The sequence below is a fragment of the Hydrogenophaga sp. genome, assembly GCF_051860785.1.
GTDB lineage: Bacteria > Pseudomonadota > Gammaproteobacteria > Burkholderiales > Burkholderiaceae_C > Hydrogenophaga.
On the sequence record NZ_JBIMLB010000013.1, the window covers coordinates 56,689 to 112,118 of the forward strand.

Consider the following 55,430-nt stretch of genomic DNA (forward strand, 5'->3'; position numbering starts at 1 on the left):
GCAATCGGTCTGGCAGTCCTCCGAGCCCGAAGGCGCGGCCACGGGCTGGGGCGGACACCTCGGCGATCTCGCACTTTCGTCCAACACCGAGCGGGCGATGACATGCATCTCCGTCAGCGGCAACTCGGCCTACCTGACCGGGCATTCCGCACGTCCCTATGGCATCAGCACCAGTGGTGCAGTGAGGATCGCCGCGCTCAACAACAGCATTACGTACGGCTCCACGGCCATCCGCGCGGCCATGAGGGAATTGGTCCTCCAAAATCGCACGCACGTCCTGGAGAACGAATACAACCTGGTGACCGCGCGCGCCGTAAGTTCCGAGGGCATGGTCTCATCGGCGCTGGCTCAATATCCAGCCAGCCATTCGGCCTTCAGCGCCTTTCCAACCGGGAACGGTCTGGCCGATCAGCTGAAAATGGTGGCGCGCATGATCGCAGCACGCAATATCCTCGGCAACCGCCGTCAGGTGTTCTTCGTTTCCATGGGAGGCTTCGATCTCCATGACAACCTGGTTGCGACTCAGGCCGAACTCATGAGCCAGTTGAGTTCGGCGCTCACCGCTTTCCACGCCTCCACTGTGGCAATGGGCGTCGCCAACCAGGTGACCGCGTTCACCGCGTCGGACTTTGGCCGCACGCTCACTTCGAACGGCGACGGATCGGACCATGGCTGGGGCGGTCATCACTTCATTGTCGGAGGCGCGGTTCGTGGCAAGGCCTTCTACGGAACAGCGCCCCCCGTGAGCGTGACGAACTCCCATACCGACGCCCACGACCAGTGGCACGTGGGTCAGGGCCGCCTGTTACCCAGCACCTCGGTGGACCAGTACGCAGCAACACTGGCCACGTGGTTCGGGGTGCAGAACACGGAGTTGAACGGCATCCTGCCCAACCTGTACCACTTCGGTGGCGCTGACTACCCCATCAACCTGGGCTTCATGACCTGATCAGGCAGCCAACCCGGGATTGCCCTGCACGCCCACCAGGCGTGGTGTGTTGATCTTCACGCCTTTGACCACCTTGCGGTCTCGTAGGTAGCCAGAAACCACGTCCCAGATGGGCTCGCCCCGGGCACCTTCCTGCACCGACGCCCAGCCCGCCACCTTGTAGATCTTGCCGGCCTCGATCGGCTTGCCCTTGAGCATCATGTTGTTGATGCGCTGACCCATGGGCGCGGTGGGCGTCATGGTGTACTGCATGCCGCCCACGCGCACCATGTCACCGCCCTGCTGGTAATACGGGTCGGGATTGAAGATGTTGTCGGCCACGTCTTCCAGAATGGTCTTGATCTGCTCGCCGCTGAACTCGTTGAGCGTGGTGGCCGGGTACGTCAGGGCCATCTGGTCCATCATGCGTTCGTAGGTGATGGTGTCGCCGGGCAGCAGCGAAGTGCCCCAGCGCACGCCGGGGGAGAACGCAATGTCGGCGCCCTTGTTCTGCATCAAGGCGTCGCAGATGAGCTGGTCCCACGAACCGTTGAAGTTGCCACGGCGATAGAGCAGGTCCTCGGTGACCGCGAGTTTTTCTTCGAGTTTGTCCTTGTAGGGCGCGCGCACTTTGTCGATGTGCGCCTGCATGGCGGCATCGGCCGGCAAAAGATTGGAGAAGATGGGCAGCAGCTTGTAGCGGAAGTCCTGCACCTTGCCGTCGCGCACGTCGAAATCGAGCACGCCAAGGAACTTGCTGTTGGAGCCCGCGTTGGTCACCAGGGTCTGGCCGCCGCCGTTCTTCACGATGGTGGGCGCGGGCATGCCGTCGTGCGTGTGGCCACCGAGGATGGCGTCGATGCCGCGCACGCGCGAGGCCATCTTGATGTCCACGTCCATGCCGTTGTGCGAGAGCACGACGACGACCTGTGCGCCTTTGCCGCGCGCTTCGTCCACCACCTTCTGCATGTGCTCTTCCTGGATGCCGAAAGTCCAGTCCGGCACCAGGTAGCGCGGGTTGGCGATGGGGGTGTAGGGGAATGCCTGGCCGATCACGGCCACCTGCACACCGTTCATTTCGCGCAGCGCGTATGGCTTGAAGACCATGTCCTCGAAGTCGGTGGTCTTGATGTTCTGCGCGAGGAACTCCATGTTCCCCTTCAAGTCCTTCTCCACGATTTCCTGCACGCGTTTGGCGCCAAACGTGTGCTCCCAGTGCGAGGTCATCATGTTCACGCCGAGCAGCTTGCAGGCATCCACCATGTCCTGGCCATGGGTCCACAGCGAGGTGGCCGAGCCCTGCCAGGTGTCTCCCCCATCGAGCAGCAGGGCATGTGGCCGGCTGGCCTTGAGTTGCCTGACCAGCGTGGCCAGGTGCGCGAAGCCGCCGACCTTGCCGTAAGTCTTCGCGGCCTGGCTGAAATTCAGGTACGAGAACGCATGTGCGCTGGCCGTGCCGGGCTTGATGTTGAAGTGCCGCAGCAGCTTTTCGCCCACGATGTGCGGCGCTTTGCCGAGGGCATCGGCAACGCCGAGGTTGACGTTGGGCTCGCGAAAATAGATCGGCTGCAATTGCGCGTGGCAATCCGTGAAATGCAGAAAGCTCACGTTGCCGAAGGTCGGCACGTCGTACAGCTTTTCGCCGGCACCGGGCGCAGCGGCCAGCACATCGCGGTGGTTCAGGGCCATGCCGGTGGCGCTGGCCACGGCAAGCACCTGCATGAATTCACGGCGACTGAAGCTCATCGGGGTCCTCGGTAGATAACTGTTTGCTGATATTTGAGGGAAATTTTTTTGACACTGCCCCGACCCTCACCAGGCCGGGGCAGATCGCTCATTTGTTCACGGGCGAGGCCGGGTCCAGCAGCAGGGCCATCACATCCTTGAGCTGCTTCTCATTGAGGATGGCCATGTGGCCCACGCGCGGCATCTGGGAGCAGGCGTTGTAGGCGCGCGAGTTCCAGAGCTTGCCCCAGGTGTATTCCACGATGGCTTTGCCTGCGGGGCTGTTGGGATCCGTGACGCCGCGCAGCTTGCCGTAGTTGTAGAGGCTCGGGCCGAGCGTGCCGAAGGAGATTTCTTCCTTGCTGATCTGGTGGCAGTTGTAGCAATTGCCGCCGTTGGCGGTGGTGGCGGTGTCCGTCCAGGTCAGTCCTCGGCCGCTTTGCGCGATGGCTTCACCGGCTTTCCAGTCACCGATGAACTTGCCATCGGACGGCCACTTCACGGTTTTCATGTTGGCCGCCTCGATGGCCTTGGCGAGTTTCTCGTCGATCGGTTTGCCGGCCACGTCGGCCGCAGCGCATTCGCGGTTGGCGTCGTCCTGTGCCAGACGGTCCAGCTTGGCGATGCCGCGCTCCTGGAAAGAGTTCTTGAGCATCTCGGCAGTGGCCTTGTCCATGTCGGCGGCCGAGGGCGAGGACGTGCAGCCGGAGAGCGCGAACGCAGCAACGGGCAGCAAGGCAAACATCAGCTTGTTCTTGTTCATGTAGGTGTCTCCGGTTCAGCGCTTGATGGCGGGCACGATGGACTCGGCGCTCTTGGCGTTCACACCCATGTAGGTGCTCAGCGCGATGGTCGCATCGCTGCCGAACTTGGGCTCAGGCCAGCGCATCTGGCGGAAACAGTCGTTCAGTCGAAGCTGCATGCCCCACATCTGCGAGTTGGACACGCGGTAGGCCGGCCATGCGGCAAAGCCGATGCCGTTGCCCGGGTTCTTGGTGAGATTGGGCAGGTCCTGCAGACGGATGCGCTTGTCGCTCTCGCCATGGCACGACGCACACGAGAAATCGTGCGTACCGCCGCGCGTGAAGAACAGGCGTTTGCCGGTTTCATACATGGCTCGTTCGCTGGCGTGTGACTGCGGCAGGTTGAACTTCATGCCTTTGGATGCCGTGGCTACATAGGTCGCCAGCGCGGTCACGTTGGCCATCTCCGCACGGCCAAACGGGGTCTTCATGATGTCGGTACCGTTGAAACCCTGCAGCGTCTCCATGCAGGTGACCAGGCGCGACTCCAGGTCCTGCACGCGGCCCGTGTCCTTGAAGAAGCGAGGCAGCTCCACGAACACGCCATTGATCACGCCCGGGCCCTTGCCCAGGTCGCACTGCTCGAGAGACGCATTCTTCGGCCCCCGCTTCTGTTTCCAGAGCTCCTCACCCTTCATCTCGAACAGTTCGGCGGGGTTGCCGTCCTGCAGCATCTCGCGGTACTTGGCGATGCCTTCGGCCGTTGCGTCCTGAGCGTGCGCAGCGCCTGCGGCCATCAGGCCACTGAGCAACAACGCAGCGGGAACAAGCTGGAATTTCATGGGGTGTCTCCTCGTTGTTATCGAATCTTGAAAACGCGTGTCTCGATCCAGAGTCACCGCAGAACCGGCTCTGCCGGGCCGCTGGTGACGCCCCCTTGAGGGGGTCGCGCGAAGCGCGGCGGGGGTGGGTCAGGCCACTACTGCTTCGTCGGTGCGTGTGTCGCCCTTGCTGTCGACCCATTTCACGACGATTTTGTCTCCCTTGGCTGCGCCCTTGAACTTGAACGACAGGAAGGGGTTCTGCGCCACCGAGCCAGTGAACAGCGAGCTCAGCACGACCTTGCCGTTGTGCGTGGCTTCCACTTCCTTGATGAAGTGGGCAGGAATGAGGGCGCCGGCCGCATCGCGGCGCGTACCGGGCTCCATGACGTGGGACATGAGGATGCGAACGGTGGTTTCGTCACCGGCGAGTGCGGCGCGGATGCGCATCGGATCGGCCATGATGGACTCCTGAAATTCTGTGGGTAAGTGCGATGGAAACGTGGGGTGCGGGCGATCAGCCGCCGCAACCACCCAGCGTGACCTTGGTTTCCTTGGTGGCGGAGTACAGCTTGCCGTCGGCCTTGACGACCGCGATCACGTTGCTGCTCTGGCCCATCTTCAAGCGCGTCTGCACTTCGGGCGCCGTACCGGCCGGAATGATGAAACCGGCCGAGAGTGGCATCGGGTTCTTTTCCACGATGAGGTAGATCTCGGTCGTGTTGGGCAGCTTGCTGGAGGCGCCGATCGGTACCACCGCGCCGTTCTCGGCGATGTCGGGCGCGACCACGGTGACCTGGTCGCTGTTGGCCGGCGTGCCACCGACGGCCTTGAGGGCGTCGGCCAGCGTCTTCACTTCGAAGCCGGCGCGGTCCACGGCGGCAAGGGCCTGGCCCTGGGTGATGAGGCCCAGCGAAACCAGCGAAGCGAACGCCCCCGTGGTCTTGAGGGCGACTCGGCGTGAGTTGTTCATGTGGAGCTCCTGGTGAGAATGAAAAAAACGGGGCGAAGTTTACTTGTCGGGTGCACCGGCGAGGATCCAGCCTGCCAGAAGTTTGAGCTCGTCGTCCTTCAAATTCGGCTGTGGGGGCATTGGCACCGGGCCGTACATGCCAGACCCACCCGACTTGATGCGCGCCGCCACGGCTTCCAGCGCGCCTGCCTGCCCCTTGTGCCTGGCGGCCACGTCCTTGTACGACGGGCCAACCATCTTCTTGTCCACCGCATGGCAGGCCAGGCAGGCGTTCTTGGAGGCCAGGGCCTTGGCGGCAGCGGCATCCTGGGCATGGGCACCTGCGCCCCAGAAGGCGCCAGTTGCTGCCAGGCACAGCAGGATCGGTTTCATGGGCATAGCGTACGGTCTCCTTGTCGTGGGGGAAATGGGGTTTACGAGTAAATGCCAATATTTAGAAGGATGCTTTAACAGCAGATCACTTCGCGCCGTCGACGATCCATTTCGCAATGGAGCGCGCATCAGCTTCGCTGAGCTGGGGCTGCGGCGGCATGGGCACGGCGCCGAACACGCCCGAACCACCGCTCTGGATGCGCCCCGTCAGGTAGGCCTCCAGGTCGGCCCGGCCCTTGTGCTTGGCCAGGATCTCGGTGAAACCGGGGCCGACGATCTTGTTGGTCATGCCGTGGCACGCGGTGCAGCTGTTGGCAGCCAGCAAGGCCTTGGTGTCCTTCACCCCAGGTGCGGCGGGAGCCACCACCGGTGCGGGCGGGGGCGTGCTGCCCACCGGCCCCTTGGGTGGGGGCCTGGTGGTGTCGGCACCACGAACCGGGCCGATGACGCGGTTCTGCTCGGCGATGTTGCCGTGCGCATCGCGCGCGAAATCGGGCAGGAAAGAGCGAATGGTGGTCTCCACCGGGCAGTCCTTCATGCAGGCCACGTTCTTTACATCGCCCTTGCCTTCCAGCTTCCAGAGCGGCTCATGGAACACCATGCCGTTGCGGTTGGGCATGCGCTTCTGCACATCGGCCATGTTCTGGTCGCTCAGCTTGAAATCCGCGGGCACCACCTCGGCCAGGTTCAGGATGTAGGCGGTGACGGCATACACCTCGTCCGTGGTCAGCGTCTTGGGCGCGTTCCACGGCATGGCGCGGTTGATGTAGTCCCACAGCGTGGACAGCGTGGCCACCTTCATCATGGTCGTCTTCTGCGGGAAGCTGCTGCCGGGCTCCAGGTTCTTCACGCGACCGCGCTCGATGTCGGCCTTGGTGGTGCCACCCACGATAGGGGTGAAGACTTCGTTGGATTCGCCAAAGCTGCCGTGGCAGGACGCGCACTGCGCCTCCCAGATCTGCTCACCCTGCGGCACGGTGCCCGAGCCCTTGGGCAGGCCCTTGAAATCAGGCCGCACGTCGATGTCCCAGGCTCTCACTTCGGCCTTCGTGGCGTCGCGGCCGATCTCGTGCCACGGTTTGGCCTGCGCAAAGGCAGGGCCTGCGACGAAGGCGGCGGCCAACAGGATCAGGGGTCTCATAGAGCGCTGCATCAAAAGACTTGCACGTTGGAAACCTCGCCGTTCTCGGCGACTTTCCACGACTGAATGGCGTTCTGGTGGTAGATCGAGCGCGTGCCGCGCACGGCGCGCAGCTGGTTGATCTTCGGTTGTACGTAGCCGGTGCTGTCGATCGCGCGGCTCTGCAGGATCGCGGGCTTCCCGTCCCACACCCAGTCGATGTTGAAGCGGGTCAGCGCCTTCGACAGCACGGGGCCTTCGAGCCGAGCGGTGCGCCAGTTGCGTCCGCCGTCCACGCTCACGTCCACGCGCTTGATGCTGCCGCGCCCCGACCACGCCAGGCCGGTGACGTTGTAGTAGCCCTTGTCGAGCAAGGTCTGGCTGCCCGAGGGCGTGGTGATGACGCTCTTGCATTCCTGGATGCCGGTGTACTGGCGGTGCGTGCCGTCGGGCATGTGGTCGATGTAGTGGATGGCCTCGTCCTTGGTGGCCCACTTCATGTCGCCCACTTCGAGACGACGCAGGTACTTCACCCAGCTCACGCCCTGAACGCCCGGCACCACCAGGCGCAGCGGGTACCCGTTTTCCGGTCGCAGCATCTCGCCATTCATGGCCCAGGCGACGATGCAGTCGTCCATGGCGCGTTCGATGGACAGCGTGCGCGTCATGGAAGAGCCGTCGGCCCCCTCGGCCAGTACGTACTTGCCTTTCTGCTTGTCGTAGCCGCACATCTCCAGCAAGGTGGAGAGCAGCACGCCGGTGTATTCGCAGCAGCTCAGCATGCCGTGCGTGTACTGCACCGACGGCAAGGCCACGTTGCCCCACTCCGGCGCCGAATTGGCGCCGCACTCGATGAAGTGGATGCGCGAGACGCTGGGCAGGCGCATGAGGTCGTCCATGGTGAACACGCGCTCGCGTTTCACCAGGCCATTGACCATGAGCCTGTGCTTCGAGGGATCGATGTCCCACCAGCCCTGGTGGTGCCGTTCGAAGTGCAGCCCGTTGGGCGTGATGATGCCGAACAAGCCTTGCAGTGGAGCGAAGCTCACCGAGGCCTGCGGCACGCGGGTGAGCCCCGGGCTCTGGCGGCGCTGCAGGTTGATTTCCCATTGGCTGGGCGCACCATAGCCCGGCGTGGCCACGGGCTGGCCCAGGCCTTTGGTGTGTGTGGGCAGTTCAAGAATGGCGCTCTCGCCGTCAGCGGCCAACGCCCGCGTGGACGCTGCGGCGCCGGCCACCGCCCCCGCGCCCATGGCCAGCGCCTTGCCCATGAAGCTGCGCCGCGCCTTGCGAGCCTGCTCCAGCTTCTCGGCGCTCAGGTGGTTTTCTGGCGCGGGCAGCACGCGCCCGATCGCTTGGCTCAGGTCTTCTGACACAGTGGTTTTCTGGAGGGTTGGATCACCAGAGAACTATATGAGTGTTTGCTGATATTCGGATTGGTAAAAACCCCGATGCATTTCTGATGGCAAGCCCACTCCCCTCCGGCGGCCTCTGCTACATTTTTCGTCGCAATTCCTTACAACCAATCGAATGGAGACCACGATGGGGAAATCGATCAAATGGCTGGCAGGGGGCGTGCTGTGCGCCGCCGCCCTGGGTGCACAGGCCCAGGTCAATCAGATCAAGGTGTGGGCTGCCGCCTGCGCCAACTGCCACGGCACCGATGGCCGGGCCGAGCCGGGTGCCATTTCGCTCGCGGGTCAGGGCAAGGACGACCTGCTGCAGAAACTGCTCGATTTCAAGGCCGGCAAACGGCCCGCGACCATCATGCACCAGCTCTCCAAGGGCTACACCGACGAGCAGCTGGCGCAGATTTCCGCCTACTTCGCCGCCCAGAAAAAATAAGGAGCCCAAGCCATGAAACGTCGTCAATTCGTTCAAACGCTGGGCGCGGGTTCGGCCGTTGCCAGCCTGGGTCTCCTGGGTGGCTGCGCCACCACGGGCAGTGGTGCCAAGGTCGTCGTCGTCGGTGGAGGCTACGGTGGTGCCACCGCCGCCAAGTACGTGCGCCTGTTTTCCGACCACAGCATCGACGTGACGCTGGTCGAACCCAACGCCTCCTTCGTCTCCTGCCCCATCTCCAACCTGGTGCTCGGTGGCCACAAGACCATGGCCGACATCACCACGCCCTACGACAACCTGAGCAAGCGCCACGGCATCAAGGTGGTGCGCGACATGGTCGCCAGCATCGACCCGGCCAAGCGCACGGTGAAGCTCGCCAGCGGCGGTGAACTGCCCTACGACCGACTGATCCTCTCGCCCGGCATCGACTTCATGATGGACACGCTGCCCGGCATGGCCAAGGCAGGCGCTGCCGACAAGGTGCTGCACGCCTGGAAGGCCGGCCCGCAGACGCTGGCGCTGCGCCGCCAGCTCGAAGCCATGCCCGATGGCGGTGTGTACGCGCTGTCCATCCCGCTGGCGCCCTACCGCTGCCCGCCCGGCCCCTACGAACGCGCCTGCATGGTGGCGAGTTACTTCAAGGTGGCCAAGCCGAAGAGCAAGGTCATCATCTTCGACGCCAACGACGACATCACCTCGAAGAAGGGCCTGTTCATGAAGGCCTGGGACGACCACTACAAGGGCCTCATCGAATACCGCCCGAAGCACAAGCTGGTGGACGTGGACGCAGCCACCAACACCCTGAAGTTCGAGTTCAACGACGACTTCAAGGCTGGCGTGGCCAACGTGATTCCGACGCAGCGCGCGGGTGACATCGCGGTGAAAACCGGTCTGGCCACGGCCAATGCACGCTGGTGCGAAGTGGACTTCCTCACCTTCGAATCGAAGGCGCAGAAGAACATCCACGTGCTGGGCGACGCGATCCAGATCGCGCCGGGCATGCCGAAGTCGGGCCACATGGCCAACCAGCACGGCAAGACCTGCGCGGCCGCGGTGGTCTCATTGCTGCAGGGCAAGGAAGCGCCTTCGTTGCCGATCTACGCCAACACCTGCTACAGCTTCGTCACCGCCACCGACGTGGTGCACGTGGCCAGCGTGCACCGCTACGACGCCGCGCAGAAGACCATGCTGACGGTGCCCGGCTCGGGCGGCCTGTCCACCGCGGCCAGCGCGCTCGAAGGCGAGTACGCGATGGCCTGGGCGCGCAACATCTGGGCCGACTCGCTGGCCTGACTGCCACGCCCTCGTGCACGCATGAAGCCCCGCCACTGGCGGGGCTTTTTCTTGTGTCCGATGCAACCGCTTGACTCTGGAGCCGCTACAGGGATTTCAATACAGCATCCCTGAAGGAATTCGCATGTCTGCCTCGCATCAACACGATCACGATCATGACCACGCCAACCACTGCGGTGGTGGCGCGTGTTCGCCCACCTCCACCGTCGAATCACCGGCCACCTCATTCGCCGCAGACGCCCTGCTGCTGCGCATCCCGACCATGGATTGCCCGGTGGAAGAAGGTCAGATCCGGCGTGCGCTGGAAGGGTTTGAACGCGTGCGCGGGCTCCGTTTCGATCTGCCGGCGCGCATGCTCGGCATCGACGCGCCGTCCGCAGCGTGGCCCCCCATCCTGGCCGCCATCGAAGCCGCCGGGTTCAAGACCGAACGGGTCTCGGCACCACCGCCCGCCGAGGACACGGCGCGGGCGCAACGGGTTGAACTCGCGCGCCTGATCGCGGCGCTGGTGGTGGCGCTGCTCTCCGAGCTCATCCACTTCTTCACACCCGAGACCACGGCCTGGAAACTGGCAGGCATGGGTGTGGCGGCGGTGGCCATCGCGCTGGCGGGAACGGCCGTCTTCCGCAAGGGCTTCTCGGCGCTGGTTCGCGGCCAGCTGAACATCAACGCGCTCATGACGGTTGCGGTCACCGGTGCGTTCCTCATCGGGCAATGGCCGGAGGCCGCGATGGTGATGGCGCTGTATTCGCTGGCCGAGCTGATCGAGGCGCGTTCGGTGGAGCGCGCGCGCAACGCCATCGCCGGCCTGCTCGCGCTCACACCACCGCAGGCCGAAGTGCGGCAGGCGGACGGCCGCTGGCTGCTGGTGGAGGCGAAGGCCGTGGCGGTGGGTTCGAGCGTGCGCATCAAGCCCGGTGAACGCTTCGCGCTCGACGGCCGCGTGACCGAGGGCCACAGCGCGGTGGACCAGTCGCCCGTCACCGGTGAAAGCATCCCGGTCGACAAGGCCCCGGGCGACGAGGTGTTTGCCGGCACCGTCAACCAGCAGGGCGAGCTGGTGTTCGAAGTGACGCGGCCGGCGAGCGACACCGTGCTCGCGCGCATCATCCACGCGGTGGAGCAGGCGCAGGGCAAACGCGCACCCACGCAGCGGTTCGTGGACCGCTTCGCCGCCATCTACACGCCCGCCGTGTTCTTCCTCGCGCTGGCGGTGGCCATCGGCACGCCGCTGCTGCTGGGCTGGCCCTGGCTCGATGCCATCTACAAGGCACTGGTGCTGCTGGTGATCGCCTGCCCGTGTGCGCTCGTGATCTCAACACCGGTGACGGTGGTCAGCGGCCTCGCAGCGGCCGCTCGCCGCGGCATCCTCATCAAGGGCGGCGTCTACCTGGAGGAAGCGCGCAAGCTGCGGACCGTGGCCGTGGACAAGACCGGCACCGTGACCGAGGGCAAACCGCGCCTGGTGGCGCGGGAGGTGATCGGCGAACGCGTGCCCGCCGATGCCGCGCTGAGCATCGCAGGCAGCCTGGCGGGCCGTTCGGACCACCCGGTTTCGCAGGCCATCGCTCTGGGGCTGCAGGTGCAACCGCGCGACGTTCAGGGCTTTGCCGCCGAGGTCGGGCGCGGTGTGCGCGGAGAACTCGAAGGCCAGATCCATGTGCTGGGCAACCACCGCTGGATCGAGGAGCGCGGTCAGTGCTCACCCGAACTCGAAGCGCGCATGCGGGTTCACGAGGCGCAGGGCCGCACCGTCACGCTGCTGGCGGACGCGCAGGGTGTAATCGCGCTCTTTGCCGTAGCCGACACCACCAAGGCCACGAGCCAGGAAGCCATTGCCGAACTCAGCGCCATGGGCATCACCACCGTGATGCTCACGGGCGACAACCCCGCCACCGCCCGCAGCATCGCGGATCAGGTCGGCATCACCGAAGTGCGTGCCAACCTGCTGCCGCAGGACAAGCTGGACACCATCGAAGCGCTGCGCCAGCAGGGTGCCGTGGCCATGGTGGGTGACGGCATCAACGACGGACCCGCGCTGAGCGCGGCCACCATCGGCTTCGGCATGGGTGGCGCAGGCAGCGACACGGCCATGGAAGCGGCAGACGTGATCATCATGAACGACGACCTGCGCAAAGTGCCGGAGACGATTCGCCTGTCGCGGCGCACGCACGCGGTGCTGTGGCAGAACATCGCGCTGGCGCTGGGCATCAAGGCCGTGTTCCTGGTGATGGCCCTGTTCGACAACGCATCGATGTGGATGGCCGTGTTCGCCGACATGGGTGCGAGCCTGCTGGTGGTGTTCAACGGGCTGCGATTGCTGCGTTTTCCGCCCGGAAGATGAATCACAGCACTGGGCCGCGACCTCCAGGTGGGCTGGATCGCACCGCGCCTGCACGCGCAAGGATGTCGGGATATTGCGTGCTGTTGCCGGCGTTTGTACTGGTGCTGGAAAGCGCGCCGGGATGGCCATGCGCCCCCTCCTTGCTCCGGACGGCTTCGACCTCCTTCAGCCAGCACTGCACTCTTTCGCTTTCTCTCATCTGGCCAAGCGCTTTCTGGTCCACGCCCGCCAGGATCAGCGCCTTGAAGGCGGCTCCACGGCCCAGGTAGGCGGCTCGCAGCAATGGCGTAAAGCCTTCCCTAGGATGCGGCGCTTCAAGGCTGTTCAGGACCTCGGGGCACCTTGTGGCTGCCAGCGCAGTCAGGAAACTGGCGCAGTCCAGTTGGACCGCTCGCTGCGCGGGCGTGTAGCCGTCCACTGGGTGAATGGCGGCAAGGCTGTTGACCACGGTCGGATCATTGGAGAGTGCCGCTGCTGCCACGAGATTGGTGTGCCGATCCCCAACGGACTTCGCGATCAGACCGATCCAGTCCACGCCCCACTGCGCAGGGCCGGGTTCCGGCCTGCCCTGCTCTGTCCAAGTGCGCAGCCGATCCACGATGGAATCGGGATCGCCCGCACGTTCATCGGCAATCACTCGCAATTCTCCCAACATCGCTATTTCCTCCTTATGACCGGATGCATTCTGCGGACTTGACACCGACAGGGTGCGCAATGGAAACAGGATGACGGACATACTGCACGAAGCCGGGCCTGGGCCATTCCAGATGCCGGCGAACGTATACTCGCGTCCGTGCCGCAAGGCATATCCGCTAGGGGTGTTGCCCCGGGTCCGACGACCCGGGTGCGACTGAGAGAGTCCCTTTGAACCTGACTGAGGTAATCCTCGCGCAGGGAAGCAGGCCGGAATCCGTGGACCGTCTATCGGTGTCTGCAGGACTACGGCCCAGCCCACCTGCCTCAACGTTGCATGGAGCACATTGATGGCGTCCCCACTGTCTTCTTCTCCCGCCAACCAGGCGCTGACACCCGTCGCGCCCGGCAACCGGGTCTTTCATTTCCACGAGCACGCTGCGCTCTGGTTCAGCCTGGGCACCGGCCTGCTGGTGATGCAGATCGGCGCCTACCTGGTGCCGGCCGTGGGCACGCGCGACGCGGTCATTGCCATCGTGCTGGGCTCGCTCATCGGCGCCGGGCTCCTGGGCTGGACCGCGCGGCTGGGTTGCCAGACCGGGCTGGCCAGCGCCGGGCTGATGCACGCCACCTATGGCAGCGCCTTTGCCAAGCTGCCAGTGCTGCTCAACATCGCTCAACTGATCGGCTGGACCACCTTCGAACTGGTCATCATGCAGGAGGGCACGGTGGCGATCGCCACGCAAACGCTGGGCATCGAGCTCGATGGCTTTACCGGCAAGGTGGTGGCCACGCTGCTTTGGGGTTCGGTGCTGATCGCCCTCATGGCCGGCTCCATGCTCACGCTGGTGCGCCGCTTCGTGAGCCGCTTCGCGCTGCCGCTGGTGATTGCCTCGCTGGCCTGGCTCACCTGGCAATTCGGCACGCGCCTGGTGGCGCAGGGCTTCGAAGGTTTCTGGAATCGCCCCGGCACCGGTGGCATGGGCCTGTTCTCGGCCATGGATCTCGTGATCGCGATGCCGGTTTCCTGGCTGCCGCTGGTGGCCGACTACGCGCGCCACGGCAAGCGCACCGCCACCACGTTCGGTGGGACCTGGCTGGGCTACGCGCTGGCCAACATCTGGTGCTATGCGCTCGGCGTGCTGGTGGTGAGCACCGTGGAGCCGGGCACCAACCTCGTCAGTGCCTTGCTGCTCGCGCAGGGCGGTTTGATCGCACTCGGCCTGATCCTGCTGGACGAGATGGACAACGCCTACGGCGATGCGCACTCGGGCGCGGTCTCGGTGCACAGCCTGCGCCCGCGCTGGAGCATCCGCGCGGCCGGGCTGGGCTTCGCCGCGGTCTGCACCGCGCTCGCGCTGGTGCTGCCCATCCACACGCTGGAGCCGTTCCTGTTGCTGCTGAGCTCGGTGTTCGTGCCGTTGTACGGCGTGATTCTGGGCCGCCTGGGCAGCGGCACGGTGGTGCCGAGCCTGAGCGCGCGACCGGTGGACTGGAGTGCGGCGGCGCTGTGGCTGGCCGGCATCGCCACCTACCACCTGCTCAAGCAGTACGCGCCCGATCTCGGCTCCGCCCTGCCCACGCTGGCCTTGACCTTCGTGCTAGCCGCGCTCACGAGGCCGCGCAACACCACGGGCTTGGCGACGGCCGGCGCCTGAGGCCTATGCGTTCATGCCCGCACCTGCGTCTGCTGAACCTTGGGCGCATGTCCGTGGTTCAGCGGACCGTGGCCGGCGCCGGTGTAGACGTCTGCACCGTGGGCGATCGCCTGCAGGATGTATTCACGGGCGAGTGCCACGGCGCGATCCAGCGGCTCACCCAGCGCGAGATGCGCCGCGATGGCCGAGGACAGCGTGCAACCCGTGCCGTGCGTGTTGCGGCTGGCGATGCGCGGCGAGCTCAGGCGCACAGCCGCATCGGCGCCCGTGACCAGCAGGTCGGTCACTTCGTCGCCGGGCAGGTGCCCCCCCTTGAGCAACACAGCCTGCGCGCCCATGGCCAGCAGATCGCGCGCGGCGCCCTCCAGCTCGTGCGCGGCGGTGATGGGCCGGCCCAGCAACAGCGCCGCTTCGTCCAGGTTGGGGGTGATCACCGCGGCCTGCGGGAACAGCTCGTCCACCAGCACCTGCACCGTTTCGGGTGCGATGAGTCGATCACCCGACGTCGCCACCATCACCGGGTCGAGCACCACGCGCTGCACCTGGTAGTGCTTCAGCGCCCAGGCCACGGTGCGCACGATCTCGGGCGCGTGCAGCATGCCGATCTTCACCGCGTCCACGCCGATGTCGTCGAGCACCGCGCTCAGTTGTGCCTTGAGCATGTCCGGCGGCACGCCGTGGATGCCGCTCACGCCCAGCGTGTTCTGCGCGGTGAGTGCGGTGATGGCGGTCATGCCGTAGCAGCCCAGCGCCGCAAAGGTCTTGAGGTCGGCCTGGATGCCGGCGCCACCGCCGCTGTCGGAGCCAGCGATGGACAGGACTCGGGTGTAGCGAAACGGTTCTTCGTTTTTCATCATGGCGCGCATTGTGGCAGCGCCGAAGGTCGCTCATGCTGAAACCCCATGCCGTGGTACTGGGCGCCGGCCTCATGGGCCGGCTGCTGGCCTGCGCGCTCGCGCAGCGCGGACACCGGGTGGAGGTGTTCGATGCGGGTGGCCCCGAGGCCGAGCACGCCGCCGCGCGCGTGGCCGCCGCCATGCTGGCGCCCCTGGCCGAATCGGCCGTGACCGAACTGGCGGTGGTGCGCATGGGCCAGCACGCGCTGGCGCGCTGGCCGCAGTTGCTGGCCGCGCTGGAGCGCCCGGTGTTCTTCCAGCAGAGCGGCACGCTGGTGCTGTGGCATCGGCAGGATGCGGCCGAGGCCGAGCGCTTCGCGGGCCAGCTCGCGCGCACCAGCGCCGCCTTGTCCTCGCTGCCACAGGCGCAGCGCATCGACACCACTGCCATTGCAGCGCTCGAACCCGCGCTGGACCACCGTTTTGCACAAGGCCTGTACCTGCCTGAAGAAGGCCAGCTCGACAACCGCGAACTGCTGGCTGCGCTGGCGCACCAGATGCAGGTGCTGGGCGTCCGCGTGCACTGGCACACGCCGCGCTCGCCCGCCGACTTGGACCCCGGGCCAGAGGGCTGGCTGTTCGATTGCCGGGGCCTGGGCGCGCAGCCGCAATGGAACGCACTGCGCGGCGTGCGCGGCGAGGTGGCCCGCGTGCACGCGCCGGGTGTGAACCTCTCGCGCCCCACACGCCTGGTGCACCCGCGCTACCCGCTCTACATCGCACCCAAGCCGGGCGGTCTCTTCGTCATCGGCGCCACCGAGATCGAGTCCGACGACCTGAGCCCGGCCAGCGTGCGCTCCACTCTGGAGCTGCTGAGCGCCGCCTACACCGTGCACCCCGGTTTCGGCGAAGCACGCATCGTCGAACTGGGCGTTCAGCTGCGCCCCACCCTGCCCGACAACCTACCCGCGCTGCGCATGGACGCTCCGCGCAGAATGTCGATCAATGGCCTGTACCGCCATGGATTCATGATCGCCCCCGCCGTGCTCGACGCGGTGCTGGAGATCGTGGACCACGACCACTCGCCGCTGGCTTCCGTCCTGGGCTTGCCGGTGGTCCGATAAAGGAAACTTCCGCATGAACATCTTCATCAACCAGGAAACCCGCCAGCTGCCCGAAGGCGCCACGCTGGCCGACGCCCTGCAGGCCTGGGACGCGCCCGCCGTGTTCGCCGCCGCCGTCAACCTGCAGTTCGTGCCGCGCACCGCCTACGCGCAACACCGGCTCGCCGAGGGCGACCGCATCGAGATCATTGCGCCCATCACCGGCGGCTGAGAAAGCGACACCACCATGGACATGACCACGCCCCTCACCCACGAAGACCCGCTGGTGCTCTACGGCGAGACCTTCACCAGCCGCCTGCTGCTCGGCACCTCGCGCTACCCCTCGCCCGCCACGCTGGAGGCGGCGGTGAAACGCGCGCAGCCCGCCATGCTCACGGCCTCGCTGCGCCGGCAGGGCGCAGCGCAACCCGAAGCCGGGGCCGCGTTCTGGAAGCTGCTGCAGGAACTCGCCGTGCCGGTGCTGCCCAACACCGCGGGCTGCCACACCACGCAAGAGGTCATCACCACTGCGCAGATGGCACGCGAGGTGTTCAACACCCCCTGGATCAAGCTCGAACTCATCGGCGACGACTACAGCCTGCAGCCCGACACACTCAACCTGGTGGACTGCGCACGCCAGCTCGTCAACGATGGCTTCAAGGTGCTGCCGTATTGCACCGAAGACCTGGTGCTCTGCCAGCGCCTGGTGGACGCAGGTTGCCAGGCGGTGATGCCCTGGGCCGCACCCATCGGCACGGGGCGGGGGCCCGTGAACCCGTACGCCATGCGCCTGCTGCGCGAGCGGCTGGCCGTGCCGCTGATCGTGGACGCCGGCCTGGGCCTGCCCTCGCACGCCTGCACCGTCATGGAATGGGGCTATGACGCCGTGCTGCTCAACACCGCGGTGGCGCTGGCGCAGTCGCCCGTGGACATGGCCGGTGCATTCGCCGACGCGGTGCGCGCCGGGCGCGCCGCCTTCCGCTCGGGCGCCATGCAGCCGCAGGACAGCGCCCAGCCCAGCACGCCCGTGATGGGCACCCCTTTCTGGCACCACACCCCATGAACAGCAGCCTGAATGCCGAACAGATGGCCCGCGCCATCGTCGATGCCCACCGCGAAGCGCTGGCGCTGCCCGTGGAGCCACACGCCGAGCCCATGTCGGTACAGACCGGCGATGCCGTGTTCACGGCGGCGCTGCAAGCCGCCCAGTCGCTGGGTTTCGTGCCCGACGACGCGTTGTGTGTGGCACGCGCGTGGTCGCGCCAGGTGCAACGCACCGGGCAATTCGACCCACTGCAATGGCCCGACGAACCCGCCGATTTCGGCATGGCGCCGTTCCCGCGCGCCGAGGCGTTCGCCGCCTGCCCGAACGCCTTGGGCCTGTACGCCGTGATGCCCGATGCGGCTTGGACCATCCGCATGGCGCGCGCGGGCGTGCCTACGGTGCAATTGCGTTTCAAATCCACCGATGCCGACGCCATTCGGGCCGAGGTGCGTGCCACCGTGGCCGGCGTGCAGGGCACCGGCGCGCGCCTGTTCATCAACGACCACTGGCAGGAAGCCATCGACGCGGGTGCCTACGGCGTGCACCTGGGCCAGGAAGACCTGCAGGCCATGACCACGACAGGCCTGAACGCCATCCGCCACGCCGGCCTGCGCCTGGGCCTGAGCACACACGGCTACGCCGAGATGATGATTGCCGAGCGCCACAGCCCGAGCTACATCGCGATGGGCGCCGTGTTCCCCACCACGCTCAAGCAGATGGCCACCGCGCCGCAGGGGCCGGGTCGCCTCGCCGCGTATGCGCGCCTGCTGCGCGACGTGCCGCGCGTGGCGATTGGTGGCATCGACCTGGATCGGCTGCCCGGCGTGCTGGCCAGCGGTGTGGGTTCGGTGGGCGTGGTGCGTGCGCTGATGGCGGCGTCCGATCTGGACGCGACGGTGGCCACCTGGAACGCGGCGATCGCGGCCACCTGAGCGCCACCGCACGGTGCCTTGGTGCCGTGGCGCACAGACCTGCACACCTGCCCGCCGTAAAAAGTCCTCAGGCGGGCCATGTCGCGCTCGCCCCAACGCAAAGGACATCACATGAACTGGGACACCATTCAAGGGAACTGGAAGCAGCTCACCGGCCGCGCCAAGCAGCAATGGGGCAAGCTCACCGACGACGACCTGCAAGTGGTCGAGGGTCACCGTGACATGCTCTCGGGCAAGATCCAGGAACGCTACGGCATCGCCAAGGACGAAGCCGAGAAGCAACTCAGCGCCTGGGAGCGGAGTGCCGACGACAGCTGGCTGGACACACCTGCGAAAACTCGACGCGACTGAGTCTCGACCAGCCGGCAATGAGCCTTTCAGGCTCGTTGCCGGCCGACTTCGACGCGGGTGAAGTCGCCCTGGTGCACCTTGCGCAGGCGGTTCATCCGCTCACCCAGTTCCTGGGTGTCCACCAGTGCTTCGCGAGCCAGCGAACGCAACAGGGACATTTCGCCGTCCATGCAGGGCATCACACAATCGGCGATGTCGCCCACGGCGTCGTCGTAACCCGCATCTCCCGGTTCCAGCTCGTCGAGCTGCGCGATCAATTGAACCAGATGCCGGTGGTCGCACTGCGTTGAGAAGGCCGCCGGATCCGAGCTCGCCTGCAAGCGGCTCAAGGGTTCGAAGAGCTCTTCTCCGATCCGCACATGCAGGCTGAGGGCGTCGCAAAGACCATCCACAACCTCGGCTTTCTCCTCGCTGCGGTCTTCGTTCGCCAGTCGAAGGCGATCGAATTCGCGCAGAAGGCGACGAATGGCCTCGTGTTCCAGTTGCAACTGGTACAGCGCATCGCGCGCGCGGCCCGGGCCTCGAACTCGCATCATGTTTCAGCTCCTGGTTGAATTCCTCATGTCGGCTTTGTAACGACTCGCGGCCCGGCCTTCTGTTCGGCAGCGCACACGGCAACCCACGCCGCCATCACCGGTCCTTCAACGGCACGACGAAGCAGCTTCGTTCGGGCAGCTCACGCCAGCGCAGTCGCTCTCCCACCTGGAGAACACGCGCCCCTTCGCTCGCCCAGCGCGCGAGGGCCTCTGGGGGTTCCGCACGCACCAGCACGAAGCGCATCGACCGCCCGTCGCGATGCAGGCAGATCTCGGCCTCGGGCCAGTGCGAGGGCAGGCAGGGCTGGAAGCAGAGCTCTTGCGCGTCCAGCCGCAGCCCCAGAATCGATTCGTGCGCCGCACGGTGCAGCCAGCCGGCCGCACCGGTGTACCAGCTCCAGCCGCCCCGCCCCACATAGGGTGGCTGGCTGTAGACATCGGCTGACATGGCGTACGGCTCGACGCCATACGCCGCACCGCGCTGCGGGTGCGCGGCGCGATGCGCGGGGCTGAGGTAGGTGAAGTAGCGGTAAGGCGCGTCGCGCGCTTCGCGGTCCGCACCCTCACGCGTGGCCAGGGCGGCAACGGCCATCAGAGCCCAGACCCCTGCATGCGAATACTGACCACCGTTCTCACGCACCCCGGGCGGGTAAGCCTGTATGTAGCCCGCGCTGGGCATGGCATGCGCCAACGGCGGTGTGAGCAACTGCAGCAGGCCTGCCTCGGCATCCACCAGGCAGGCTTCCGCGGCCTCCATGGCCTGCACCTGACGCGCGGGCGGTGCCTGGCCCGAGAGCACCGACCAGGCCTGGGCAATCAGGTCGATGCGGGCCTCAGGCTGCGTGTGCGAACCCAGCGGACTGCCATCGTCGAAGAACGCACGCTTGTACCAGTCACCGTCCCAGGCCTCGTCCTGCAGCGCACGTTGCCAGCCCTGCAGCGCCTCTTCCCAGCGCCGCACACGGGCCGCGTCGTCGCGCTGGCGCGCCAGTGGCAGCCAGTCGGTCACGATGGCGCACAGGAACCACGCCAGCCACACGGACTCGCCCCGGCCCTCGATGCCCACGCGGTTCATGCCGTCGTTCCAGTCGCCCCCGCCCATCAAGGGCAGTCCGTGCACGCCCACGGCCAGGCTGCGGTCGATGGTGCGAGCGGCGTGTTCGTACACAGTGGCCTGCACCTCGCTCACGCGCGGTGTGTCGTAGATGTCTTCTGCGCCCTCGGCCAGCAGGCTGCCCTCGAGGAACGGCGCCGTCACCTCCAGCACGCCCGCATCGCCGGTGGCGCGCAGGTAGTGCGAACAGGCAAATGGCAACCAGAGCAGATCGTCGGAGAACCGGGTGCGCACACCGGCACCGCCAGGTGCATGCCACCAGTGCTGCACATCGCCTTCGGCGAACTGGCGCGAGGCGCAGAGCACGATCTGCTCGCGCAGCAGCGCCGGCCTGGCCCACACCAGCGCCATGGTGTCCTGCAACTGGTCGCGGTAGCCGGTAGCGCCTCCCGCTTGGTAAAAGCCCGCCTTGGCCCACAGCCGCGACGACACGGTCTGGTACAGCAACCAGCGGTTGACGATCACGTCGAACAAGGGGTCGGGGGTGCGGACCGCGCTGGTGCCCAGCAAGCTGTCCCAGCGCGAGCGGCTGGATTTTTCGCGCGCCAGCGGCGCGGTGCCAATGGCGCGCAGCGCCAGGGCCCGCGCGGCGCCGGGGCTCTCGGCATAGCCGATCAGAAACACCTGCTCCAGGCTGGCGCCGGGCCGCAGCGTGATGGGGCGTGACAGCGCGGCACAGGGGTCCAGGCCGAAGCCACTGCGACGCCCCAGGTGCTCGGGCAGCACGAGCTGCCCACGCGGATCGAAGAACTCGCGCCGGTCGCAGGTCCAGTCCAGGCCCTCGCTGTCCTGCGCGCCCACCTGCGCTTCGGCCAGGAAAGCGGTGCCACCGCCAAAGCCGCCGGCGGCGTCGGTCTGCGTGCACATCAGGCCAACCAGTCCGTCGGCCACATCCCCGGCGGGCGCGGGTTCGGTGTACAGCGTGGACCGATTGCTGCGTTTCTCGCCCATCATCCATTCCACCAGGCCCACCGCGCGCAGGTGCGCCTTGCCGTTGCCATGATTGCTCAGGCGGATGCGCACCTGCTGCACGGAGGTGTCGGGGTCGACGCACCAGCGCACCGAGACCTGCAGCGTGCCGCGCTGGTGTTCGATGGTGGTGTGTCCCTGGCCGTGCGACACACGGTACTGCACATCGCTCGCGCCCCAGGCCGATGGGGCCACACTCCACGCCTCACGGGTGCGGCGGTCCTGCAGCAGGAACCACTGCGACGGGGTGTCCGCCACCGGGTCGTTGGACCAGGCGGTGAGCTGGTTCATGCGGCTGTTGATGGCCCAGCTGTGGCCTGCACCGCTTTCAGAGACCATGGTGCCGAAACCGGGATTGGCCAGCACGTTGGTCCACGGCCGCCGGGGCCGCAGGCCCACGCCGACCTCGAAAGTGAAATCGCCCGAACCGGTGTCGAACGCGCCCACCGAGGTGGCCGGGCACCGTTCAAGCACATGAGTCGGCACGGCTTCGATGCGGCCTGAACGGTCACTGGAACCGGCCAGCGTGCCCTGCCGCTGCGCCCAGGCCCGAACCTGCTGCACCCAGGGCGGCCCATCGGCTTGCAGTTGGATGCGCGCCAGCGATTCCAGCGTGGCGAGTTGCGTGGCCGAAAGCGTGTCCGGCCGCAGCACGTGCAACCCCGTCACCGACCCTCGCTGGTTTGCATCGGTACCCGCCTGCTGCTCTGTCAGCAGGGTGAGTTCACGCTGCAGTGGCATCTGGTAGGAGTGCACCTCGCTGCTCAGCACCACAAGATCGCAGGGCACACCGCAGCGCGACCATTCGCGCAAAGCCTGCGCCAGGATGCGCAGCAAACCCATGCCCTGCGCCGAACCGGCTTCCACCAGCAACACCGGCCGGTCTCCCGAGATGCCCAGTGGCCACAACGAACGCCGGTCGCATTCGCGCGGCAGCGTGGCTCCGTCATGGACAGGCAGAGGGTCTCTGGGCACGGTGAGCACCAGCGCGGTGGTGAGGGCCTGCAGCGCGGGCAGGTACTCGGGCAAGGGGCGGTGCGACACCGCCTGCACACCGGCCAGTGTGGACGACATCACCGAAGCGCGTTCCACCGTGCTCGGCTGGCGGTACTTGTCGACGATGGCGCGCAAGGTCGCCGCGTCGTCGCTCGCCGCCGTGGCGAAAGTGACGCTGGCCTGCGCACCCGGTGCCAGACGCAGCGTCACACCCAGCACCGCCACCGGATCGAGACCGGTGTCCAGCGGGCCCGACTGCTCGGGCACCGCGTGCAGGGTGGCGAGCGGTTGTGCCGCGGTGTGGTTGCGCCCCAGCCAGTGCTGGCGATCGGTCTGGCAGCGCCAGACCGAGACCATGCCTTCGGTGGCGGCCACGAAGTGCGCGGCCTGCAACGTGCGCTCGGTGTGCAGGCGCGGCCGGCGTTCGAAATGCAGCGCCTGCTGGTCGGCCAGCCACTGCGCGGAGACGAACAGGTTGGAAAACGCGGGGTGGGCCTCGTCGGCCGCCGGGCTGGCCAGCGTCACCTCGAAGGCCGAGATCAGTTCGAGTTCGACCACCTGTTCGCTGCGGTTGACGAGCACCACCTTGCGCAACTCGACGTCGTCCTCGGGACTCACCCACACCGTCGCGCTGGCGCGCAATTCAGGCCAGTTAGCCTCGAAGCACACCCGGTCGGTGTGGTAGGTGCACTGGTACAGCGCGTTGGGATCGGGTGCGGGATGGCTGGTGATCGACACCGGTGTGTCCTGCTGCCCCAGCCGCAGGTAGATGAAGCTGCCGCTGGCGTCGCGCAAGGCGTCGTCGCGCCAGCGCGTGATCCCGATGCCGTCCCAGCGGCTCCAGCCGCCGCCATGCGGCCGCAGCGTGACGCTGTAGCGGCCGTTGGACATGAGATGCGTCGGCGCCAGCGACTGGGCGTCGGGCGGGACCGGGCGAACGTGATCGGGCGCACGGCGTTGCAGCGCGTGCAGCGGCAGGCTCGTTGGAGCCAGGGCGGGCAATCGGGGCGGGTCGCGCGGCGAAGCTTCGTGCAACAGCGCGGCCACGGCCTCCAGGCGTGGGTGCGCCATGCCCCAGCGCCGGGCCACGCCTTCGCGCAGCACATTGGCAAGGGCCACGATGCTCATGCCCTGGTGATGTGCCATGCAGGTGCTCACCAGCGTGTACCGCCCACCCTCGGTCTGGCGCGAAGGCGTGAAGTCCAGTGCCTCGAAGAAACCGTAGCGTCCGCGCGCACCCAGCTCGGTGAGCGCGCGCAGATTGCGGCAGGCCAGGTGGACGTCGATCTGCGTGGCCAGCACCGTGGCATACGGTGCGATGACGCGCTCCTGCAGTGGCGTGCGGCGCAGGGCCAGGCGCGGCACGCCCTGCGGCGCGTACTGGTAAGCCAGCGTGTGGTCGCGACCCGCGTAAGCGCACTCGGAAATGCCCCAGGGCATGGCCTGGCCCTGAACAAAGGCCACATGCTCGTGCAATGCGGTGCAGGCCGCCTCCTGCATCAGGCTGCCATGTGGTTCGGCGGTCAGCAGCGTGGGCATGAGGTACTCGAACATCGAGCCGGACCACGAACGCAGCAACGCACGCGGGCCGCTGGCAAAGAGCGGTCGGCCCAGGGCCGACCAGTGCCGCACCGGGAGATCTCCCTTGGCGATGGCGAGCAGACTGGTGGTTCGCGACTCCGAAGCCAGCAGGTCGTAAAACGATTTGTCGAGTTGCTGCTCGTCCAGGCGGTAACCAATGTGCAGCAGGTGGCGCCGCGTGTCGTAGAGAAAGCCGAACTCGGCCTCCCACGCCATGCGCTCGAACTCGGCAGCGAGCGAGAGCAGCCGCTGCCTGGCACGCTCGCCGGTGCTCTCGGCCGCTGCTGCCCGGTCCAGGCTGGCCGAGCGCAACGTGGCCAGGTGATCGGCCAGCAGCCAGGGCATTTCCTCGCCTTGCGGCACCGGCTGCCGCACGTTGGCCGGCCCCGGCGTCATGCCGTGAAGCTCGGTGGCGGCGTCCTTCATCAGCGTCTGGAACCGCGCAAAGTTCGTCGCATCGTGCGGGTCGGGCAAGGTCAGGCGCAGCAGTTGACCGATGGCTGTGTATCTGACGGGCCGGTGCAACAGGCTCTGCACCACCTCCATGTGCGGTTCGATGCGTTCGCGCGACCGCTCGATGGCCTGCTGCATGGCCTGCGTCGCATGGGGGTCGCGTGAGAGCTCGGTACAGGCCTGCGCCACCGCAAGCAGTTCGGCGCTGAGATTGCCACTGTCCACGGTGGACACGTACCGCGGCAGCAAGGGCTGCAGGGTCCGCGTGTCGTACCAGTTGAGAAAATGTCCCCGGTGACGCTCCATGCGCTGAAGGCTTGCCAGCGTTGCTTCCAGGCGCGCCAGCAGATCCTGCGTACCGATCCAGCCGAACTGGCGTGCGCAGGCCACGCTAAGCAGGTACAGGCCGATGTTGGTGGGCGAGGTGCGGTGGGCCACCGCGTCGAAGGGCAGGGTCTGAAGGTTGTCGGGCGGCAGGTGGTGGTTCTGCGCGTCCACGCAGCGCTCGAACAAGCGCCAGGTGTCACGCGCCACGCCTTCCAGCAGATCGCGGTCTTGCGCGGCAATGGCATGAAGACGAGGCCGCGACCACGGCTTGTTGGCCCACCAGGACAGCAACGGGCCACACACCCACACACCGAGCACGATCAACGCCAGCGGGTCCGGCGAAGGGCGAAGGCTCAGCAGCGCCAACAGCAGCCCCATTGAGAGCGCGCTCGCCGGGCCATGCCGGCGAATCGCGGCCTCCCAGCGGTGGTCGTGCGCAGCGCGGGCGGCATCGGCGGTGGTCCATTGCAGCAGATGGCGCCGACTGACCGCCAGCCGGTACAGCGTTCGCCCGGTGGCGTCCACGGACAGAAGCGCATGTTGTGGCAACAGCACCAGATGCCAAAGGCCACCGGCCAGCGCGCGCGTCAGGCCGGTGAGTGCGGCGCGCAGGAAACGTTCGCCAACCTGAATGAAACGCCGCGGAACGCTGCCCGCGAAGGCGCCGAGCAGCGGCGCGGCGGCCTGAGCGGCGGCACTCAGCAGCAAGGCCAGCGGCAGAGACAACCCGTGCCCGAACAGCGCCAGCACGATCAGGCCGAACGACGCCGGCGCCACCAGCGAGCGGCGCAGGTTGTCGGCCAGCTTCCAGCGGTTGATGTCCGACAGCGGCCAGCGCACCAGGAAAGGCAACAACTGCCAGTCGCCTCGCATCCAGCGGTGCAGGCGGGCGGCAGCCACATCGGCGTGCGCCGGTTCATCCTCGATCAGGGTGATGTCACTCACCACGGCACAACGCGCGATCGCACCTTCGAGCAGATCGTGGCTGAGCACCTGTTCGGTCGGCAGCCGCCCGCCCAGCACGGCGTGCAGGGTGTCTACATGGAGCAGGCCCTTGCCGGTGAAACTGCCTTCGCCGAACAGGTCCTGATAGACGTCCGAAGACATCGCGCTGTAAGGATCGAGTCCGCGCTGGCCGTCGTGCAGCCACTGGTGCGGCGTCGGTATGCCCTCGTCGCGCAAGGGTGCCACCACGCGGGGCTGCAGGATGCCGTAGCCGTGCACCACACGCAGGCCATCGGCATCGAGCACGGGGCGGTTCTGGGGATGTTCGGCCACGCCGACCAGTGCGCGCAGCCGGCCCGGCGGCAATTGAGTGTCGCTGTCGAGTGTGAGGATGTACCGGGTGTGCTCGGCCATGCGCGAGACTTCGCCGAGGTCGAGAAACGGGCCGGGAGTGCCAGTGGCCAGCGCAGCCACCAGTTGCTCGATCTTGCCGCGCTTGCGTTCCCAGCCCAGCCAGAGGCCTTCGGTTTCGCTCGGGCTGCGCTCGCGGTGCAGCAGCAGGAACCGGGGCGCCTCGCCTGCGGTGGCGGGATGTCGCTCATTCAGCGCCGCCACGAGGCCCTTCGCCTGGCGCAACAAAGTCGCGTCCTCGGCTCGCTCAGGTGTGTCGGCGTCAGCCCAGTCGCTGAGCAGCGCGAACTGCGCAGAGGGTTCAGGGTTGGCCAGGTAGTGCAGGTGCAGGCGGTGAACCAGCGCGGTGATACCAGCCGCGCTGGTGAGCAGCGCCGGAATCACCACCAGCGTACGAGCCGAATCGGGCAAGCCCTCGGCCATGAGAAATCGAGGCAGGTGCATCGGCTTGGCCGACTCGCTGATCAGGCGGTTGATCAACGCAATCACGGTCTCCGATGCGGGGAACAGCATGAGCACCAGGGCCAGACCTGCGGCGGCCTGGTCGACCCAACCCACGGCCGGATCGCCCCAGCGCAGCAGCAGCCACATCACGAGCCACAGCGTGCCGGCCAGCAAGGCGCTGAAATACAGCGGTGTGCGGGAGAGTCGAAGGCCGACCTGCCAGCGCGGCGAGAGCAGGCGGCGCGCGCCGAGCTGGTGTTCCAGTTCGGCACGTCCTTCCCCTTCGAGCCAGTAACCCGCCAGCGACGCGGCACCCGTGCCAGCCGTCATGGCCCTCAGCAGCGTCTGAGCAACCTCCGATTCGGACCGTGTGCCGCTCGCCGAGAGGCGCTCGATGCCGTGCAACGTGGTGTTGCGCGTGGCGTCGTCCTCGGCCGCGAAGATGGGCGATGCCAGCATCACCCGCATGACGCGGCTGGTGTGGGCAACGATCTCGGTCCAGTCGGCCGCGCCGATGAGCCGCAGCGACGTCACCGCGTTGCCCATGCTCAGGTGATCGGCCGCCTGGTCCGCGTGGAGTTGGGACTGCAGCGCCGCCAGATCGGGCGCCATCTTTCGAAGCCAGTCGCGCACCTGCGGCAGGGCAGAGCCTGCGCGCGCGGCGCGCGGGCCTGCCAGGCTTTGCGTCAGATGCACCAGGAACACGCCGCGCACCCCGCGCTGTTCAGCCAGCGCATACAGCGCCTGCGTTTCCTGCAGCGTGATCTGGTCGATGCGACCGGCGCACTGCGCGGCGAGTTCGCGCGCGGCTTTCTGGCTGGCGATGCGATCGACCAGACGCCGCAGGTTTTCCACCAGAACCACACGCAAGGTGGTGGGCAGCGCCCACAGCTCGCCCTGGCCGAGTTCTCGCGCCTCCTGGTAGGCGTTGAGAAAGTGCTCCAGCAGGGTTTCATCGAACGCGCCGTCGGTGTGCGCAACGAAGGCCCACGCAATGCCGTAGACCCGCGGCAGGCCTGCCAGCGGCGCATCCTGCAGCACCGGCAGTGACCGGTAATAGCGCGCGGGCAACCCTTCGCGGATCTCGCGCAACTGGTCTTCGATCAGATGGAAATTGTCAAACAGCCACTCCGCCGCTGGGCTGATGTCGCGCTCTTCCAGCGAATGCGAGGCCAGCGCCTGGTACGAAGCCCGAAGGCTGCGGATGTTGCTCTGAAGGCGCGGGTAGAAGGTGGCCTGGCCGAATGTGGCGCGGCCCGCGCGATGAGACTCGCCCAGGCTTCGACCATGCCGCTCGAATCGGGCAATGCCGAAGACTTCCGAGCGAATAGGCTCCTGTGCGGGTCCCAGGCGCTTCAACGCCTTGCGCGGCATTGACTCAGATCACGATCCATGCGGCGCTGGCCAGCACGATGATCATCAAGGCGGCCGTGACAGTTCGTTCGGACATCCAGCCCACCAACCCCGACACCGCTCCCCACGCCGCCTGCACAGGACTGCGCAAGGCTCCGCACAAGTTGAGGTGCTCGCTCAGGGCCAGACGGTTGAGCGCGGATATCTCAGCCGGCTCCCCATACGACGAGGTATCCCAATTGGGTTGCAGAGAGGCAGATTTGGGCATGACAGCTCCTGATGAACGGTTAAGGGGCTGGTGAGTCACAGCGTGTGGGGGTTGTAGCCCTGAGAGGTGTTAAGCGTCTGTTCGTTGACGCACGCACTCAATGGCTTGACGGATGGGCGCTGGAATGAGCGCCAGCGCACAGACCCCGGCGTACCCGGGGAGCAAATTCGGTGCATCGATTCCCCACCCTGGAGAGACACACATGCACAACTTCAAATCCCTCCTCAGCCTTCGCCAACGAGGTGCCTTGATGGTGACCATCGCTGCCATCGGTCTGGCAGGTTGCGCAGCCCCAGCGTACCAGACTGCGCCAGAAGGCTATCCCTACCCCGACGCGCGGGCCTCCCCCGGCCAGCCGGTGGCGCAACCCGACTACCGGCGTCGGCCGAACGAAACCCTGTATGAAGCCAACGTCACGTCCATGCGCGCCGTGGTCGCGCCAGGTCCCCAGCGGTGCTGGATCGAACGCGAACCCGTTGCGCAACCCCGCGCCAATGTGCCCGGCGCGATTGCCGGTGGCCTCATCGGCGGCATCCTCGGCCACCAGATCGGTCGCGGCACGGGTCAGGACATCGCGACCGTGGGTGGGGCTGTGGCCGGCGCGGCCGTGGGCTCGAACGTGGGCCGCAACAACAGCCCGCAGACGCAGGACGTGCAACGCTGCACCACCGACACCAGTGCCGCCACCGAATACTGGGAAGTGACGTACAACTTCCGTGGCACGACCCACTACGTGCAGATGACCTCGCCACCGGGACGCACCATCCTGGTGAATGGCAACGGCGAACCACGCATCTAAACGCATTGCACCGATCTCCCCCCTTTCCACGCCAAACGCAGGTATGACCTGCGAGAGGCGTGGATTTTTTTTGCTTCGCGCCTGGGCGCAAGGATCATGGACATGTTGAAGAAAAAAGTCGTGCTGGTCACCGGCGCCGGATCCGGCATTGGCCGTGCGGTGGCGCTGGTGTGTGCCCGCGAGGGCGCTGCGGTGCTGGTCAGCGACATCGACGCTGCCAGCGCGCAGGCCACTGCTGCCATGGTGCGTGAGCTGGGCACCGAGGTGCTGCCGGTGGTGGCCGACGTGGGCCGCGCCAGTGATTGCAAGAACCTGGTGGAACGCTGTTGCGCCCACTTCGGCCGGCTGGACGTGGCGTGCAACAACGCCGGCGTCGGCGGCGCCAGCCTGCCCACGGCCGACTATCCACTCGAAGAGTGGGCGCGCGTGATCCGGGTGAATCTCAGCGGTGTGTTCTACGGCATGAAATACCAGATCGAGGCGATGCTGCGCAACCAAGCCAGCGCGTGTGGTGCGCGCGGCTCGGTGGTCAACGTGGCCTCCATCCTTGGCGCGGTGGGCTTTGCCACGGCGCCGGCCTACGCCGCCGCCAAACACGGCGTGGTGGGGCTCACCCACAGCGCGGCGCTGGAATACAGCGCCAAAGGTGTGCGGGTGAACGCGGTCGGCCCTGGCTTCATTCGCACGCCCATGATCGAGTCGCTGGAAGGCGATGCCGCCGCGGTCGCCATGCTGGTCGCGGCGCACCCGATCGGACGCCTGGGCGAGGCGGAGGAAGTGGCCGAGCTGGTGGCCTGGCTGGCGTCTGATCGAGCCTCATTCGTGACCGGGTCCTACCACCCGGTGGACGGCGGGTACCTGGCCCGCTGAACCAGATCAGAATCCGACGGCCACGAACCGGTCGCTGCGCGCGGCCTGGCGCACGGCCTGCAAATCAGTGTGCATGACCCGCTCAGGGTAGGCCCCGGCGAGCCAGTTGTTTCTGGTCACGAACCACAGCGCAAGTTCGGCGTCATCGAAAGCACCACGCAGTTCGGAAAGCAACGGACGCATGCCCGCATGCACCGCGGCGCGCGGCAGGTCGAATTGAAACAGCGGCAACATGCGGCCCCAGGGGCTGTCAAGGGTGATGACGGAGTGCGTGACGATCCAGCGCGCCACCAGCGAGACGGGCTGCACAGTCGGGATACCTTCGCTGCTCTCACACCGACGTCTCAAAAGCTCGGCCAGCTCATCGCCACTCACCAGACCGCCGCTCTCGGCAAATGCACGGGCAGTGGCGGACCAGTGTTCGTATGGGGAAGCGACGGGGACCTCTATCGCGACGTCGTCATGGAAGGGAGAGGCTTCGAAAGCGTTCGGCATGGAATTGGTTGGCATGCGGGTGCTCCAGGAAAGGAGGGTATGGCATCCACGATGCCTGGTAGCCCATGCAGCATGAGCGCGCGCAAGAAGCTGGTCTGTGCGGCAGCAGACATTGAGGTCCAATACGTCCTTATGCCCACGACCAAAGCCACCCCCCTACCATCGCCGCGAAACGACGTGGAGCAACGGCTCACCGAGCTGGAAATCAAGGCCAGCTACGCCGACGACCTGCTCGATACCCTCAATCACCAAGTGGCGCGCCAGCAGGATCAGATCGAGTTGCTGCTGCGCGAGGTCAGCCGCCTGCGCCAGCGAGGCGAAGGCGATCCCGGCACAGGGACACGCGACCCGCGCGACGAACTACCGCCGCACTATTGACCAAGGCGCAGCCACAGCGGCTGCGCCTCAGGCCAGACCCCGAGAAATGGAAGCCTTCCGCGGGCATGACCGGGGAAGCACGTCCCGAACCCGATGCCCTCGCCGTCTGGCGACGGCAAAGCATTCTCACGGCCGCTCGATGCGCACCGGAACAGGGCCGGGTCATGCACCAATGCAGGTCAAAAACCAGACCAAACACAATATTTGCATTACACAATTAAACGAGATATTATTTTCTCTCCCACCCTCACCCCACGGAGAACCTCCCATGATGAAACTCTTTCGACATCTGCTCGCGATGACGTTGCTGTCCGTGTCCACGCTCGGTTTCGCTCAGGATGCGTTCCCCACAAAGCCCATCACGCTCGTCGTGCCCTTTCCCCCGGGGGGTTCAGTGGACGCGGTCGCCCGCCGCGTTGCTCAAGGACTGTCGTCAGCGCTGGGTCAAACGGTTGTTGTCGACAACAAATCAGGCGCAGGTGGCACCATCGGTTCGACCTATGTCGCTCGATCGCCCGCAGACGGTCACACGCTCATGTTCGCCACGTCCAGTGCGCTGGTGGTGTCACCGGCTCTGTACAAGGCGATCTCGTACGACATTCATTCGTTTCAACCCATCATCGAAGTCACGCGAGGGCCCTTCATCCTCACCGTTCAGCAGGGTTTCCCGGTCAACAACGTGAAGGAACTGTTGGCCTACGGGCAGCAGAACCCGGGAAAGCTCACCTATGGGTCAGCGGGCTCCGGCAGCGCACACCATCTGGCCATGGAGGGGTTCAAACAGGTCTCCGGCCTTGAGGCACTTCACGTGCCCTACCGCGGAGGCGCACCGGCCTGGACTGCGCTGCTCGGTGGGGAGATCCATCTCTTGTTCGACAGCATGCCCGGACCGCTGCTCTATCCCGGCCGGGTCAAGCCGATCGCAGTGACAGGGGAAACACGCCTGTCCAAGCTGCCAGACGTTCCGACCTTCTTGGAACAAGGTCTCAAGGGCGTCGACAACGTGTTCTTTTTCGGCGTGGTGGGCCCAGCAGGCATGCCCCGCAGCACGGTGAACACGCTTCACGCAGCGCTGTCCAAGTCCCTTCAGGATCCCGAAGTCAAGGCCGCCCTTGAATCTCAAGGACTGACACCATCTCCAGGCACGCCCGAAGCATTTGGTGCGCTGCTCGCCAAGGAAGCACCTCGGTTCAAGGCGCTCGTTGACAAGATCGGACTCAAGCTTGACTGACCGTCTTCCTGCGCTGTGGTGTGGTCGCCGGCTGTGCAGGCTCCTTCTTCCGGGCGCCTGACTGGGCACGGGGCGCGGTCCTTTTTCCACCGGCCGACTGCGCGCTGCCGCGCCGCGCAGGTTCTTTCATGAAATGCTTCTCGCCAGCCTCGGGGGTGAAGAGCGCCCGGGCTTGCGCGTCCAGCTTTTCCATGACGGCACCGAACAGGCGACTCTCCTCTGCCGTCAACACGCTGCGCCATCTGGCATCCATCTCCTGGCTGACTTCCTCCACCTCTTCATACACGGAGCGTCCGCGCGATGTCAGGCAGAGGATGACGCGGCGGCGATCTGCCGCATCGGTGTTGCGGATGACGTATCCGATGTCGACAAGCCGATCCACTGCGCGAGTCACCTTGTCGGCATCCATCGTGCTCAACTGGGCAGCAACGCCCGGAAAAATCGGCTCATAACGCCCAATGATCGAAAGGATGCGCCACCCGGCGAGAGTCAAGCCGAACTTCTTGTTGTAGAGACTCGCGATGCATCGCACGTTGAGCGTCGAGAGGATGGAGAAGCGGTAAGCGAGGCGGTGTTCTATGCTGAATTGCGGGTTCAAGTTGATCTCCAGCCAACCGCTCGGAGGGCGGTTCAGCGGTTTTCAGTCTAACAACAAAATCCATGTTGTCGACTTTCGTTTTTAATTGCATAATACAAATATTATTGCGGCGAAGGGACAACGATGAAACAAAGCTGGATCCAGATCGCCTCGGCTGACAAGCTGACCGAAGGCAGCATGCTCGAAGTGTCCTGCAACGACCGAACGTATTGCCTGTACAGGGTCGAGGGCAACATCTATGCGACAGACGCACAGTGCACCCACGGAAACGCCAGTCTTTCAGACGGATTCATCATCGGCGACGAGGTTGAATGCCCATTTCATCAGGGGTTGTTCCACATCCCGACCGGTCGTGCGACGGGTGCTCCGTGCACCGAGGATCTGCGCACCTATCCCGTTCGTGTCGAAGGAGACGTGGTATCCGTGCAGGTCCCATCCACACAGTCAACGGGTCAGTAGTTCACCCACTCCAGATTGTTGCCTTTTGAAATCAATACACCACCATCGATGAACCAGACTCCACATTCTCCCGTTTCCGACCGGCTGCGGATCGACCCGGAAAAGAAGCTGTTCCGGGTTGCGCGATCGAACTACGTCGACCCCCGAATCTTCGAGCTCGAGATGGAAGGCATCTTCTCGAAATGCTGGCTCTATGTGGGGCACCAGTCAGAGTTGAAGGGAAATGACACCTTCGAAATGCGCCGCGTGGGCGGACGCTCCGTGATCTTTCTGCGCGACAAGGGCGGCGTGATCCGATGCTTCCTCAACGTCTGCCCACATCGCGGGGCGCAGATCACGCGCCATCGTTGTGGAAAGGCCCGCAACTTCACTTGCATCTACCACGGCTGGACGTTCGAGAACACCGGCAAGGTCAAGCTCGTGAGCGAAGCCGACACGTACCCCGAGTCCTTTCACGCTGAAGGCAACGATCTGGTCGCCGTACCGCGCTTCGAGGAATACCGCGGATTCTGGTTTCTCAACTTCGACAGCGGGGCCATTTCCCTCGAAGAGTTCCTCGGCGATGCGCGCGAGTACATCGACATGGTGGTCGACCAGGCTGAAGAGGAAATGTGCGTCGTCGACGGCGTTCAGGAATACAGCGCACGCGCCAACTGGAAGATGTTGTCGGAAAACAGCACCGACGTGCTGCACGTTGAAACGCTTCATCCCACTTACCTGGACCTCATCCGGACCAACTCCGGCGGAACCATTGTCCGGGGCAAGCTCAATGGCGGTGGTGTGTCGCTGGGCAATGGCCACAGCGTGGTCGAGCGCGAGGCGACCTATGGCCGCCCTGTGGCTCAGTGGATTTCCCTCTGGGGAGAAGAAGCCAAGGCGGAAATCGAACAGGTCTATGCGCGCCTGGTCAGCAAGTTCGGCGCCGAGCGCGCCGAACGGATGGCCAAACGCAGCCGCAACCTGCTGATTTTTCCGAACCTCGTCATCAACGACATCATGTCGGTCACGGTGCGGACATTCCAGCCGATCTCCCCCGACTACATGGAAGTCAGTGTCTGGTCGCTTGCTCCGAAGGAGGAGTTCGGCAAGCCCGCGCTCGAGCGCCGGCTCACCAACTTCTTCGAATTCCTGGGCCCCGGCGGTTTCGCCACGCCAGACGACATCGAGGCACTGGAGTCGTGCCAACGAGCCTTTGCATCCTGGAGAGAAGCGCCCTGGAACGATCTCTCCAAAGGCTTTGGTGCGGAGAAAAGCCATCCGACCGACGAATTGACGCAGAGAAGTTTCTGGATCGAATGGGAGAAGTGGATCTCCCGGGGAAGCAAGCCATGATGGATCTGCTCGCTCGCCAGACACGCTCCGACATCGAGGACTTTCTCTACAGAGAGGCCGATCTTCTGGACACCTGGGACCTGGTCACCTGGCGCCAGCTGTTCACAGCGGAGTGCCTGTATGTCGTGCCCAATCTGGCGCTTCCATCCGATGCGCCCGTCGAGAGCACTCTGCACCTGGTGGTGGACGACGGTCACCACCTCACCGAACGCGTCAAACGGCTGGGGAAGAAGACCGCCCACGCGGAATACCCCCGCTCGCGGGGGCGGCGCCTCATCAGCAATGTGATGATCGTTGAGAGAGGCGACCAGTACCTGCGCGCGCAATGCAATTTCGTGACCTACCGCACCAGCCAGCAGACCACGGACACCTACTTCGGTCAGCACCAGTACCGCTTCGTGGTCGATGGGGGCGTGATGAAGATCCAGGAGAAACGGACCATTCTGGACATTGGCTCACTTCGCCCTCAGGGCCGTCTGTCCATCATCGTTTGAAGAAGGAAACGCCATGGAAGGCATCGACGGAAAAGTGGCGATCGTGACGGGGGGATCGAGCGGCTGCGGCGTCGGCATCGCACGCCGGTTCGTGCGCGCAGGCGCGAAAGTGGTGTTGGCCGACATTCTGGATGAGCCCGGTCAGGCACTGGCTGCGGACCTCGGTCACGCTTGCCGGTACGTGCATGCCGACCTGCGCAGTGACTCGGAGCTTCAGGCGCTCGTCGACTTCACCGTGCGCACCTACGGCGGCATCGATTTCCTCATCAATTCGGCCTGCACGTATGCCGACCGGGGCGAGGAAGCCACCCGGGAAGAATGGCTCGATGCCTACAACATCAACGTGTTCGGACACGTGGTGCTGCTGCAGATGTCACGGCCTCACCTGGTGAAGTCTGCCAACGCGAGTGTGGTCAACTTCACCACCGAGGCGGCACACGCCGGGCTCGCGGGTCGATGGGTCTACCCTTCCAGCAAGGCCAGCATCGAGCAATTGACCAAGAGTCAGGCGCTGGACCTCGCACCCGAAGGCATCCGGGTGAACTCGGTCCTGCCGGGCTGGGTGCGCAAGCCCATGCACGACACGGCGCCACCCGAGGTGCAGAAGGCGTATGCGAACTGGGGTGACCGGCTGCACATGCTGGGCAGGCTGGGCACACTTGATGAGGTCGCGGACACCGTGCTCTTTCTCTGCTCCAGCCACGCCACCTTCACCACTGGCAGTTGCATGTATGTGGACGGCGGCCACAGCGCCATGGGACCACAGGGTCGCGAGAAGGTGCTACCGACCGCGCTGCGCAAGGCGGGTGGGGCCACTAGCCCCTGAGCAACATCCTTCGCGCACCTGGAGAGACGACATGAATGGATCGGACCTGCTGCTGAAGGGCACTGCACGAGACATCGGCTTTGCCATCGCACAAGGCCATCTTTCCTCGCTCGAGGCGGTGCGCTGGTACATCGCCCGGATCGAAGAGCACGACAAGGGGCCCGGTGGCATCAACGCCATCCGCACCATCTCCCCCCAGGCGATCGCGCAGGCGGCGGCCGCAGACGAGGAACTGCGAACCTCAGGACCCAGAAGTCTCTTGCACGGCGTGCCCTTCCTGATCAAGGACAACATCCTCTCCACGGACGGCTCGCCCGCCAGTGCCGGCTCGGCCGCTCTCAAGGACTTCATGCCCTCGCACGAAGCCACGCTGGTGGCCAGGCTGCGCAAGGCAGGTGCCGTGTTGCTCGGCAAGACCAACATGACCGAGTTCGCCGACTTCGTCTCGGATGTCATGCCGGCGGAGTTCAGCGGTGCTGGCGGGGTGGTGCGAAACCCGCTGGGGCTGCGGTACGACCGGGGACAGGGCTCCAGCGTGGGCTCGGCAGCGGCGGTGGCGGCGCGCTTTTGCGCTTTTGCCATCGGCTCCGAAACGCAGAATTCCATTCAGACACCCGCTATCTTTTCCTCCGTGTTCGGGTTCAAGCCCACCGTGGGTCGCGTCAGCCGCCACGGCATCGTTCCCCTGGTTCCCAGCCAGGACACCGCCGGTCCTCTCACGGTGTGCGCCAGCGACGCGATGCTGGTGCTGGAGGCCATGGCAGGCCCGGACATGCACGACACCGCCACCCTCGTTCCGCTCCCGGCATTGACACGCTTTCCGCTTTCTGGAGGCGGACTGGAGGAGATGGCATTTGGAATTCCCCGGCGCACGATCGAAGCCGCCCAGCTCTCGCCCGAATGCACACAGGCTTTCGAACGCGTATTGAGCAGGCTTTCATCCGCTGGAGCCCTCATCATCGACCCGTGCGACATGCCCAGTGCGGAGCAAATCCACGAAGTGCGCTCGTCGGTCTTCCGCACCGAATTCAAGGCCTCCCTCAACGCCTTTCTGGGGAGCTGCTCCCCATGCGGGTTCACCGAACTCGAACAGTTGATCGAGTGGAACGCCCGCCACGCGAAAGCCATTCCGTATGGACAGAGCCTGCTGGAGGCAGCGAACAAGACTGAAGGGTTGAGGTCTCCCGGATACCAGGCCGATCGCCGACGCGATCTGGCCTTGAGCCTGGACGGTGGCATTCTGGCGGCGTTGCGGGCGAGCAGCGCCGATGTGCTGCTGGTTCCGATGTCGGTGGCCGCCAAGTGCACGGGCAAGGCCGGCGCCCCGGTCGCAGCGATTCCCGTCGGTCAGGCCAGCAACGGCATGCCTTTCGGGGTCACCCTATTCGCAGAGCCGGGGCAGGACATGAAACTCCTGAGGATCGCCGCCGCCATCGAGCACTGCGTCGGCGAACGGCTCCTTCCCGCGCTGACGTAGGTAGGTTGGCCGTCAAAGGCCCGTGCGCTACCTCGTCAAGGCACCGCGCAAATCGAATTGGGTGTCCGCTGCCTCCTCCGGGGAAAGCCTGGAAGCAGTGGCCAGCATCTTTCGGGCAACCATGTGCTCGCCGGGCCTGTTGATGGAGTCGACCCCCACCAGAGCGCCTGCACGAAAGTAGAACACCGAGAACGCCGGCTCTTCCATCGAACCTCGCACCGCGCACTGGTCGAACCCTCGCGAGAGACCAACGCCCTGCAGCTTCATGTCGTATTGATCGGACCAGAACCAGGGCGGCGCGTTGTAGCGGGTCGACCCACCCGCTGCGTTGGTGCCGGCGATGCGACCTTGGTCCACCGCGTTCTGCACGCATTCCAGCCGCGCCATTCCCCCTGCGAAGGCATTGGGATGAAGGGTGCAATCTCCGGCGGCAAAGACGTCCGGGTCGTTGGTGCGGGCAAATTCATCGACCACGATGCCATTGCCGCAAACGATGCCTGCCGTCTGGGCGAATTCCTGGTTCGGAATGGCGCCGATACCCACGAGCGCCAGGTCGGCAGAAAGCTCGGTACCGTCGGACAGCACCACGGCCGTCAACCGACCACCCTCCGAGCGAAAGGCGTTCACCTGCGCATCGAAATGCAATCGGACGCCTTCTTTCCGGTGGCGCGCCGCCACATGCTCCGACAGCATGGTGGGGAGAACACGCAGCAGCAGCCCCGACTGGGATTCCACGACCGTCACCTCCTTGCCCATGGCACAAAGGGAGGCCGCCATCTCCAGACCGATGAACCCGCCACCGACGATGACCGCATGCCTGACGGATGCCACCGATGAGGCGATCCGCACAGCGTCATCCCTCGTCCTGAGCGCATGGATTCCCTGTGCGTCCGCGCCCGGAATCTCCAGCATCCGGGGGCGACAACCCGTTGCCAGCACCAACCGGTCATAAGGCAGGCACTCACCGCCCGCCAGCTCCAGATGCTTGCGCTCACGATCGAGGCCGCACACGCGGTGGTTGACGAGCAGTTCGATGGCCTGGTCCTCGAAGAATTTCTGCGGTCTGATCGGGAGATGCGTGGCGTCGAAGTCGCCGCGCAGAAAATCCTTGGAAAGCGGTGGGCGCTGATAGGGCAGATGCGGCTCTTCTCCCAACAGCACAATGCGCCCCTGGTAGCCTGCGGTGCGCGCAGCTGCGGCGGCATTCAGTCCCGCATAGGAAGCCCCCACGATCACCAGGCCCGCGCTCATGTCTGCAACTCGGGCAAGTGAACCGGCATCTCGTCCATGCTGGCATCGATCACGATCTGGCATCCCAGCCTGCTGGTCGGCCGGCGCTCGGCCGCGACGGCCTCCAGCATCTCAAGCTCCATCTGATCGGCTGGCGCCAGGCGACCCGCCCACTCGGCGTCGAGGTAGACGTGGCAGGTGGCGCAGGAGAGACAGCCCCCACACTCGCCATCGATCCCCGGCACGTTGTTGTGCACAGCGCCAAGCATGAGGTTGCTGCCATCGGGCACATCCACGCGCGTGCGCGTGCCGTCCGCAGACACGTAGGTGATCCAGGCCATCAGAGCGATCGCTCCTTGTCGCCGGCAGGTTGCGCCTCCCCCGCTTCCTGCGCCTCTATCCACTTCACAGCTTCCTGCCATGGTGCGTCCGAAGGCATGTAAACGGATGCCGCTCGCTGATCGAAGTTCGTTCCAGGCGCGGTGCCCGGCAACTCCAGGCCTTGCTCCATCTCGCGCAGCTTTCGAAGGATGAGGCGCCGGTAGAAAATCACGGCCTTGTCGCTGGTACCGAGATGCTCCTGCGTCCGGTCGAAGATGGGCCCCATGCTCTCCTGCACCGCACGGTCCTGGATGGCTGCGCCGGTCACGCCCGAGAAGTTACCATCGACCATCATCTTGCGATCCTGAAGGTGCATATTCGCGACGGTGTGCGGGGTCCGGTACAGGGGAGGATCGGCGCGATGTCCCCAGTTGGCGTAGATCGCCGGTACATCGAGCGACTTTCGCGCATCGTGATGGATGTAGAAGGTGAAGCACGACTCGTCATCGATCGGCAGCCAGGCCTTGAACAGTTGGGATTCGTGAGGACCGGTGGCGATGTGCGTGTAGAAGGGGGCAATCCACTCGGTGGTCCGCACGTAGGCCATGGCGGGATCTGCCGTCTTGCGCACCGCACCCACGCGCATGAGCTGCGGCGTTTCCTCCACGTGGATGGCCGGAGCCCCATCAGACATCAGGTCGCTGATCGACTGCCATCCTGCGCCCGTCCAGCTCTGCCGGGCGATGGCCTCGTCGAAGTCGCGGTGCAGGTAATTGGGATGCGCGGGATCCAGGTCACCCTCCAGTCCCTGGAGATAGTTGGAATCCTGGTACATCTTGACCACCAGCAACTTCTCGGGAGGCAGGTTGGTCCAGGGAAATTCCGGAAAGGGGGGCATCTTGTCGGCAGGCCCCATGTAGGTCCACAGAATGCCGCCAGCCTCTTTCACGGGGTACGAGCCATGGGTCAGCATGATCTTCATGCGGGTGTCCGCCGGTTCGGCGGGCATGTCCAGGATCTTGCCGCAGGTCCCCATCTTCCAACCGTGGTACAGGCAACGCAGGCCCCCGACCTCGTTGCGACCGTAGGCCAGCGACGCTCCACGATGAGGGCAATGCTCCTTCATCAGGCCAGGTTTTCCATCCGGATCGCGGTAGGCCACCAGCTTCTCTCCCAGAAGCCCCACGCGAACCGGCGCGCCGCCGGGTTCCTTGATTTCTTCCAGCACCGCAGCGGGTATCCAGTAGCGGCGGAAGAAGTTGCCCAGAGGGGTCCCTGGACCCACCTGTGTCAAACGCTTGTTGTCTTCACTTGTCAGCATGCCTTTTCCTTTTTGGAACTGTCTCGCCAGGACGGGGTGTCGTCGACCCGGGTGCCGGGGTCGGATGCCTGCAATTTTAATTGCATTTCGCAATATTTGCAAAACGTCTTTTTAAGGCGTTTGAAAGATACAATCTTTTTGTCGCGAGTGAGGTGGTCTCCCCGCCGAGCCCAATTCCCGAACGGACAGGACACTCATGCAGCAGTACGCCTACCACCCCTCACCTCCACCGACCCGGCGTGTCCGCAGCAGCCAGCAGTGGCTCGCCTACAGCCCCGTGCACGCACGCCCACCCCTGGAGTGGCCCGGCAAGGCGCGCCTGGCGCTCTGGATCTGCCCCAATGTGCTGCACTACGAATACGATCCGCCAGCCGATCCCTGGATCAACGCCTGGGCTCGCATGCCAGCACCGGATGTGCTCATGTATGGTCGGCAGGACTTCGCCAACCGCGTCGGCTTCTGGCGCATGCTTGAAGCCATCGACCGGTTCGACCTGCGCTGCACCGCTGTGCTGAACGCGCAGGCCCTGGAGAAAAACCCCAGCATCCGGGACGCCATGGTCGAGCGGCATTGGGACTATCTTGGCCATGGCCTGAACAACACCCGCTTCGTGCACGGGATGTCGCGCGAGGAGGAGCGTCGCTACTACCTCGAAATGATGGAGACGGTGCATGATCAGACCGGCATCGCGCTTGTCGGCACCGGTGGCCCCGGCCCGCAGGCTTCCACGGAAGACACGCCGGACATCCTGGCCGAAATCGGCATGCTCTATCACAGCGACTGGTTCCAGGATGATGTGCCGTTCCCACTGAAGGTTCGCCAAGGTCGCCTGATTTCCATGCCGTACGCCATGGACACGAACGATGCGCCCTACCTGGGCCAGGCCTTCGAGGCAGAAGGTTTTGTCGATGTGATTCGCAGGCAGTTTGACCAGCTGTATGCGGAGGGCGCACAGAGCGGGAAGGTGATGTGCATTTCCCTGCACCCCGCTCTTTTCGGGCAGGCGCACCGCATCAAGTACCTGCACGAGATGTTCGACTACCTGCGCTCGCACGAACACGTCTGGCACGCGAGCGGACAGGAGATCGCCACCCACTACATGAATCACTACCACGACACCATGCTTGCCCTTTTGAACGAGCAAGGCCAGAAGGACGCCCGTCGTGCGTGACGACACCGAACACGATTTTTATCCGCGCGATGGCGCCCTTGCGATGCAGCGAGAGCACTGGCCGGATGGAAAACCGTTGGCCGTGGCGTTCGTGGTGAGTGCGGAGTACTACGATCTGTATCCCTCGGCAGAAGCCTTCACACCACCCTCTGTTCCTGGTGGTTTCGGCCGAGGACCCTACCCGGACTACCGCGCCTTTTCGATGCGCGAGTACGGCAACCGGGTCGGTGCTTTCCGGTTGATGGACTTGTTCTCCCGGCACGGATTGCGGGCGACGCTCGCCGCAGATGCCTTCGTTGCACAACATCGCAGACCCGTCATCGAACGCGCGCTGAACCTGGGCTGGGATCTCGCGGGTCATGGCCTGAGCGTCACCGACGTCATCTCCTCCCGCATGTCAGAGGAGCGCGAACGCGACTACGTGGCGGAATCCTTGCGCGCACTGCAAAGCGCCTCTGGCCGCACCGTCAAGGGCTGGCATGGTCCGGAATACGGCGAGTCCGCGAGAACGCCCCGGCTGCTTGCGGAGGCCGGTGTGCGCTACCTGATGGATTGGCCGCACGACGAGCGCCCTGTGCCGCTCGACACGGGTTCAGGCGTGGTGCTTTCTCTGCCCATGTCTGCCGATCTGGACGACGTGATGGCCCACTGGCACCGCAGAATTCCCATGCATCGATGGGTTCAATGCGTGATCGACGCGGTGGAGCGCCTCGCCATGGACGGTGCGCACGGAGGTCGGCTCCTGCTTCTCAACCTGCATCCCTGGCTTTCCGGCCAGCCGTATCGAGTCTCTTACCTGAATGAGTTGCTCGGCCAGCTCACGCGCCGCACCGACATCTGGTTCACGACCACCGATGAAGTGGCGGCACGCAGCGTCGTTGCACCGGTTGCTACAACGGGCGGACACTGACGACGTGGGGCTCCATGTAGTGGCGCAATCCCAGCAAGGAGTTCTCGCGCCCGATACCGGACTCCTTGGTGCCACCAAAAGGCACGCAAGGATCACTTCCGACATGGTGATTGACCCACGCAGTTCCCACGTCCATCCGCTGGGCCAGATCGGTGGCCCGCGCGAGATCGCCCGTCCACACGGAGCCACTCAAACCGTAGCGTGTGGAGTTCGCCTTTTCGATCACTTCGTCGACATCGTCGAACTTCAACACCGGCAACAAGGGACCGAAGGTTTCTTCGGTCACAACCCGCGAGGTCTGTGCAGGCTGTGCGATGACCCGGGGCGCCACGAAGTAGCCTTGAGCCGGAATCTGCTGCGTCCCACCCAGCACCTGGGCTTGCGGGTCTCTCAACACCTCATCCAGCACTTCATGAACGATGCGGTACTGCATGGCGTTCTGGACCGGCCCCATGGTCACCTCGGGATCGAATCCATCACCGACCGTCACCTCCTTCGCCAGACGCGCGAGTTCGGCGCACAAAGGTTCGAACACCGGTGCTTCGACATACAAACGCTTGATCGCCATGCAGACCTGGCCACTGTTGACGAACGCGCCTGCGAACAGGCGAGGTGCAATGGCCACCGGATCCACATCCTTCAGCACGATGGCCGCGTCATTGCCGCCCAGTTCCAGCGTCACGCGTTTCAGGGTTTCAGCCGCACTTGCCATCACTTTCTTGCCCGTGCGCACGGAGCCTGTGAACGTGATTTTCGAAATGGTCGCATGCTCCGTCATCCATCGACCCAGTTCGTCCGGCCCAGCAAGAACATTGAGCACACCTGGCGGGAAGATGCCGATGCCGAGCTGCCCCAACCGCAACGTGGCCAGTGGCGTATAGGGAGAGGGCTTCAGCACCAGCGTGTTTCCCGTGTACAGGGCATGGCTGATCTTCGACATCGCGAGGATGATCGGCATGTTCCATGGCGTGATGGCGCCCACCACCCCCATGGGACGGTATTGAACGTCGAATGGGCGGCCCGCTGAGTCCTGCAGCGTCTCTGTCGGCATGTCGATCAACGACAACCTGCGCATCTGCTCGGCCGCACGGCTGATTTCATCGCGGGCACGGTTCAGCGGCTTTCCTTGTTCCATGGTCAGGACGGCGGAAAGCCCATCCTGTTCGGCATCCACCGCATCGGCGAACCGGTGCAACGCTGCACGGCGCACCTGGACATCCGCATCTCTCCACGCAGGGAATGCCCGGCTGGCGGCGGCCACCGCACGATCGAGTTCTTCCTTCGATGCGCTTGGGCAATCGGCGAACGGCACCCCCGTGGCCGGATTGATGACCGGGTACGAGGCTTCGCTGAAAACCGCAGCACCATCGATGGTCTGGGCGTAGCCTGAGTGCGACACGGAAGGACGAACGACAGTCATGATCGCCCTGCCCTCATTCAGGCTTGAATCCCGACTCAGCCACGATGCGCTTCCAGCGCTGGCCTTCGCTGACCATCAGCGCCTTGAACGCCTCGGGCGTGCCTGGACTGGGCTCGAGATCCTGCTTGTCCAGCAGCGCCTTCATCTCCGGATTGGCCAACGCGCGGTGCATCGCGGCGTTGAGCTTGGCGATCACGGCCGGTGGCGTGCCCGCTGGCGCGACCACACCGTACATGAAACCCACATCCACGCCAGGAAAGCCTTGCTCTGTGAATGTGGGAACGTCAGGGTAGGACTTCAGCCGTTTCGGGCCAGTGACTGCGATCGGCCGCACCTTGCCCGACTGGGCAAACATCTGTGGTCCGGGCATGGTGTCGAACAGCGCGTGAACGTCACCGGCCATCAGGGCCGGATAAGACTGGCCGCCGCCACGGTAGGGAATGTGCGTCAGGGAAACGCCACCGGCCCGATTCAGCAACTCACCGGCAAAGTGCTGGACACTCCCGGGCCCGGAGGAGCCGTAGTTCAATTTGCCGGGGTTCTTTCGCGCGTAATCGAAGAGCTCCGCCACGTTGCGCACCGGCAAGTCGCCGTTGGCCACCAGCACGTAGGGCCCTCGCGCAACCTCGGAGACCGCGTCGAACGAGGTCACCGGGTCGTAGCCCACATTCTTCATGGTGGCAGGGGCGACCACCAGGTTGCCCGCGACGCCGAACAGGAGCGTGTACCCGTCTGCGGGCGCCCGCGCCACCGAGGCGGCCGCAATGGTCCCGGTCGCACCAGCCCGGTTCTCCACCACAACGGATTGGCCGAGCTCCTTGCCCAGATGGATGGCCACCAGACGAACGACCGCATCCAGCGAGCCACCCGCGGCAAATCCGTTCACGAGCACGACGGGTTTGGAAGGATAGGTTTGGGCCCAACCCAGATTGAAGCCGAACAACAGGAAGAGAATGGCAACGAAGCGCATGGCAACTCCTTGAATGAACTCAACTCGCACAAATGACGTCCAGAACCACCTGGCGCCTCTCGGTCTTCACCATCGCGATGGCACGGGCCAGCGCGTCGGGAAGCGCAGCGGGATCCGTGACGCGTTCGCCATACCCACCCGTCGCCTCGACGACTTTCTGCAAGGCCAGGGCCGGATGGAAATGCGTCAACGCTTCAAACGCACCGTCCTGGGCGGCCACACCGTCTGGATACACGTGCCGCGTGGCGGCTCGCACTTCGTTCCAGCGCTGGTTGTTGAAGATCACCGTCAGGAAGGGCAGGCCTTGCTCCAGCGCGACGTAGTGGGCAGAAACCGGCTCGCAGAACATGTAGGAGCCGTCCCCTTCCACGGCGATGACCAGGCGATCGGGCGCCGCCAGCTTTGCCCCCAGCGCCACACCCAGTCCCCAGCCCAGTCCACCGGCCGCGCCGGCCGAAAACATCGAACTGGTCTGCTTGAAATCCTGCTGCGCCAGGGAGAGTTGGGGCGCTTCCTTCACCAGGATCGCGTCCTCTCCTTTCGCCTCATTGATGCAATGGCTGAACCACGCAGGGTGGATGGGCGTCTGGTGCTTCACCGACTCGACAAGATCTTTCAGGGTTGAGCGGGATTCGGCAATGCGCTTCAGGGTGACCTGACGACGGGCCTCCACGGTGTCACGGTCGGGCGCGTGCGCTGCCTCGAGTTCCTGAGCGATCGCCTTCAACGCCAACACGGGCGAACTGGCAATCGCCAGATCGCATTCGAAACCACGGATCGGAATCTCCCCATGCAGCGGATCCGCTGCGATCTGGATGACCTTGGCTGCTGACAGATCCGCACGGTCCTTGATCCAGGGCACCACGCTGTCCAGCACCAGCACCAGATCGGCATCCTTGATCCATGGCAGTGGGTCGTAACCCGCATGCATCGGATGGGCGCTGGGCAGATTTGCGCAACGCGGCACGAACTGAGCGACCGGTATGGCGAAGCGGTCTGCGAACTCGGCCAGGGCATCGAATCCACCTTCTTCCAGGCCGATCGACGTGGTGATGATCAGCGGTGACCGCGCTTCACTCAGCATCGCCGCCGCTTCACGCACGGCCAGTGAAGATGGACCTGGCGGTGTAGCGGTGCCGTGGCGCGATGAAGGGAACGACGGCGCCTCGTCCATTTTCCCGGCCAGCACTTCTCGCGGAAGGGTGAGATAGACCGGCCCTTTGGGTGTGCTGTTGGCGATGCCGATCGCGCGGTCCACCACCGTCAGCAGTTGTGCGCCTGTCCGAAGCTCGTATTCCCACTTCACCGCCTCGCGAACCATGGCGGCCTGATCGAACATCTCCTGCGTCCAGTGGATATGGATGTTCCGCGATCCGGGTTCGCCCTGCTCGGTGATGGGTGTGCGGCCGGCGGTGAAAAACACCGGTATGTGCGCACGAGCCGCATTGAGCACGCCGCAAACCGCGTTGGCGGTTCCCACGTTCACGTGCACCATCACCGCCTGCATGCGGCCGCTCACAAGCCAGTGCCCCATGGCCATGTGGATAGCGACGTTTTCATGGGGCACCGTCACGGGCACTGGCGCCTGCGAGCGATCCATGGAAGCGTAGGCCTCGATGATGGATGCGAAGTCGGTGCCCGCATTGGCGAAGAGATAGTTCACGCCTCGATCGGCCAGCAGACGCAGGTAGTTCTTGCCGACGGTGACCGTGGCTGTCGCAGATTCATTCACTCTCTTCTCCAGCAGATTTCGCAGTAGCGCGTTTCTGCAAATTTAATTGCAATTCGCGATTATTGCAATTAAAAAATAGAGAGCAGGTAAAAATTTATCCGCGGCGGGGCACGTGCCGCTCCTTGCCCTGGGGGCCGAGCGCGGTGTAACCCCCATCGACGGCGAGGCAGGCGCCCGTGATGAAACGTGCGTGGGATGAGCAGAGGAATAGCGCCGCCTCCGCCACCTCCTCCGCGGTCTGCAAGCGCGAGAACATGTTGAAGCGATCCGCCAGGCCCGCGATTCGTTGCGCGGCTTCTTCCGAGGCGTACTCATGGCTCGGCTTGCCGATCAAACCCGGCAGGATGGCATTGACGCGGATGCCCTGGTCGGCCAGCTCCAGCGCCGCACTGCGCGTCATCTGCTCGATCGCCGCCTTCGTGGCCGGGTAGACCCAACGTCCCATCTGGGCGATGTGCCCGCTCGCGCTGGAAAAATTGACGATCGATGCCGCCTGAGAATGCACCAGATACGGGAGCGCCTTCTGAATGAGAAGCGCGTGGCCGAACAGGTTGATGTCGAACACTTGGTGCCAACCCGAGCGGGACGTCTGCAAGCCCTCTTCCGCATACGAACATGCGACGTTGAACAGGAAGTCGAGCCCCGCGAATCGCTGCTGCGCGGTGGCCAGGAGTGCGTCCAGGTCTTCGTCAGACCGCAGGTCGGTGCGCTGGAAGATGCAGGCGGGACCGAGCTCGTCCGCCAGCAACCGGCCTTGGCGTTCCAGCACGTCGGCAACCACCACTTTCAAGCCAGCGGCAACGAACGAACGAACCATGCCGGCGCCAAGCCCGCTGGCGCCGCCCGTCACAACCGCCACTTTCCCGGTGAGACCTTCCACAGCGATCCTCCTTTGCCGGCATCAAGCCGAAGAAAATCGCCATCTTATTAAATGTAATTTCCATTTGCAATTAAATATCGTGCGACCGGCCTCGCACGACGAACGACCGGCGCACTGCGAAAGTGCGCCGCCTACTGCCGCACCAGCTTGATCGCACGCCCGTTGTCGAAGCTGCCTTCCAGCGTCTTGTCGTCGGTGCGCTGCAGCGTGGCCTTGCGGTCGCGGCAACCGGCGATGGCACTGGAGGCATCGAGCCGCAGGTCGAGCTTGCCCGCAGCGGGGTCGCCAGCAATGGACAGGGGCAGGGGTCGCCCCACGCAGGGGTCTTTCTTGTCCTTGTCGCTGCGGGCGTAGGTGGTCCACGTACCGGTACCGCCCTTGAGTTCCACCGTGGCCTCGCGGCCCTCCGCGCCCTCGGTGGCAAAGGTGACGCGCCAGTGGCCATCGAGCGTGGATTGAGACCAGACGGGAAAGGCAACCAGGCAGGCCACCAGAACCAGAGGAAGGCGGAGGATGTTCTTCATGGCACCCATTCTCCAACCACCCGGGCGGTTGCGCCAGTGTGGCTTTTCCCGCTTCAGGCGATGTCTTTGTCCGGCACCGGCGCGCGCATGCCCACGCAAACGCGGTTCCACGCGTTGATCTGCGCGATGGTCCAGCACAGTTCGACGATTTCCTGGTCGCTGAACTGACCCTGGAGCGCCGTGAATTCGGTGTCTCGGCTGCCGTGCTGTTCCACGAGTCGGGTCAGAGATTCCGCCCAGTCCAGCGCGGCACGCTCGCGCGGGCTGTAGAGGTCGGCCTCGCGCCAGGTGACGAGGCTGTTGATGCGCTGCCAGGTCTCGCCGTGCTTGCGCAGGTCGCGCACGTGCATGTCGACGCAGAAGGCGCAGCCGTTGAGCTGTGAAACGCGCGTTTTCACCAGCTCCATGAGCGGCAGGCCCAGCGAAGAGGTGGCTGTGGTGACGCCCACAGCGGCCATGGCCTGGAAGGCCTTGGGAGCGATGTCGGTCCAGGGAAGTCTTGCGGTTTTCATGGTTCTCCTTGATGAGGTGGTCGGGATGGATTCACCTCACAAGACGGTCAGGCCGGCGGTTTTGTGACAGACCCTTCGCGACCGAGCGCCGCGACGATGCGCGCCAGCTTGTCGGGGTTGCGCTGCACGTGCAGACGCAGGATGCGCTGGCCGTCCGTCACGAACGATTGCGCCGATTCCAGCACGCCATCGATGAAGCGCAGCAGGCCCCATTGGCCGTTGAGCACCACGACCTCGAAGCGCACGGCGTCGCCGAAGCGCCGGTGGGTGGCGTAGAAAAGCTGGGCGATGCGCCGGTCGCCCACGATGGGCACGCCGAAAGTCGGCACCTTGCCGCCACCGTCGCCCACCAACTGGGCGTCCTCGGCCAGCAGATTCTTGAGCTCGTCGAAACGCCCGCTGGAAGCGGCTTCGGCGAATCCGCGCAGCAGCCGGAGCTGGTCCTCGCGCGAGACGATGTGACGCGGTCGCTCGTCCTTCAGTTGTTCCCGGGCGCGATGCACGATCTGGCGGCAGGCACTCTCGGTCTTGCCCAGGGCCTGGGCCACTTCGCCGTAGTCGGCATCGAACACCTCGCGCAACAGGAAGGCCGCCCGCGCTTCAGGCGCCAGGCGCTCGAGCAGGACCAGAAAGGCCACCGAGACGTCGTCGGCACGTTCGACCCATTGCTCCGGGGTGACCGGCGACTCCGACATCAGCGGCTCGGGCAGCCAGGTGCCGATGTAGTGCTCGCGCTGGACTTTGGCGCTGCGCAGCCGGTCGATGGCCAGGCGCGTGGTCACGGTGACCAGCCAGGCTTCGGCGCTGTCGATCTCCGTCGGACGGCTCTCGTGCCAGCGCAGCCAGGCATCCTGCACCACCTCTTCGGCTTCGGCGGAGGAACCGAGCATGCGGTAGGCCATGCCATGCAGGCGCGGGCGCAGACGGTTGAAGGTGTCGGTGGGCATGTTCATCAGACGTTCCAGCTTCTCATTTTGTGACAGCCATCACAATCGCTTCGTGCCGGTCGGAGGGACTGCACCGCCTGTCCCGACCGCGTGCGGCCGAGCACGGCGTACCGCGACAATGCCAGGAGGCGACAGGCGCCCCCAACGAAGGAATTTTTCAGGTGTCTTGCATCCATGGGAACCCCGATGATCGAACAGCAGTTCGGTAAGGAGCCCTATACCGCCGGCCTGGGCGACCCGCCGGGCTACCAGCCCCCGCGGCGCATGAGCCGTCGGCAACGCATGGTCTGGATGATCCTGCTCACCGTGATGGCGGCGCTCGCTCTGCTGATCTGGCACGAAGTGCAGACCTCCTACTGGCAGGCCCGGGAGCTCAACAGCTACGCGGCCGGCCTGCGCCACCACGTGGCGCCGGGTCCGGCGGACCACATCCGCTTCCCGGCCGAGGGGCCCTTCGACGAACGGCTGGGTTACGTCGCCATTCCGGGCTTCGCCGAGCGTCTGCAGGCGCGGGGCTTTCACGTCACCGCGCAAGCGCGCCAGAGCGATGCCCTGCAGGCCCACCTGTCGCGTGGCTGGTTCGCGCCGTATGCGGAGAAAACGCACACCGGCCTGACCGTGCTGGATTGCAGCCGCGAACCGTTGCACGCGTTCCGCTACCCCTACCGGCGCTTCGATCGCTTCGAGAGCCTGCCACCCGTGGTGGTGCAGGCCTTGCTCTTTATCGAGAACCGCGACCTGCTCGACCCCGAACGCCCCGAGATGAACCCGGCGGTGGACTGGGTGCGCTTCACGCGCGCGGTGATTTCCCAACTGGGCAGCCAGATCGATCCGGACATCGACACCCACGGCGGCAGCACGTTGTCCACGCAGATCGAGAAATACCGCCATTCGCCCGGTGGCATCACCCACGACGCGCGCGAAAAACTGCGGCAGATGATCTCGGCCTCGGTGCGGGCCTACCAGCAGGGAACGCAGACCATGCCGGCGCGCCGCCAGCTGGTGCTGGACTACATGAACACCGTCCCGCTGTCGGCCGCGCCGCGCCACGGCGAGGTGCACGGTCTGGGCGACGGCCTGTGGGTGTGGTTCGGGACCGATTTCGATCGTGCGCAAAGTCTGCTCACCGGCCAGTCCGGCGATGCCGACGCGAGGGCGCAGGTGCTGCGCCAGGCGGTGGCTCTGATGATTGCGCATCGCCGACCTTCGTACTATCTCGGGCAGGGCCGCAAGGACCTCGACCACAGCACCGACGCCCACCTGCGCCTGCTGGCCACAGCCGGCATCATCGACACCGCCTGGCGCGACGCCGCGCTCCAGCAGACGCTGGTGTTCCGCGACATGGAAAAAGACCCGCCGCTGCTGCCCCAGACCGCGAGCAAGGGCACCACGGCCGTGCGCACCCGGCTGGCCGGCATGCTTGGCACCTCCCTTTACAGCCTGGACCGGCTTGACGCGGAAGCCAGCACCACCTTGAACGGCAAGCTGCAGGACGCCGTGAGCGACTACCTCGGCCGCCTGAGCGAACCCGACTTCGTCGCCTCGCAACAGCTCATGGGCGATCGTCTGCTGCAACCAGCCACGCTCTCCGAAGTGCGCTACAGCTTCACGCTGGTGGAAAGCACCCAGCAGGGCAACCTGGTGCGCGTTCAGACCGACACCACGCAACAGCCGCTGGACATCAACGAGGGCAGCAAACTCGAACTGGGCTCCACCGCCAAACTGCGGGTGCTCGCCACCTACCTGGAACTCGTCGCCGAACTGCACGGCAGGCTCGCCACCCTGGAGCCGGCAGCGCTGCGGGCCACCGAGGTGAGCCGCCAGGACACCCTGAGCCGCTGGGCCGTGGACTACCTGAGCGGCCCTCACGACACCAGCCTGGGCGCGATGCTCGAAGCCGCCATGGACCGGCGCTTCTCCGCCAACCCGGGCGAGCAGTTCTTCACCGGGGGTGGCCTGCACAGCTTCAACAACTTCAATCGCTCGGACAATGACCGGGACCCGACCCTGCGCGAATCGATGCAGGCCTCCATCAACCTGCCCTTCGTGCGCCTCATGCGCGAGGTGGTGCGCCACACCATGTACCAGGTGCCCGGCAGCACCGCCAGGCTGCTGAAAGACGATCTCGATCCGCGCCGCGAGACCTACCTGGCGCTGTTTGCCGACCGCGAAGGCCAGGCCTTCCTGCGCCGCTTCTGGCGCAAGACAGACAACCGCACCCCACAGGAACTGCGCGCCATGCTGCTCGACGGCCTCACGCCCAACGCCGACCGCCTGAGCGCCGTGTTCCGCTACCTGGACCCCGAGGCTTCGGCCGAAGCACTGGGCGCCTTCCTGGCCACGCGCCTGGGCGACAAGGCACCTGATGCCAACCGCCTGGCCAGCCTGCACGAGCGCTTCGCACTCGACGCCTTCGACCTGCCCGACCGGGGCTATGTGGCCCGCGTGCACCCGCTGGAACTCTGGCTGGTGGCCTACCGCCTGCGCCATCCCGAAGCCACGCTGACCGAGGCCATCGGCGCCAGCGCCGCCGAACGCCAGGCGGTCTACCGCTGGTTGTTCCGCACGCGCGCCAAGGACGCGCAGGACACCCGCATCTACACCATGCTCGAGGTGGAAGCCTTCCTGGAAATCCACCGCCGCTGGACCCGCCTGGGCTATCCCTTCAGCCACCTCGTGCCTTCGCTGGCCACCGCCCTGGGCAGTTCGGGTGACCGCCCCGCCGCGCTGGCCGAGCTGATGGGCATCATCGTCAACGGCGGGATGCGCCGGCCCACACACCGCATCGCCGATGTGAAGTTTGCCCAGAACACGCCGTGGGAAACCGAGCTGCGGCCCGTGCCGTCCGAGGGTGAGCGCGTGATGGCTCCGGAAGTGGCCCAGGCGTTGAAAAAAGCCTTGTCGGAAGTGGTGGAGGCGGGCACCGCCCGGCGGCTGGCCGGCAGCTTCCAGAGCAAGACCGGCGAAGACCTGTCACCAGGTGGCAAGACCGGTACCGGCGACAACCGGGTGGTGATCAAGGGTCGCAGTGGGCAGGCGATGAACCGCACCGCCACCTTCGTCTTCTACCTCGGCCCGCGGCACTTCGGCACCATCACCGCCTATGTGGTGGGGCCTGATGCCGCGCAGTACCGCTTCACCTCCGGCCTGCCGGTGCAGATCCTGCGGTCGATGGGCCCCGTGCTGCTGGCCCACCTCGATGGCAGTCCCGGCAGCGGGTGTCCCCGGGAACCATAGGTCTGAACCGCGCGGGCTAAACTGGCCCGGATGGCCACCCCACCCGACATCGACCCCTCCAGCACGCTGCGGTTCATCCTCAACGGCCACTCCGGCAGCCAGGATGGCGAGGGCACGCGTGAGGCCATCGAGTCCACGCTCAAGTCCACTGGCCGGACCGGAGAACTCATCTATTGCCAGCCCGGCGAACTGCCGCATGCGGCAGCGAAAGCCGCCAGGCAGGCGCTGGCCGAGCGCTCGGCCATCGTGGCCGTGGGAGGCGACGGCACCATCAACGCCGTGGCGCAGGCCGCGCATGCCTCGGGCTGTGCCCTAGGGGTGATTCCACGCGGCACGTTCAACTACTTCGCCCGCACGCACGGTTTGCCACTGGACGTGGCCGAGGCCACCGCGCAACTGCTCGCCGCGCAGCCCATGCCGGTGCAGGTCGGGGCCATCAACGATCAGGTGTTCCTCGTCAATGCCAGCGTGGGCCTCTATCCCCGGTTGCTGGAGGATCGCGAGGCCTGGAAATCGCGCTTCGGGCGCAACCGGCTGGTCGCACTGGGGGCGGCCTTCGCCACCTTGATGCGCACGCCGAACCGGCTGAAGCTGAGCATCGAGCTCGACGGCGTCAAGCGCGAACTGCGCACGCTCACCCTGTTCGTGGGCAACAACCGGCTGCAGCTGGAGCAGGTTGGCGTGGCCGGGCCCCCCCCTGGCCAGGCGCCCCGGGACAACGGTCGCGTCACGGCCGTGGTGCTCAAGCCCATCGGCACACTGGGCATGCTCGGCCTCATGCTGCGCGGTGCACTGGGTTCGCTCGGCGAAGCCGAAGGCATCGAGCACTTCGAATTCGACGAGATGGTGGTGAAGCCACCGAGCGTGATGCGCCTGCGCCGGCTGAAGGTGGCGTTCGATGGCGAGGTAGCGCGCATGAAGCCGCCGCTGCGGTTTCGCGTGATGCCCGAGCCGCTGTACCTGCTCAAGACCGGAACCTCCGCGAAGGAAGCGGTTTGAGCGTGGTCCTGCAGATTTCCGATCCGCATTTCGGTACCGAGGTGCCTGAGGTGGTGGAAGCGCTGGCGCGCCTGGCCAGCGCACTCGGGCCCGATCTGGTGGTGCTTTCGGGGGACATCACCCAGCGCGCCCGCGCTAGGCAATTCGAGGCCGCCAGAGCGTTCACGGATCGCATCGGCGCCCCGCTGCTGGCGGTGCCCGGCAACCACGACATTCCACTGATGAATTTGTGGGCTCGCCTGACGCGGCCCTACTCCCACCACTGTGCGTCTTTTGGAGAATCGCTGGAGCCCTCCTTCGAGAACCGCGAATTGCTGGTGCTCGGCGTGAACACCACGCGCTCGCGCCGGCACAAGAACGGTGAGGTGGACGCGGCCCAGGTTCGGCGCGTGTCCGATCGGTTGAGTCGAGCCGGCACCCATCAGCTTCGCGTGGTGGTGGTGCACCAGCCCATCGAAGTGAAACGCCCGCAGGACGAACCCGATCGACTGATCGGCCACGCGGCCGCACAGCACGCCTGGGCCGTGGCTGGTGCCGACATCGTCATGGGAGGGCACATCCACCTGCCCTACGTGATGCCGCTTCCCGGTCTGGCGCGCCCGATGTGGGCCGTGCAGGCCGGCACCGCGGTTTCCAGCCGCGTCCGGCGCGGCGTGCCCAATTCGGTCAACGTGTTGCGCTGGTCGGCAGGTGATGGCACCTGCGTTGTCGAGCAGTGGGATCACGCCGGGCCGAAACAGGCCTTCGAGCTTCGACAGGCGACGCGCCTGAACATGGCGCGCAACAACTGAGTCGTCTGGCTCAGCCGAACATCATCGATCGATGTGCCGACGCGCCTGCCATGGCGCCGGCCCCCACCGAGATCGCCACGTTGCCGGCCGCGCGCGCGGCATCGCCACACGCGAACACACCGGGCACGCTGGTAGCCTGCATGGCGTCGGTGCGAACGAACTCGCCCGTCGGGCCTTCGTCCATGGCGCAGCCGAGCTGGGCTGCCACCGGGCTCGACACGCGCGTGCGAGTCACGGAGAAAAGCCCGTCCATGACCAGGCGCCGGCCATCGCGCATTTCCACCGTGGCCGTCTCCACAAGCCGCGCCACCGAACCCGACTCCACGACGACCCCGCGCGCAGCCAGTGCCGCACGCTGCTCGTCGTCCGGCACGAAGGCATCGTTAAGGAACAGGGTGGTCGGGCCCCAGTCGGGCAGCATCAGCGCGTGGTGCATCGAGAGGGCGCTCGATGCGAGCACACCGATGCGACCCTCATCGAGTTCATAGCCGTGGCAGTAAGGGCAATGAAACACGCTCACGCCCCAGCGCTGCGCCAGGCCATCGATGGCGGGCAGCTCATCCACCACACCGGTGGCCAGAACCAGCTTGCTGGCGTGTTCGACACCGCCGTCGGCCACCGACACGCGAAAAGCGTCGCCCTCGCGCTCGGCCTGCGTGGCCGTACCGTCGAGCCACCGCACGTTGGGATACGCCAGCAACTGCGCTTTGGCTTCGGCAGCAATGACCTGCGGCGCACGCCCATCGAAGCCCAGGAACCCGTGCGAAGCGCTGGCGAAGCGATTGCGGCGCAGGTTCGCATCGATCACCAGCACACGGCGCCGAGCACGCGCCAGTTGCAGGGCGGCGGACATGCCGGCGTAGCTGCCGCCGATCACGATGGCGTCATGGGTTGTGGTGGAGGTGTTCATGGTGATTCCTGGCATGAGGATGTTCGGCGAAGCGGCGGCTGAAATCGGCCGCGAGGTCAGCGAGCGTGACCCGACCCAGACGCTGGACCAGCAGCGCCTGCGCTTCCTGCAGCGCGCCCGACAAGGCCTCGTTGACGGCCTGCTCGACCAGACAGTCGGGCTTTTCGGACCGGTGCCCCATGGCGAACACCGACGGTGCACCCACCGCGTCGTACACGTCGCGCAATGTCACCGTCTTCAGATTGCAGGCCAGCACCCAGCCGCCGCCATGGCCCTTTTCGGAGCTGACGAAACCCGCGTCGCGAAGCCCGGCCAGCGTGCGGCGCACCACCACGGGGCTGCCTTGCAGGCAGGCGGCCAGCGCCTCTGACGTCATGGGGCCGTTGCTGTGCGCCATGTGCAGCAACAGGTGAAGGATGGAGGAAAGACGGCTATCGAGTTTCATGTAACTTATAAAGTTACATGAAATTCATATCACCC

General features: G+C 65.4%; 51 protein-coding genes, 1 pseudogene and 1 riboswitch (1 of these 53 running past the window's edge). Of the genes and pseudogenes, 25 read left to right on the forward strand and 27 right to left on the reverse strand.

Going from position 1 to position 55,430, the window contains the following annotated elements:
* Positions 1–949: the 3' portion of a DUF1501 domain-containing protein gene (locus ACTIF6_RS17075; protein WP_439589123.1), read on the forward strand. It extends 515 nt beyond the left edge of the window; the window shows 949 of its 1,464 coding nt (coding positions 516–1,464); its start codon lies off the left edge, out of view; it ends in the stop codon at positions 947–949.
* Here ACTIF6_RS17075 and soxB read toward each other — a convergent pair whose 3' ends face one another.
* The 8 genes from soxB to soxC all read right to left on the reverse strand — a co-directional run bounded on the left by soxB (position 950) and on the right by soxC (position 8,058).
* Positions 950–2,674: a thiosulfohydrolase SoxB gene (soxB, locus tag ACTIF6_RS17080; RefSeq protein WP_439589124.1), complete on the reverse strand. Its 1,725-nt coding sequence runs from the start codon at positions 2,672–2,674 to the stop codon at positions 950–952. It abuts the gene before it with no gap.
* 88 nt (positions 2,675–2,762) lie between these two features.
* Entirely contained in the window at positions 2,763–3,416 is a 654-nt protein-coding gene (gene soxX, locus ACTIF6_RS17085; protein WP_439589125.1) for a sulfur oxidation c-type cytochrome SoxX, read from the reverse strand.
* A 15-nt stretch (positions 3,417–3,431) separates the two neighbouring features.
* On the reverse strand, positions 3,432–4,238 hold the full coding sequence (gene soxA, locus ACTIF6_RS17090; protein WP_439589126.1) for a sulfur oxidation c-type cytochrome SoxA: 807 nt from the start codon (positions 4,236–4,238) through the stop codon (positions 3,432–3,434).
* A 129-nt stretch (positions 4,239–4,367) separates the two neighbouring features.
* Positions 4,368–4,679, reverse strand: a complete 312-nt coding sequence (gene soxZ, locus ACTIF6_RS17095) for a thiosulfate oxidation carrier complex protein SoxZ (protein WP_439589127.1) — start codon at positions 4,677–4,679, stop codon at positions 4,368–4,370.
* 55 nt (positions 4,680–4,734) lie between these two features.
* Positions 4,735–5,190 carry a thiosulfate oxidation carrier protein SoxY gene (gene soxY, locus ACTIF6_RS17100; RefSeq protein ID WP_439589128.1) on the reverse strand — a complete coding sequence of 152 codons (456 nt, stop codon included), beginning with the start codon at positions 5,188–5,190 and terminating at the stop codon, positions 4,735–4,737.
* Positions 5,191–5,229: 39 nt separating this feature from the next.
* On the reverse strand, positions 5,230–5,562 hold the full coding sequence (locus ACTIF6_RS17105) for a c-type cytochrome (protein ID WP_439589129.1): 333 nt from the start codon (positions 5,560–5,562) through the stop codon (positions 5,230–5,232).
* A gap of 85 nt (positions 5,563–5,647) precedes the next feature.
* Complete coding sequence (locus tag ACTIF6_RS17110) at positions 5,648–6,703, reverse strand: c-type cytochrome (RefSeq protein WP_439589130.1); 1,056 nt, start codon at positions 6,701–6,703, stop codon at positions 5,648–5,650.
* An 11-nt stretch (positions 6,704–6,714) separates the two neighbouring features.
* The gene (soxC, locus tag ACTIF6_RS17115; RefSeq protein ID WP_439589131.1) at positions 6,715–8,058 is read right to left on the reverse strand and encodes a sulfite dehydrogenase; all 1,344 of its coding nucleotides are present in this window, start codon (positions 8,056–8,058) and stop codon (positions 6,715–6,717) included.
* A gap of 166 nt (positions 8,059–8,224) precedes the next feature.
* On the opposite strand from soxC, the gene ACTIF6_RS17120 reads away from it, so the two are divergent.
* The 3 genes from ACTIF6_RS17120 (at position 8,225) to ACTIF6_RS17130 (ending at position 12,161) form a co-directional block, all read left to right on the forward strand.
* A complete protein-coding gene (locus ACTIF6_RS17120; protein WP_439589132.1) occupies positions 8,225–8,527 on the forward strand; it encodes a c-type cytochrome in 303 nt (100 codons plus the stop codon).
* A 12-nt stretch (positions 8,528–8,539) separates the two neighbouring features.
* The gene (locus tag ACTIF6_RS17125) at positions 8,540–9,817 is read left to right on the forward strand and encodes an FCSD flavin-binding domain-containing protein (protein ID WP_439589133.1); all 1,278 of its coding nucleotides are present in this window, start codon (positions 8,540–8,542) and stop codon (positions 9,815–9,817) included.
* Between the two features lie 124 nt (positions 9,818–9,941).
* Complete coding sequence (locus tag ACTIF6_RS17130) at positions 9,942–12,161, forward strand: heavy metal translocating P-type ATPase (RefSeq protein WP_439589134.1); 2,220 nt, start codon at positions 9,942–9,944, stop codon at positions 12,159–12,161.
* Between the two features lies 1 nt (position 12,162).
* On the opposite strand, the gene ACTIF6_RS17135 is transcribed toward ACTIF6_RS17130, so the two are convergent.
* Positions 12,163–12,897 (reverse strand): hypothetical protein, encoded by a 735-nt coding sequence (locus ACTIF6_RS17135; RefSeq protein ID WP_439589135.1) that lies wholly within the window; start codon positions 12,895–12,897, stop codon positions 12,163–12,165.
* A gap of 68 nt (positions 12,898–12,965) precedes the next feature.
* Positions 12,966–13,075: riboswitch (TPP riboswitch) on the forward strand.
* A 69-nt stretch (positions 13,076–13,144) separates the two neighbouring features.
* On the opposite strand from ACTIF6_RS17135, the gene ACTIF6_RS17140 reads away from it, so the two are divergent.
* A complete protein-coding gene (locus ACTIF6_RS17140; protein ID WP_439589136.1) occupies positions 13,145–14,452 on the forward strand; it encodes a purine-cytosine permease family protein in 1,308 nt (435 codons plus the stop codon).
* Positions 14,453–14,463: 11 nt separating this feature from the next.
* Here the strand turns inward: ACTIF6_RS17140 and thiD are convergent, their stop codons facing one another.
* Positions 14,464–15,309, reverse strand: a complete 846-nt coding sequence (gene thiD, locus ACTIF6_RS17145; protein WP_439589137.1) for a bifunctional hydroxymethylpyrimidine kinase/phosphomethylpyrimidine kinase — start codon at positions 15,307–15,309, stop codon at positions 14,464–14,466.
* Positions 15,310–15,341: 32 nt separating this feature from the next.
* On the opposite strand from thiD, the gene ACTIF6_RS17150 reads away from it, so the two are divergent.
* The 5 genes from ACTIF6_RS17150 to ACTIF6_RS17170 all read left to right on the forward strand — a co-directional run bounded on the left by ACTIF6_RS17150 (position 15,342) and on the right by ACTIF6_RS17170 (position 18,719).
* Positions 15,342–16,412 (forward strand): FAD-dependent oxidoreductase, encoded by a 1,071-nt coding sequence (locus ACTIF6_RS17150; protein ID WP_439589138.1) that lies wholly within the window; start codon positions 15,342–15,344, stop codon positions 16,410–16,412.
* 13 nt (positions 16,413–16,425) lie between these two features.
* On the forward strand, positions 16,426–16,623 hold the full coding sequence (thiS, locus tag ACTIF6_RS17155) for a sulfur carrier protein ThiS (protein ID WP_439589139.1): 198 nt from the start codon (positions 16,426–16,428) through the stop codon (positions 16,621–16,623).
* A 21-nt stretch (positions 16,624–16,644) separates the two neighbouring features.
* On the forward strand, positions 16,645–17,454 hold the full coding sequence (locus ACTIF6_RS17160; RefSeq protein WP_439589140.1) for a thiazole synthase: 810 nt from the start codon (positions 16,645–16,647) through the stop codon (positions 17,452–17,454).
* Positions 17,451–18,368, forward strand: a complete 918-nt coding sequence (locus ACTIF6_RS17165; RefSeq protein ID WP_439589141.1) for a thiamine phosphate synthase — start codon at positions 17,451–17,453, stop codon at positions 18,366–18,368. Before ACTIF6_RS17160 ends, ACTIF6_RS17165 begins: the two co-directional genes overlap by 4 nt.
* 111 nt (positions 18,369–18,479) lie before the next feature.
* Positions 18,480–18,719 (forward strand): CsbD family protein, encoded by a 240-nt coding sequence (locus ACTIF6_RS17170; RefSeq protein WP_439589142.1) that lies wholly within the window; start codon positions 18,480–18,482, stop codon positions 18,717–18,719.
* A 26-nt stretch (positions 18,720–18,745) separates the two neighbouring features.
* On the opposite strand, the gene ACTIF6_RS17175 is transcribed toward ACTIF6_RS17170, so the two are convergent.
* The 3 genes from ACTIF6_RS17175 to ACTIF6_RS17185 form a co-directional block, all read right to left on the reverse strand.
* On the reverse strand, positions 18,746–19,255 hold the full coding sequence (locus ACTIF6_RS17175) for a hemerythrin domain-containing protein (RefSeq protein WP_439589143.1): 510 nt from the start codon (positions 19,253–19,255) through the stop codon (positions 18,746–18,748).
* Positions 19,256–19,349: 94 nt separating this feature from the next.
* On the reverse strand, positions 19,350–27,869 hold the full coding sequence (locus ACTIF6_RS17180; RefSeq protein WP_439589144.1) for a GH36-type glycosyl hydrolase domain-containing protein: 8,520 nt from the start codon (positions 27,867–27,869) through the stop codon (positions 19,350–19,352).
* A 4-nt stretch (positions 27,870–27,873) separates the two neighbouring features.
* Entirely contained in the window at positions 27,874–28,116 is a 243-nt protein-coding gene (locus ACTIF6_RS17185; RefSeq protein ID WP_439589145.1) for a hypothetical protein, read from the reverse strand.
* Between the two features lie 202 nt (positions 28,117–28,318).
* On the opposite strand from ACTIF6_RS17185, the gene ACTIF6_RS17190 reads away from it, so the two are divergent.
* Positions 28,319–28,915: a glycine zipper 2TM domain-containing protein gene (locus tag ACTIF6_RS17190; protein WP_439589146.1), complete on the forward strand. Its 597-nt coding sequence runs from the start codon at positions 28,319–28,321 to the stop codon at positions 28,913–28,915.
* Between the two features lie 102 nt (positions 28,916–29,017).
* On the forward strand, positions 29,018–29,785 hold the full coding sequence (locus tag ACTIF6_RS17195) for an SDR family NAD(P)-dependent oxidoreductase (RefSeq protein WP_439589147.1): 768 nt from the start codon (positions 29,018–29,020) through the stop codon (positions 29,783–29,785).
* A 6-nt stretch (positions 29,786–29,791) separates the two neighbouring features.
* Here ACTIF6_RS17195 and ACTIF6_RS17200 read toward each other — a convergent pair whose 3' ends face one another.
* Entirely contained in the window at positions 29,792–30,295 is a 504-nt protein-coding gene (locus ACTIF6_RS17200) for a hypothetical protein (RefSeq protein WP_439589148.1), read from the reverse strand.
* Between the two features lie 117 nt (positions 30,296–30,412).
* Here ACTIF6_RS17200 and ACTIF6_RS17205 point away from each other — a divergent pair, with 117 nt between their 5' ends.
* Both ACTIF6_RS17205 and ACTIF6_RS17210 read left to right on the forward strand, forming a co-directional pair.
* The gene (locus tag ACTIF6_RS17205; RefSeq protein ID WP_439589149.1) at positions 30,413–30,658 is read left to right on the forward strand and encodes a SlyX family protein; all 246 of its coding nucleotides are present in this window, start codon (positions 30,413–30,415) and stop codon (positions 30,656–30,658) included.
* 268 nt (positions 30,659–30,926) lie between these two features.
* Positions 30,927–31,889 carry a Bug family tripartite tricarboxylate transporter substrate binding protein gene (locus ACTIF6_RS17210; protein ID WP_439589150.1) on the forward strand — a complete coding sequence of 321 codons (963 nt, stop codon included), beginning with the start codon at positions 30,927–30,929 and terminating at the stop codon, positions 31,887–31,889.
* Here the strand turns inward: ACTIF6_RS17210 and ACTIF6_RS17215 are convergent.
* Positions 31,876–32,487, reverse strand: a complete 612-nt coding sequence (locus ACTIF6_RS17215) for a MarR family winged helix-turn-helix transcriptional regulator (protein WP_439589151.1) — start codon at positions 32,485–32,487, stop codon at positions 31,876–31,878. The genes ACTIF6_RS17210 and ACTIF6_RS17215 overlap by 14 nt on opposite strands.
* 123 nt (positions 32,488–32,610) lie before the next feature.
* On the opposite strand from ACTIF6_RS17215, the gene ACTIF6_RS17220 reads away from it, so the two are divergent.
* The 6 genes and pseudogenes from ACTIF6_RS17220 (at position 32,611) to ACTIF6_RS17245 (ending at position 37,075) form a co-directional block, all read left to right on the forward strand.
* Positions 32,611–32,946: a non-heme iron oxygenase ferredoxin subunit gene (locus tag ACTIF6_RS17220; protein ID WP_439589152.1), complete on the forward strand. Its 336-nt coding sequence runs from the start codon at positions 32,611–32,613 to the stop codon at positions 32,944–32,946.
* 162 nt (positions 32,947–33,108) lie between these two features.
* Positions 33,109–33,366, forward strand: a pseudogene (locus tag ACTIF6_RS17225) (aromatic ring-hydroxylating oxygenase subunit alpha); the annotation flags it as partial.
* Positions 33,367–34,278: an SRPBCC family protein gene (locus tag ACTIF6_RS17230; RefSeq protein WP_439589200.1), complete on the forward strand. Its 912-nt coding sequence runs from the start codon at positions 33,367–33,369 to the stop codon at positions 34,276–34,278.
* Positions 34,275–34,772, forward strand: coding sequence for an aromatic-ring-hydroxylating dioxygenase subunit beta (locus ACTIF6_RS17235; RefSeq protein ID WP_439589153.1), 498 nt, complete (start codon positions 34,275–34,277; stop codon positions 34,770–34,772). Before ACTIF6_RS17230 ends, ACTIF6_RS17235 begins: the two co-directional genes overlap by 4 nt.
* A 13-nt stretch (positions 34,773–34,785) precedes the next feature.
* Positions 34,786–35,598, forward strand: coding sequence for an SDR family oxidoreductase (locus ACTIF6_RS17240; protein WP_439589154.1), 813 nt, complete (start codon positions 34,786–34,788; stop codon positions 35,596–35,598).
* A 31-nt stretch (positions 35,599–35,629) separates the two neighbouring features.
* Entirely contained in the window at positions 35,630–37,075 is a 1,446-nt protein-coding gene (locus ACTIF6_RS17245) for an amidase family protein (RefSeq protein ID WP_439589155.1), read from the forward strand.
* A gap of 27 nt (positions 37,076–37,102) precedes the next feature.
* On the opposite strand, the gene ACTIF6_RS17250 is transcribed toward ACTIF6_RS17245, so the two are convergent.
* The 3 genes from ACTIF6_RS17250 to ACTIF6_RS17260 are packed head-to-tail and all read right to left on the reverse strand — an operon-like array spanning position 37,103 to position 39,947.
* Positions 37,103–38,326 carry an NAD(P)/FAD-dependent oxidoreductase gene (locus ACTIF6_RS17250; RefSeq protein WP_439589156.1) on the reverse strand — a complete coding sequence of 408 codons (1,224 nt, stop codon included), beginning with the start codon at positions 38,324–38,326 and terminating at the stop codon, positions 37,103–37,105.
* Entirely contained in the window at positions 38,323–38,646 is a 324-nt protein-coding gene (locus ACTIF6_RS17255) for a 2Fe-2S iron-sulfur cluster-binding protein (RefSeq protein ID WP_439589157.1), read from the reverse strand. Before ACTIF6_RS17255 ends, ACTIF6_RS17250 begins: the two co-directional genes overlap by 4 nt.
* Positions 38,646–39,947, reverse strand: coding sequence for a Rieske 2Fe-2S domain-containing protein (locus ACTIF6_RS17260; protein ID WP_439589158.1), 1,302 nt, complete (start codon positions 39,945–39,947; stop codon positions 38,646–38,648). Before ACTIF6_RS17260 ends, ACTIF6_RS17255 begins: the two co-directional genes overlap by 1 nt.
* A 196-nt stretch (positions 39,948–40,143) precedes the next feature.
* Between ACTIF6_RS17260 and ACTIF6_RS17265 the strand changes: the two genes are divergently transcribed.
* Together ACTIF6_RS17265 and ACTIF6_RS17270 are read left to right on the forward strand one after the other, a co-directional pair.
* On the forward strand, positions 40,144–41,118 hold the full coding sequence (locus ACTIF6_RS17265; RefSeq protein ID WP_439589159.1) for a polysaccharide deacetylase family protein: 975 nt from the start codon (positions 40,144–40,146) through the stop codon (positions 41,116–41,118).
* Positions 41,111–42,028: a polysaccharide deacetylase family protein gene (locus ACTIF6_RS17270; RefSeq protein ID WP_439589160.1), complete on the forward strand. Its 918-nt coding sequence runs from the start codon at positions 41,111–41,113 to the stop codon at positions 42,026–42,028. Before ACTIF6_RS17265 ends, ACTIF6_RS17270 begins: the two co-directional genes overlap by 8 nt.
* Here ACTIF6_RS17270 and ACTIF6_RS17275 read toward each other — a convergent pair.
* The 7 genes from ACTIF6_RS17275 to ACTIF6_RS17305 form a co-directional block, all read right to left on the reverse strand.
* Positions 42,009–43,448: an aldehyde dehydrogenase family protein gene (locus tag ACTIF6_RS17275; RefSeq protein ID WP_439589161.1), complete on the reverse strand. Its 1,440-nt coding sequence runs from the start codon at positions 43,446–43,448 to the stop codon at positions 42,009–42,011. The genes ACTIF6_RS17270 and ACTIF6_RS17275 overlap by 20 nt on opposite strands.
* A gap of 13 nt (positions 43,449–43,461) precedes the next feature.
* On the reverse strand, positions 43,462–44,418 hold the full coding sequence (locus ACTIF6_RS17280) for a Bug family tripartite tricarboxylate transporter substrate binding protein (protein ID WP_439589162.1): 957 nt from the start codon (positions 44,416–44,418) through the stop codon (positions 43,462–43,464).
* Positions 44,419–44,437: 19 nt separating this feature from the next.
* Positions 44,438–46,150, reverse strand: a complete 1,713-nt coding sequence (locus tag ACTIF6_RS17285; RefSeq protein WP_439589163.1) for a thiamine pyrophosphate-requiring protein — start codon at positions 46,148–46,150, stop codon at positions 44,438–44,440.
* A gap of 94 nt (positions 46,151–46,244) precedes the next feature.
* Positions 46,245–47,030, reverse strand: coding sequence for an SDR family oxidoreductase (locus ACTIF6_RS17290; RefSeq protein ID WP_439589164.1), 786 nt, complete (start codon positions 47,028–47,030; stop codon positions 46,245–46,247).
* A 131-nt stretch (positions 47,031–47,161) separates the two neighbouring features.
* A complete protein-coding gene (locus ACTIF6_RS17295) occupies positions 47,162–47,554 on the reverse strand; it encodes a hypothetical protein (RefSeq protein WP_439589165.1) in 393 nt (130 codons plus the stop codon).
* 53 nt (positions 47,555–47,607) lie between these two features.
* On the reverse strand, positions 47,608–48,066 hold the full coding sequence (locus tag ACTIF6_RS17300) for a carboxymuconolactone decarboxylase family protein (protein ID WP_439589166.1): 459 nt from the start codon (positions 48,064–48,066) through the stop codon (positions 47,608–47,610).
* A 47-nt stretch (positions 48,067–48,113) separates the two neighbouring features.
* Positions 48,114–49,019, reverse strand: a complete 906-nt coding sequence (locus ACTIF6_RS17305) for an RNA polymerase sigma-70 factor (RefSeq protein ID WP_439589167.1) — start codon at positions 49,017–49,019, stop codon at positions 48,114–48,116.
* 168 nt (positions 49,020–49,187) lie between these two features.
* Between ACTIF6_RS17305 and ACTIF6_RS17310 the strand changes: the two genes are divergently transcribed.
* The 3 genes from ACTIF6_RS17310 to ACTIF6_RS17320 are packed head-to-tail and all read left to right on the forward strand — an operon-like array spanning position 49,188 to position 54,040.
* Complete coding sequence (locus ACTIF6_RS17310) at positions 49,188–52,250, forward strand: transglycosylase domain-containing protein (RefSeq protein WP_439589168.1); 3,063 nt, start codon at positions 49,188–49,190, stop codon at positions 52,248–52,250.
* 30 nt (positions 52,251–52,280) lie between these two features.
* A complete protein-coding gene (locus ACTIF6_RS17315; protein WP_439589169.1) occupies positions 52,281–53,249 on the forward strand; it encodes a diacylglycerol/lipid kinase family protein in 969 nt (322 codons plus the stop codon).
* Positions 53,246–54,040 (forward strand): metallophosphoesterase family protein, encoded by a 795-nt coding sequence (locus tag ACTIF6_RS17320; protein WP_439589170.1) that lies wholly within the window; start codon positions 53,246–53,248, stop codon positions 54,038–54,040. Before ACTIF6_RS17315 ends, ACTIF6_RS17320 begins: the two co-directional genes overlap by 4 nt.
* A 10-nt stretch (positions 54,041–54,050) precedes the next feature.
* Here ACTIF6_RS17320 and ACTIF6_RS17325 read toward each other — a convergent pair whose 3' ends face one another.
* Together ACTIF6_RS17325 and ACTIF6_RS17330 are read right to left on the reverse strand one after the other, a co-directional pair.
* Positions 54,051–54,950 carry an NAD(P)/FAD-dependent oxidoreductase gene (locus ACTIF6_RS17325; protein ID WP_439589171.1) on the reverse strand — a complete coding sequence of 300 codons (900 nt, stop codon included), beginning with the start codon at positions 54,948–54,950 and terminating at the stop codon, positions 54,051–54,053.
* Positions 54,925–55,395, reverse strand: a complete 471-nt coding sequence (locus ACTIF6_RS17330; protein WP_439589172.1) for an Rrf2 family transcriptional regulator — start codon at positions 55,393–55,395, stop codon at positions 54,925–54,927. Before ACTIF6_RS17330 ends, ACTIF6_RS17325 begins: the two co-directional genes overlap by 26 nt.
* Positions 55,396–55,430: the final 35 nt, after the last annotated feature.

Excerpts from the sequence above, each read along its gene's own strand:
- soxB (WP_439589124.1), bottom strand. The coding sequence starts at position 2,674 with ATGAGCTTCAGTCGCCGTGAATTCATGCAGGTGCTTGCCGTGGCCAGC.
- soxX (WP_439589125.1), bottom strand. The coding sequence starts at position 3,416 with ATGAACAAGAACAAGCTGATGTTTGCCTTGCTGCCCGTTGCTGCGTTC.
- soxA (WP_439589126.1), bottom strand. The coding sequence starts at position 4,238 with ATGAAATTCCAGCTTGTTCCCGCTGCGTTGTTGCTCAGTGGCCTGATG.
- soxZ (WP_439589127.1), bottom strand. The coding sequence starts at position 4,679 with ATGGCCGATCCGATGCGCATCCGCGCCGCACTCGCCGGTGACGAAACC.
- soxY (WP_439589128.1), bottom strand. The coding sequence starts at position 5,190 with ATGAACAACTCACGCCGAGTCGCCCTCAAGACCACGGGGGCGTTCGCT.
- ACTIF6_RS17105 (WP_439589129.1), bottom strand. The coding sequence starts at position 5,562 with ATGAAACCGATCCTGCTGTGCCTGGCAGCAACTGGCGCCTTCTGGGGC.
- ACTIF6_RS17110 (WP_439589130.1), bottom strand. The coding sequence starts at position 6,703 with ATGAGACCCCTGATCCTGTTGGCCGCCGCCTTCGTCGCAGGCCCTGCC.
- ACTIF6_RS17120 (WP_439589132.1), top strand. The coding sequence starts at position 8,225 with ATGGGGAAATCGATCAAATGGCTGGCAGGGGGCGTGCTGTGCGCCGCC.
- ACTIF6_RS17125 (WP_439589133.1), top strand. The coding sequence starts at position 8,540 with ATGAAACGTCGTCAATTCGTTCAAACGCTGGGCGCGGGTTCGGCCGTT.
- ACTIF6_RS17130 (WP_439589134.1), top strand. The coding sequence starts at position 9,942 with ATGTCTGCCTCGCATCAACACGATCACGATCATGACCACGCCAACCAC.
- ACTIF6_RS17135 (WP_439589135.1), bottom strand. The coding sequence starts at position 12,897 with ATGTCCGTCATCCTGTTTCCATTGCGCACCCTGTCGGTGTCAAGTCCG.
- ACTIF6_RS17140 (WP_439589136.1), top strand. The coding sequence starts at position 13,145 with ATGGCGTCCCCACTGTCTTCTTCTCCCGCCAACCAGGCGCTGACACCC.
- thiD (WP_439589137.1), bottom strand. The coding sequence starts at position 15,309 with ATGATGAAAAACGAAGAACCGTTTCGCTACACCCGAGTCCTGTCCATC.
- ACTIF6_RS17150 (WP_439589138.1), top strand. The coding sequence starts at position 15,342 with ATGCTGAAACCCCATGCCGTGGTACTGGGCGCCGGCCTCATGGGCCGG.
- thiS (WP_439589139.1), top strand. The coding sequence starts at position 16,426 with ATGAACATCTTCATCAACCAGGAAACCCGCCAGCTGCCCGAAGGCGCC.
- ACTIF6_RS17160 (WP_439589140.1), top strand. The coding sequence starts at position 16,645 with ATGACCACGCCCCTCACCCACGAAGACCCGCTGGTGCTCTACGGCGAG.
- ACTIF6_RS17165 (WP_439589141.1), top strand. The coding sequence starts at position 17,451 with ATGAACAGCAGCCTGAATGCCGAACAGATGGCCCGCGCCATCGTCGAT.
- ACTIF6_RS17170 (WP_439589142.1), top strand. The coding sequence starts at position 18,480 with ATGAACTGGGACACCATTCAAGGGAACTGGAAGCAGCTCACCGGCCGC.
- ACTIF6_RS17175 (WP_439589143.1), bottom strand. The coding sequence starts at position 19,255 with ATGATGCGAGTTCGAGGCCCGGGCCGCGCGCGCGATGCGCTGTACCAG.
- ACTIF6_RS17180 (WP_439589144.1), bottom strand. The coding sequence starts at position 27,869 with ATGCCGCGCAAGGCGTTGAAGCGCCTGGGACCCGCACAGGAGCCTATT.
- ACTIF6_RS17185 (WP_439589145.1), bottom strand. The coding sequence starts at position 28,116 with ATGCCCAAATCTGCCTCTCTGCAACCCAATTGGGATACCTCGTCGTAT.
- ACTIF6_RS17190 (WP_439589146.1), top strand. The coding sequence starts at position 28,319 with ATGCACAACTTCAAATCCCTCCTCAGCCTTCGCCAACGAGGTGCCTTG.
- ACTIF6_RS17195 (WP_439589147.1), top strand. The coding sequence starts at position 29,018 with ATGTTGAAGAAAAAAGTCGTGCTGGTCACCGGCGCCGGATCCGGCATT.
- ACTIF6_RS17200 (WP_439589148.1), bottom strand. The coding sequence starts at position 30,295 with ATGCCAACCAATTCCATGCCGAACGCTTTCGAAGCCTCTCCCTTCCAT.
- ACTIF6_RS17205 (WP_439589149.1), top strand. The coding sequence starts at position 30,413 with ATGCCCACGACCAAAGCCACCCCCCTACCATCGCCGCGAAACGACGTG.
- ACTIF6_RS17210 (WP_439589150.1), top strand. The coding sequence starts at position 30,927 with ATGATGAAACTCTTTCGACATCTGCTCGCGATGACGTTGCTGTCCGTG.
- ACTIF6_RS17220 (WP_439589152.1), top strand. The coding sequence starts at position 32,611 with ATGAAACAAAGCTGGATCCAGATCGCCTCGGCTGACAAGCTGACCGAA.
- ACTIF6_RS17235 (WP_439589153.1), top strand. The coding sequence starts at position 34,275 with ATGATGGATCTGCTCGCTCGCCAGACACGCTCCGACATCGAGGACTTT.
- ACTIF6_RS17240 (WP_439589154.1), top strand. The coding sequence starts at position 34,786 with ATGGAAGGCATCGACGGAAAAGTGGCGATCGTGACGGGGGGATCGAGC.
- ACTIF6_RS17245 (WP_439589155.1), top strand. The coding sequence starts at position 35,630 with ATGAATGGATCGGACCTGCTGCTGAAGGGCACTGCACGAGACATCGGC.
- ACTIF6_RS17250 (WP_439589156.1), bottom strand. The coding sequence starts at position 38,326 with ATGAGCGCGGGCCTGGTGATCGTGGGGGCTTCCTATGCGGGACTGAAT.
- ACTIF6_RS17255 (WP_439589157.1), bottom strand. The coding sequence starts at position 38,646 with ATGGCCTGGATCACCTACGTGTCTGCGGACGGCACGCGCACGCGCGTG.
- ACTIF6_RS17260 (WP_439589158.1), bottom strand. The coding sequence starts at position 39,947 with ATGCTGACAAGTGAAGACAACAAGCGTTTGACACAGGTGGGTCCAGGG.
- ACTIF6_RS17265 (WP_439589159.1), top strand. The coding sequence starts at position 40,144 with ATGCAGCAGTACGCCTACCACCCCTCACCTCCACCGACCCGGCGTGTC.
- ACTIF6_RS17275 (WP_439589161.1), bottom strand. The coding sequence starts at position 43,448 with ATGACTGTCGTTCGTCCTTCCGTGTCGCACTCAGGCTACGCCCAGACC.
- ACTIF6_RS17280 (WP_439589162.1), bottom strand. The coding sequence starts at position 44,418 with ATGCGCTTCGTTGCCATTCTCTTCCTGTTGTTCGGCTTCAATCTGGGT.
- ACTIF6_RS17295 (WP_439589165.1), bottom strand. The coding sequence starts at position 47,554 with ATGAAGAACATCCTCCGCCTTCCTCTGGTTCTGGTGGCCTGCCTGGTT.
- ACTIF6_RS17300 (WP_439589166.1), bottom strand. The coding sequence starts at position 48,066 with ATGAAAACCGCAAGACTTCCCTGGACCGACATCGCTCCCAAGGCCTTC.
- ACTIF6_RS17305 (WP_439589167.1), bottom strand. The coding sequence starts at position 49,019 with ATGAACATGCCCACCGACACCTTCAACCGTCTGCGCCCGCGCCTGCAT.
- ACTIF6_RS17310 (WP_439589168.1), top strand. The coding sequence starts at position 49,188 with ATGGGAACCCCGATGATCGAACAGCAGTTCGGTAAGGAGCCCTATACC.
- ACTIF6_RS17315 (WP_439589169.1), top strand. The coding sequence starts at position 52,281 with ATGGCCACCCCACCCGACATCGACCCCTCCAGCACGCTGCGGTTCATC.
- ACTIF6_RS17325 (WP_439589171.1), bottom strand. The coding sequence starts at position 54,950 with ATGAACACCTCCACCACAACCCATGACGCCATCGTGATCGGCGGCAGC.
- ACTIF6_RS17330 (WP_439589172.1), bottom strand. The coding sequence starts at position 55,395 with ATGAAACTCGATAGCCGTCTTTCCTCCATCCTTCACCTGTTGCTGCAC.